Source organism: Roseburia inulinivorans DSM 16841, assembly GCF_000174195.1.
In the GTDB taxonomy this organism is placed as follows: domain Bacteria; phylum Bacillota; class Clostridia; order Lachnospirales; family Lachnospiraceae; genus Roseburia; species Roseburia inulinivorans.
In genome coordinates, this window is sequence record NZ_ACFY01000094.1 from 1 (window position 1) to 57,231 (window position 57,231).

Genomic DNA, 57,231 nt, shown 5'->3' on the forward strand with positions numbered 1-57,231 from the left:
CGTCTGCACCGTTTTTCTTTTATTTACGCTGTGAATGACTTGTGAGAGGACGCTTATACATGCCCAATCAACGCTATGAATTGCACTACAGAATCTGCCAATTTACGTTATGGAACTCACGGTTATGAGATGGATGCCTATGAGGGAATGGCAAAAATTATAGATGATGTAAAAGTTGCGGTCTGTCCAGAGTGTGGTAATATAGAAATGTATTTAGAGAATTTAACTAATTTGAAAGATTAAGCGATAACTTCCAGATGATAAAGCAGAAGTATAGGGTTTGATTCATATGATTTCAGTAAAAAAACAGAGAATTGCTGCTATTATGGTTTTAAGTTCCATCATGCTGATTTTACTTTTGTCGCTAAATTTCCGAATCTGGAGTGGATATTATGCAGAAGGGGATTTGGAAAGTATAGTCATACAGCAGATGGAATGCTTAGGAAAAGTCAAATAGTGAAAACGATATAAGCGAAAGTATATGTTTGCATTTCTATGAGTGTATATGTTTCGGTGGAATAGAAATAATGGTGCTATGGGTATATGATGGCTTTAAAGACCTCGGACAAGGTGAGTTTTCTTTCAGACCGGGAGTTACCCTTTGCAGTCTATCGGTTCGGATGGATGATTAAATACTTCTGATAATCAAATTTAAAATTTATTATCAGGAGGAACTTCGATGTATGTATTAAATGCAAATCATATTTCAAAAAGTTATAAAACTGCAGGAGAAACTATGCGGATTTTGCAGAATGTGAATCTGCAAGTTATGAAAGGAGAAATGGTTGCTATTATGGGACCATCCGGCAGTGGAAAGACTACTCTGCTCCATGTGCTGACCGGGGTTGACACACCGGACGATGGAGAAATCGTAATAGGAGGAGAAACGTTTTCACAGCTTACGGAAGAAGAGAAGGCATTTTTTCGCAGAAAGCATATGGGAATGATTTTTCAGGATTTCCAGCTTTTGGAGAGTTTGACGGTAAAAGAAAATATATTGTTACCACTCATTCTTGAACGAAAAGAAGCAGACATCCAGCAAGAGCGTTTTTCAAGAATAGCGGATGTGCTCGGCATTGAAAAATTAGCTGACAAAGGAATTACGGAAATATCGGGAGGTCAGAAACAGAGAGTTGCGATTGGCAGGGCGCTGATTAATGAACCGGATATTATTTTTGGAGATGAGCCAACAGGAAGCCTTGACCGAAAGACCACCGGGGATGTGATGCGATGTATGAAACAGATGAATCAACGGTCTGGCATCAGCTTTCTGCTTGTGACACATGATGCTTATACGGCATCCTTTTGTGACCGGGTACTTTTTCTACAGGATGGGAATCTGGCAAAAGAAGTAAAGAAAGAGAACACTGCCGATAATTTCAGAGAAGATATATGGAAAACGCTGTGCGGTTTGGGAGGTGGAAAAGATGACCTTTTTTGATATTTCCCGAAAGATGCTGAAAGCTGGTTTTTACAAATATCGATTGTACTTTCTATGCAATTTATCTGCAACGGCATTATTCTGTTGTTTTGCAGTTATTTCCAAAAACAGGACGTTTATGAATGCGTCGATTGTAAATTCATCCATATCCAATAACATTTATCTTCCATTTTTTCTGTCTGCAGTGTTTCTGGTTTTTTTCTTCCTGTTTCGTGTCAGGCATTTCTGGCATCAAGAAAACAGGAATACGGCGTGATGTTTTCTCTTGGCATGAGACGGAAGGAAGCGTTTGGAAACTTACTTTTTGAAAATGTGATCATATCCGTGCTGGCATTAGCAATAGCACTTGCGGCAGGAACTGTGCTGTCATTTTTATTTTTTTCCGTTATCATTTATGCAATAGATGTTCACGGAGTGCAATGGCAGTTTTGCCCGGAAGCATATAAGCTTACAGCAGTTCTATATACAGTAGTGGTGGCAGTTGCCTTTATCCTGAATGCCGGGAGACTTATGCTGGATAAAATCGGAACCCTGCTAAAAGCACAATATCGGGCAGAAAAAACAGGAAAGATCGGTACGTTCTTATGCAGACTTGCACCCAACTACATGAGGTTTCATCTGGTGGAATGGTCATTTGTCCGCAGACACAAGAAAGAATGGGGATGTAGGTATGTTTTAGCCTCTCTCATAATAGCGGTATCTGTTATGCTTACGGGGGTATGTGTGACTTTATATCCGGCTTTTCTACAGGATGCAAAAAGTTATTCTCCCTATGACATGGTGTACTCAGAAATCTATGGAATGAATCAGGTTTCAGTACAGGATGTCCTTCATATATTGGAGAAAAATGGTGTTACTGTAGAACAGGTCATTCAGCTTCCCTATATCAGAGATGATGTTTTTAATTACCTTCCTGTGACAGAAATAAACCGGGATTTTGGATGTGATTATCAGATTCAGGAAGGCGAGTTTTTGAATTTGTTTCAATACAATCTGGAAGATGGGTATGAACATAACATACAGCCAGTATCTACTGTAACGATTTCCGGGGACAGAAAGCTACAGTCTGTTGGAACAGATGTAAAGATACTGTTTAATCAAAATCCGACCTTTGCAGATAAAACACTGATCATCAACGATTCTGATTTCGAAAAATTAAGTGCAGATATAACAGGTAGTGCTGGTATCGCAAACTTGTTTCAGTTTCAGAATTGGGAAGATTCTTATGCAGGAGTATGTGAAGTAAAAGAATATCTGCAGGAAAGCAATCAGTTGAATGAAGATGAGCAGACATATTATGAATTGTCTTCGAAGGTGGAGAAATACCAGGATGCAAAGAAATCAGGACAATTTTTATTATTTTTGATGGCATTTTTGATAGGGCTTATGATAATGGCTGAGTTTCTGTTAATTCATTCACGTATCCAGGCAGAGAAGGAAGAAAATAGCAGGGTCGTTTGTAGTTTGCGAATGTTGGGAATGATAGACAAGGAAATGGTAAAGTGCCTATGCTATAAGAATTTTCTAAGATTTATACCGCCATTGGTTGTGGGAACAATCCTTTCTTTCCTGCCATCTTATTATCTGAATGAGAGTTATGGAATGGGGACGAATGGAATTCTGGCAGGAATCGTATTTGGAGTGATTTTGGCAGTCGGAATATTCGTAGTGGTACGCAGGTATTCTGAAAAAGAAGAAAAACTTTATGAAAGCGGTTTTATAATACAAGGAAGAGGATTTTTTGATTATGGATAAGTAGAAAAAGATTCAAATCCTGTGTATAATTAAAAGATAAAGATAGAGACAACTCGGGATTTTGGGAGCAGGAGAAATCGAGATTGGAGGATAAATTGGTGAACAAGATTTTCAAATGTCTTATTCGATTTTTGATAGAAGTGATAGTTATGACAGTTTTGATTGTTGGAATCAACATATTTATGAATGGTATGTATCTTTGGGGATTGCCCCGCATAAATGATATTCAGTCTGTAAATATCACGTATCCGAGTGTCACGGATGATGTTAAAGAAATTTCGAGCCGTGAGGATATTGAGTTAGCCTTAAAGCTAACGGGATTTCTGAAATATGATTTATTTGGGGAAGTGAATAGCGAAGAAGAACCTGCTATTACAATTACTTATTTTCTTAAAGATGGAACAAGCAAAACCATCTCCGCTAATAACACTACTGTCTGGTGGAACAATAAAATTCATGTAATCAAGGACAAGGAAATGTTTATCAACCTAACAGAGGGAATTTTCTTTCTGGAAGATTTGCAAACAAAGTAAATCAATTCCAGTTGTGCGCCCAGCTAAGGGTGTGTAGTCAAGCCGGTGGGATTCCGGTTTATCCAAGGTTTAGCCAACCAGATAATAGCGAGTCTTGGGATGATGCCGGTAACGGCATCTGACAAGCGTAGACAGCAAGAAAGCAGGGTTGAATAGTGATTGAGCTTCGAAACGTTAACTTCAGTCGGTCGACGTCTTAACTGGTGCGGAAGACAATATCATGTAATGCGATATGGCGAGTGTTATGTGGCACTGCGGAGTCAGAGAACCAATCATGTTTTACATTATGAATACACATCAACTGGGGAGAACCTGCCATTTCTCGAAGAAGAGTATGAAATTGCAACTGAAAACGGAGTATTTCAAATGAATGGTAGGTGGTCGGACAATCCCATAGTACTGTAGAAATCGGGCAATGCCGATGGAGGGAAGGGGATTGCATAGTAAAGGTCTTACTGAGGACACATTATCCGTACTCAGGGACGGAGGAAATAATGGAAACGAAATTAGTGAGAATAGCTGAGATATCGGCAACATCAAAACATCCTATATTTACATCAGTGTACCATTTGATAAATGAAGATATGCTAAAGCAATGCCATAAGGAATTAGATGGGAACAAAGCAGTCGGAATTGACAAGGTAACTAAGGATGAGTATGGGAAGAACCTTGATAGAAATATCAAGGAACTGGTACAGAGGTTGAAAAACAAATCCTTTAAGCCACTTCCGTCACTGAGGGTATATATACCTAAAGGAAATGGAAAGAAACGACCATTAGGGATTGCTTCCTATGAAGATAAGATTGTACAAATGGCAGTGAAGAAAATACTGGGAGCTATTTATGAACCGAGATTCTTAAACTGCATGTATGGATTCAGACCGAATAGGGGGTGTCACGAAGCAATAAAAGAAGTATACCAACGGATAAGCTATGGAAAAATCAGCTATATCGTAGATGCCGATATCAAAGGTTTCTTTGACCATATCGACCATGATTGGATGATGAAGTTCCTTGAATGGAATATACAGGATAAGAACTTATTGTGGCTAATACGTAAATACCTTAAAGCAGGAATAATGGAGCAAGGAAAATTCGAGCCAACAGAGGAAGGTTCGGCACAAGGCTCAGCAATGAGTCCGATGCTTGCAAATATATACATGCATCATGTGCTGACGCTGTGGTTTAAGCTGGTGGTGCAAAGGGAAATGCAGGGAGAGTGTTTTCTCGTCAACTTTGCGGATGATTTTGTTGCAGGATTTCAATATAAGTCAGAAGCTGAAAGATACTATAAAGAGTTAAAGGAATGAATGGAAAAGTTTGGACTGGAGCTGGAAAGTAGTAAAAGCAGACTAATTGAATTTGGGAGATTTGCAGAGCAGAATCGTAGAGCAAGAGGAGAATGTAAACCTGAAACATTTGATTTTCTGGGGTTTACCTTCTACTGTAGCAAAACTCGAAAGGGAGGTTTCGTGCCAAAGGTACAGACTTCAAGAAAGAAGTTTGAGCAAAAGGTTAGAGCATACAAGAACTGGATTTACGATAATCGAAATCGACCAATGCGAGAAATAATTAAAGAGTTGAACGTAAAACTAATTGGACACTACCGGTATTATGGTGTTACATGGAATTTTCGGAAGATAACAACATTCCTGCATAGAGTACAACAGTTTCTATTCAAAGCCATGAATCGGAGAGGTTGTAGACGGGCATACACATGGAATGGATTTGTGGAAATGCTCAAGTATTACCCGTTAGCAAAACCTAAAACGTACTATTGTTTATATTGAAGCGAATGTTACTATGAGGAGCCGTATGCGGGAAAGCCGCACGTACGGATCTGTGAGGGGCTAAGATTGAGAGGTCTTAGTCTACTCGACTTGGTGTTTAGGAGATTACAAAAATGAAAAAGCTTTTTGATGTACCAGATTCATATAAAGAACACATAACTAAGTATGATAGTAGTGATGGCTTTTTAGCGTTGGGGATAATAGTAACATATTTTGTTGTTATGACTATTTCTGGTATAATTGTACAATATATTTCTCAATTGCAAATCACTATTATAGGTGGAGAAATCAATGTGTTTTGATTGATTCACTTGTTATTCAGACAGATGCTAACAGTAAGCAGGTAGCGGATTTTGCATTAATCACTTTTGTACAGTCGCTAAATCTGACAGATAATCAAAGGCATGAATTAATTAGCCTGTTAGATGATAAGTACAGAGTCTCAAGTATAATGGCTATTGCAGCTGGAAATTTAAGTATCTAAACAGGTGGGTTTTGATAGCATTTGTGGCATTGCTCATAGGTATGGTTGTCAGCACTTTTTTCAATTTTGATGGGAGTGATATCTTTGTTTGTCTGTATTATGTTATAGTAATATTTATAGCTGGAGCATGCGTTCTGACAGAGAATGCAAATATAAGACAACTGAGAAAAAAGCAGGTGTTACAGTATGATGTTGTACTTGTGCAAAAGCAACCAGTGATTGAGACGGAGTCTTATGGCGCTGAAAATATCCGGGATACGAAGCGGTTTTACCCAATATTGGGAAGGGATGTACATTCGGGATATGAGAGTACGTGTTTCCTTTCAGAAGAAGACTATAAGAAAAGAGAAATTGGTGACACGATAACAATGACACGATTTATATGGAAGTAGGGAATGATTGCTGATGTATCCATTGCATTTTCTGGGGTAGTAGCATCAAGTGTATTGATTACAAAACGTAGATCGCATTCTAAATGAGATTTTCTTATATGATCTCTCGGAAGGGAAATATAAAAAAAGATCTGGCGATTATGTTTAACCACGGAGATATCGGCGAAATTGTCTGCAGAGGATACGAAGATGATGAACGGAGATTCCGCTCGTTATTTTTAAATACAGGAGCATAATGTGATGAAAAAGATGTATTTCCTTAAAGATAGAAAAGAGGCGGTTATCGATCGACTGACCTATATGAGTAAACATAGACAGGAGTATCTGCAGGATAAGGAACATGGCATGATAACGCTTCAGTTCAAGCAAGGCATGCCGGTGATTCGTTTCTCATCAGGCAGGGTAACGTCATATTGGGATTTTTCTTTTGATGGGAAAAAGGTGACCGTGCAGCGAAGGTGTTCTTTATCTGATAAAATTATCTGGGGAACACTTTTGATTATAGATTTGTTCAGACAGTCGATATGGCTGGGGCTGGCATGGTTTTGTGCGTTGCTGTTACTGGAAGTATTACCGTTCTATGCGCTGGAATCTTGTGTTACTTTTAGACATGTGAAAATGTTTGTGACTCATTATCTGGCTGATTATATAGGGGAAAGCGAGGAAATCTACGAAATGTAAAAGTTAATGAAATGTTTGTGCCTGATGGGAAGGTTGTTCCTAAAAAAATAGAGTATACAATGATGGAGAAATAGAAAATGATTATTGCGATTGTAATAGGCGTCTCATGTCTGTTCTGGATTATAGCTGCCATATTGTTTGTATGTGCAAAAGGTGTGGATCGCAGGATTAGTGAGTCGAAGAAAGACTGCGTGGAGAAGACGACTGCGACAGTTGTGGATGTGGAAGAAGTCTACAAGAGGAATGTGGATACCTATAATTACACATGGTATCCCGCATACGAATTTTATGTAAATGGCGAACGGGTAGTACAAAAGAGTGTGATTGGAACAGGAAAAAATTCTGTTCAAACAGGGCAGCAGACAATCTTATATTATAATCCGGAGAATCCACATATGATATATGTTCCGGCAGAAAATCAGACGTCTGTATCGACGATCCTGAAAATAATAGGGATTGCTTTTGTGATTTGCGGATGTTTAGCGGGAATCATTGGTTTCGTTGTGTCTAAGAATATGTAAACATATAGCGTGAGTATTTATATGAAACGGGGGTACACATTGAGAAAAATAAATTGGGTAATACCTGGTGGCAGAAGCAAGCGCATGTTTCTTATGCTAGGATGTGTGTCATGGATACTTATGCTTCTGTGTAGTTGCGGAAGAAATCTGCCTGATTCAGAACAGGTGATTAAACGATATTTGAAGGAAAAATACAATCAGGAGTTTCAGATTGTACATACTGAGAGAAAAAATATTGGTCAGAATTTTGGTGAGTTCATAAATACTGGGGAGGCAGTATCACTAAATGAATCAGATGATGCTTTTTCATTTACGATTTATGAAGATGGAAGAATCACAGATAATTATCCCAAGGTGATACTTGGGAATCAGATCAAACAGGATATTTATTCAATATTAGATCACGGGAAACTAGAATACACGAATGTTGATATTCGTTTCATAGAGAGTGATCAGGAATATGTTACTTTTGAGGATTATAAAAGCAACCATAATGTTTTAATATTCAGTGACTTGAAAGGTTTGGAGACCAATGTCGATAAGAATATTGAAAATGCATATGACCTTTTATGTGCACTGAGAGACCAAGGCTATTATTTTTGTTTGACAATAGATATTGATAAAGCCAGTAAAACGATTATTTATGATCAAGACAATGAAATGATTTCCAAAGATTCATTCATTCAGAAGTTCAGTTAACCGGAATGTATGCAAGGTGGATTGCTATGCCGAAAAATAGTAATAGTGGAAGTGATCTGGCAACATATACTGCAAGCAATGCGGAACTATTGACAGAGCAAAATTATACAGATATTGATGCGTTGGTCTTTGCAGAAATTATTCATAGGGGGTTTTACGGATGAGGAAGGTGAAGTTTTTACGAATAAATATTTGACTGCTGGGGTGAGACAATGAAAAAAATCCAAACGAATCAGACGAAAGAGAAATTCTATGAAAAATTGAATATGGAATATCAAAAAGAGCGTAACCATGACAAATGGCATCCGTGTACACATCTGATAAAAAAGATGGGAAGTATTATGTATATTATCGTTCAGGAAAAAATGTCTATAAATGGTCTGTGCAATACCTTGAGGATCAACAGATCATTGAACTGCAACATGTGTGGAATATAGCGGATTATGTGATGTGGATTCCGTTAGCGGCAATGGATGTATTTTTTGCGTGCTTTTGTGTGTTCAATAAACTATGGCAGTATATACCTGTATTATGCATGGTAATTGCAGTACTGGAATTTCTGCCCTATTATGTGTTTGTGGCTCGTTTAGGAGAAAATGTAGTGACGAAGTATATAATAAGCTGTTTGGAAGACAAGGATCTATAGAACAGATACTAGGATGAATGATATGCTGAAAGCAAGGAAATCTACGAAATGTAAAAGTTAATGAAATGTTTGTGCCTGATTCTGGGCAGCAGACAATCTTATATTATAATCCGGAGAATCCACATATGATATATGTTCCAGCAGAAAATCAGACGTCTGTATCGACGATCCTGAAAATAATAGGGATTGCTTTTGTGATTTGCGGATGTTTAGTGGGAATCATTGGTTTCGTTGTGTCTAAGAATATGTAAACATATCGAAGAAAAATAATGTATGGAGAAACGAAAAAGGATTTAGTGGAAATCATAAAAAAATTGTGTGAGATGAAGCAGGTGTAACTTATTGATGGAAAGGTGTGTGTAGACCACGTACATATGTATGTGGCTATTCCACCAAAGATGTGTGTTTCTGAATTTATGTCTTATCTAAAAGGAAAAAGTACATTGATGTTGTTTGACAGACATCCTGAGTATCGGACAAAATGGGGAGACAGACATTTTTGGGCAAGAGGATATTTTGTTTCTACAGTAGGTAATGTGAATGAAGAAACGGTAAGAAAATATATTCAAGAACAAGAAGAAAATGATAAGTTAGAGGATGGAAGAAAGTAGCAGGCCTGATTTAGCGGGCGACTAGTAATAAAGGTGCTGCGAAACGCCGCCTCTGGCGGAACCAGTAGTAGACCCTGGAGGGGTAAAAGTTAACCCCCCATTTCAAATGGGGGTTGCTAACTAAATCATATTGTGGAGCCGCAGCCGCCGGAATACATGATGGATATTCCGGGGATGCAGGATGAAATGCGCCGTCCCATGATGCTGATTGTATCGGCGAACAAAAAAGTGGATAGATAGAACTAAAACACCTATAAGGTATAAATGGAGGTAATTTATGTTTTAAAGAAAAAATTATTATAGAGATGAAAGAAGTATTCAAAGAAATTCCTTTTGGCATAGAGCATACTCTCAAAGTTTTGAAAAATGCAGAAGATATAATGAAAGGAGAAAATATCGGAGAGGAAGAAAAAGAATTCATCAGTATTATTGCTATACTACATGATATTGGTGCGGTTGAAGCACAAAAAAATACGGTTCTATTGATGGTGTCTATCAAGAAAAGGAAGGACCAGAAGTAGCGAAAGAAATATTAAAAAAGGTAGGCTATAACAAAAATATTGATAGAATATGCTTTATAATAGGCAACCATCATACTCCATCTAAAATTGATGGACTTGATTTTCAAATACAATGGGAAGCTGATTTGCTTGAAAATTTAACGGTTATGGATAAAGAAAAAGAACAGGAAAAGATAAAAAAGTGTATAGATAAAAACTTTAAAACAAACACAGGAAAAAGGATAGCTTGTTCTGCATGTCATTCATATTGTGGAGCTGCATGTCGTAGAATTGGATAATTAAAAAGTTTAAAACTGTGTTATAGAAAATAAGCATTAAGCAGCACTCTTATTATTAATTTCAATGTAAAGCGATAAGGGGAAACCTTATCGCTTTATTAAAAGAAGAATGTGGGATTGATAATCATTTAATTTTACATAATTAGATGTCAGTAGAAAGTTTATTAATTTTTCTTAGAGCAATACGATAAGAAATGTAAAAAAATAACAATGTTACAAGGAAATAAACAGTTAGAAATATTAAGGAGACTATAATTCTTTGATTAATTAGTTCAAGATAGAAAAAAGTATCAATTTTGGAACTCATAACAAAAATGGTAATACTATTTAAACTAGAATAGCATAGTGCAAATAGCCAACACCAGTGTGGAAAATGTTGGGTTCCATTAAAAAGAACTCCTTTTATTGACATCCAAATGAATAACGCACAAGGCGCTAATGAAATAACCCAACCGTTTAAGCTTGTTTGAAAAAAATAATCTAGTAGATTAGTAAGATTATCTAATATAATTATACCCCAAAAAAGTTTAACATAAATTGTGTTCCGAATATTTGTGATCCTTTCATCACAGTGAATGGTGGTTTTCATAAGTTGTCCTCCTCCCAAAATAAATCGTTTAATGTTTTGTTAAGTACTTTACATATCCGAATACAAAGCTGAAGACTGGGATTAAACTTTCCGCCTTCTAGTAAGTTGATAGTAGGGCGTGTAACATTAACTTTGGCAGCCAGTTCTTCTTGAGAAAGATTCATCTCAACGCGCGCTAATTTAAGACGCATATTTTTCATTTATATAACCTCCTTTCTATATGCATTATATGATATATCAAATAAAATGTAAAGTATATAATACAAAAAATAATAAATATATAACGTTATGTGAAAAAGATTATTATGTTTTGGTAATAGAACTTTTAAGTATTTGATTCAAGTGTCGGAGTAATAAAAGAGTTACGAAATAAAGTAAAAGCAAATTAGGAGGAATTGATATGATGCCATATGAAGTAGGAAAGACGTTTATTATTAGGGTTCCATTATTATCTATAGAGACTTATAAGGAATTATGTTCAGAAAAGGATAATGATGCTTTATAATCGCTTCATTTTAGATTAGTAGTAGATTATTACAGTTATGTATTTTAATATCGCAAAGAAAAAATAGTAGTTAAGTTTAACCCTAGGGTTAAATGATGAATATGTTAAGGGCATTTTTGTTTCTGGTGAAATGCAATCGCAGGGTATAGGTAAAATTCTGCTGAATTATGCAAAGGATAAAAGGAATAAGTTGTACTTGAACGTATACCAAAAGAACGCACGGGCAATATCTTTTTATAAGAGAGAAGGATTTGAGATTCAGCATAGTGGCTTAGATGAGGCTACCGGAGAAAAAGATTATGTAATGACATGGCAACACAAATAGAAATTTCAGTAATACGCTCTGTTGATGTGCTGATTTTTCTACGATATACTCCTTCAAAAAGGAGTGTTCTCTTATGGGTAGAGAAATTTATGACATCATCAATGACATGGCAGAAGTATTAAATGCATCGCAGATGCAGAAACTACAAGAGGTGTTGGTAAAACGGTTATCTGAAAATACTGTATCTGATTATTTGCAGACAACGAATATGGACTTTCTAGATATGTTTTTAACTACAAAGCATTTAGAAAGGTGTTCTGACAAAACAATACGCTATTATAGGTGTAATATTGAAAAGATGTTGGATACAATAAATATTCCGGTCATAAAGATAACGACCGAGATGCTACGAAAATATCTTGTAGAGTATCAAACGATAAATAATTGTGGAAAGGTAACTATTGATAATATTCGTAGAAGTCTTTCCACATTTTTTTCGTGGCTAGAGGAAGAGGATTATATTATAAAAAGCCCAATGAAAAGAATTCATAAGGTAAAGACTGCCGTTATTGTAAAAGATACCATTCCGGATGAGAAAATAGAAATTCTTAGAGATAATTGTAATAATCTGCGTGATAGGGCAATGATTGATTTTCTGCTTTCAACAGGAATTAGAGTAGGCGAATTGGTAAGGCTGAACATTGATGATATAGATTTCTCTGAGCGGGAATGCGTGGTTTATGGCAAAGGAGACAAAGAGAGGAAAGCATATTTTGATGCTAAGACCAAAATTCATTTGTTGAATTATATTGAATCAAGGACAGATAATAATATAGCGTTATTTGTGTCGTTAAACAAACCACACAGTAGACTTACTGAAAGCGGTGTGGAGTTACGATTACGAGAAATGGGGAAGAAGTTAGGTGTAGAAAAGGTACACCCACATAAGTTCAGAAGGACTATGGACACCAGAGCAATTGAGAAAGGTATGCTGATTGAACAGGTACAGAAAATTCTGGGACATGAGCAAATAGATACAACGCTCAGATATGCAATGGTTAATCAAAACAATGTGAAGCTATCGCATCGAAAATATATTTCATAGATTGACTTGTAACGCAAAAGACGTTACAATAAAAGAAAGATGGAGGTGTATTCTATGGGAAAAACAGCAACATTAAATATAAGAGTAAATCCAGATGTAAAAGAAAATGCAGAAAGTGTATTGGCACAATTAGGGATACCAATGGCTACTGCTATAGATATGTATTTAAAACAAATATCATTAGTAGGAGGAATTCCCTTTTCTGTTGTATTACCAAAAGCAGCTAATTCAGTGAATGCAGATATGATGTCTGCTACACAGATTCATCAAAAGTTAGAAAAAGGATATGCCGATATAGAGAAAGGAAATGTTGAGGATGCAGCTAGTGCGTTTGTGGCATTTAGAGAGAGGCATTAATGAAGCAATATAATCGCATTGCTGATGAAATACTTACATTAGACACTTTCCCGGAACGATTTAGGATTATGGATTCTGAGCCGGAAAAGAGAATGGAGTTGCGTAGAATGCTCGTCGATAATTATTCAGTATTTTACACAATCCGTGACGAAAGGGTAATTGTAACGGATGTGTTATACACGGCATCTGATATAGAAGCACGTTTGAGAGGCGAGCTATAAAAGCACGCGTTTATTTGAATTTTATAGCGAGGAGGTTATTTATGGCATGGGTATACAGACAACAAATGATTGAGGGAGAAACTGCCTTTGGCATAATTCACAATAGTTCATACTTTTTTGCGGAACTGGCGGTTTATGAGGATGGAGTAATAAATTGTTGGAATAAAAATGATCTTAACCAGTTTCAAAATTCATTGGAAAGAGGATGGGTTGTTCCACAAATTCCAATAGGAGAGTCAATAAGTGTATTTCAGCTTGGGGATTTTCCTGTTCTTGATGCCAGATGGTTGCATGACAAAAAAAGTTTTTATGAATATATTGTGGGAATTGTGCGCCGTTTGAATCCGGAAATGAAAAATTTGTATTGTGAGCAGCCAAGAGTTACTCAAAAGTGGAAAGATGCAAGAGTATCGTGGTCAGCATATCCAACAGAGTGCAAAATGAAGGATAAGTTTGGATATAGCCTTTATGATGGAAAAAGTCATTTTATTTTTTATAAAGATGAAAATGGTCTTGAGCTTACACTGTTGACAGCTTATGAGGATAAAACACTTCGAATTGAGGCAAAAGGCGATATATATTATTCCCTTGATGAGATTTTTGAAATGTTTGATAATAATGAACTTGTGGTAAGTATTGATGATAAGCAGTGGGTGAAAATTGAGGGCATTGGTGAAGTCTTGTTTGGTGCAAGCGAGTTGGGTGAGAACTCGCTTGATGAAATGAAAAGTATTATAAGGGAAATGGTTCTTGATGTTGCAGGTGAAGAAACTGCACATGATAAGTGCGTAAGAGCATATCATGAATATCTTGAATATCCGTCAGATTTTAATAGAGAAGTATTAAGGAAAGCTTATGAAGCAGTTCCAGAAAGTGAAAGAATGTATCTTGGGGATATGGATAGTAAAGATAGTGATTATAGAAGGATTTTGTATTACCCGGATAAGAAGAGAGAAGTGTAGATTTAGATAAAACAGGACAGGAAATATAATAGAGTGTTGCACCAGTTGCATATGTAGCATATAAGAAAAAGAATATATACATAAGTATATGTTTTTATTACATTTGTAATTTGTTTTCTGTAATAAGTTTTGTATTGGAAGTGATGGGATAAATTTAGAAAGACACTCGAAACTTTCAGTTTGAGGAGGTGAACACTTTGGATTTTACAGGCACTCATCCCATAACCGTAAGTTCCATAACGTAAATTGCAGATTTTGTGGTGCGATTTATGACGTTGATCGGGCATGTATAAGCGTCCTTTCGCAAGTCATTCGTAACGTAAATGAAAGAAAAACGGTACAGACAAATATGATTTCCTTCGTGAGCCATGGAGCTGGGATTCTAACAATCATGGAAGCTTCAGCTGAACATGATTGTTGTTCAGAAGCCCAGCGGAATGCCCGGCGAACAGGAACATCATATTTCGTCTGTACCGTTTTTCTTTTCATAAACCTATAAAATCACGACTTGTGAAAGGACGCTTATATCTGCCCCTTACAACCTATAAAAGCACCACAAAATCTGCTGCTCCACGGTAAGTGAAACTCCGGTTATGCAATCGAAATTTTTCCTTCATGGATGAGTTCCACAAATTTTTTGACAAGCACAGGATCAAATTGCGTACCGCTGTTTTTTTCAAGTTCATTGACAGCGTATTCCACAGAAAGCGCCTGCTTATAAGGACGTTTGGCGGTCATTGCATCAAAACAGTCTGCAATGGTGAGAATCCTTGCCATATAAGGAATATTCTGACCGGCGAGACCACGTGGATATCCGGTGCCGTCATAACGTTCATGGTGGCCGACAACTGCCGGAATCACATAATCCATGTCTGGCAGATAACGGATCATCTTTGTGGAATTTTCCACATGTGTTTTCATAATAGCATATTCCTCGTCAGTAAGCTTTGAGGTTTTCTGCAGGATGCGTTCCGGGATGCTGATTTTTCCGATGTCGTGTAAAAGACCGGCATCACGGATGATCTCAATGTCGTTGGAATTCATTCCAAGTGCTTCTGCAAGTATAACGGCATATTTGGAAACATTCATGGAGTGGATGAAAGTGTAACTGTCCTTGGCATCAATGGCAGCGGTAAGTGCATAAATGGTTGGGGCAACACGCTCATATGCGGCACGGATATCCGGATCGTGGGAGCGTTCATCTATTCCAGGGCGGTAAACTTCAATATTTCCTTTTCCAGCCTGCTTTCCATAATAGATGGCCTGTTCTGCGTTGTGCAGAAAGGAAGCAGCATCAGTGGAAATATCAGGGAATACAGATATTCCGCAGGTGATCGTGATATCCCAGACGGTGTTGGCAGGAGTGGCATCCGTGATGGCGTCCACTATACGTTTGCAGCAGCTGCAGGCTTCATCTATATCCGTTCCCGCTTTTAAAATCAGAAATTCATCCGCACCAAAACGGAAACCGATGTCTTTTGATGAAATTTCCTGAAGAATGATCTGCGCAAAGCGGTGGATCAGGTTATCGCTTTCCTGTGCACCATACAATTCGTTATACAGTTTGAAATCATCAATATCGAGCACGATCAGTGTGGATGGCTTCTGATGCTGGCATACATGGTCAATACATTCAAATGCGTGTTTGCGGTTGTACAAAGAAGTAAGGTCATCGGTAATAGATGCGCGGTATGCATTCTGATACAGGTTGGCATTGCGCAGTGCATAGGAGGAATAGTAACATATTTTTTCCAGATATCTGAGTTCCTCTGGGGCAAAGTCCTGTCCGTCATGGGCTGCAAGATAGAGAAAGCCGATAATGACCTGATTGTATTTGAGCGTATAAATGGCGGTGATGTGTTCTGCATTCAGCCAGTTGCGCTGTCTTGGAGTCATAAGGTCGAGGATGTGTTTTCCGGTATCGTTGAGCATGATCAGATTCGGGGAATCTTTTAGCTCCTGAAGCATGGAATCAGTGGGAACACTGTATGATTTTGTGCAGGCAATACTGCCACATTTACGGATGACGGAAAAAACGTGGCGTGTGTTCTGGTTCATCATCAGTAAAAGTCCGTCCGGCTGCAGGATATCCTGCAATGCTTCAATTGCGGCATCGTAAATCTCATCTGCGTTTAAGGTATTAATGACTGCAGTGATAAAATGGTCGAAAACTTCTTCTCTTTCTCTCATAAGGCTCCTTGTGTGCGCAAGTATTTTATGTAAATTAATCCTTTTAACTTGTGAATGTTCTTTTATTATACTATAATATTATATGAATGACACGTAAAAATTTTGTGTCTGTTGGAGGCAGGGCATGAGGCAGGAAGAATTTAAAATGGAACGCACAGGTCTGGTAGAAATAGGACAGGTGATCCCGATCACAGAGGGAAAACTGCCAAACTCTTATTATTACACATTGGGAAAAGCATATGCGATGTCTGCAAATTATCCTGTTGGAAACAGGATCAGATCCGGAGAGGGAAAAGTTGTAGATGTAAAAGAAACGGAAAAGGGATATTTTGTAACAGTTGAATTTGATGAATAAATGAGTTAATATAGAAATATTCTTTTTTAAATTGAAAGGAAACATATATGCGTTATTTACCAACGAGTAAACTGACGCCTGGAATGGCTCTTGGTCAGGATATTTACGATGGAGCGGGAAGACTGTTACTTGCAAAACACCTGCTTCTCTCGGAAGAATATATTTCCAATCTTGAATTTTTAGGGTTTCCAGGGATATACATTGATGATGAATTTACGCAGGGCATAGAGATCCAGCAGGTTTTAAATCCGCAGGTGAGGAGTCAGGCACTGAAAGTAGTGCATGACATGTTTGCATTTGATGTGGCCTCAGATGCAGAAGAAGATATGCCGGTCAGTGAAATTAAAATACAAAAGACGATCGAGCGCATTGTGGAGAACATTTTGAGCAATGGAGACATTATGTGCAATGTGTTAGATATCAAGAATTATGATGATTACATTTATTACCATTCCATTAATGTCGCCATGATGTCAGTGCTGCTCGGAGCGAATTACGGAATGAATGAAGAATCATTGTATCAGCTTACGACGGCGGCGATTCTTCATGATATAGGAAAGAGGTTCCTTGACATAGGGATCATCAATGCAGATCATGCATTGACAGAAGAGGAGACACAGCTTTTGCGGAAACATCCGGAGCTGGGAGCAGATTATTTAAAAGGTAACTATCATTTTTCTACACTCGTATATGCGGGTGTCATGCAGCATCATGAAAATTACGATGGAACCGGCTACCCGCTGGGAAAGAGTGGAGAGCATATTCCGTTGTATGCAAGGATCATCCGGCTTGTGGAACAATATGACGATATGGTATCACTTCATCGCGGAAGGGAAAATCTGTCACCTTCAGATGCAATGGAATACCTGATGGCAGGATCAGGCAGCTTATTTGATCCGAAGCTTATAGAATTGTTTGTAGAGAAAATCGCAGTGTACCCGGTAGGATGTGAAGTTGAATTGTCCAATGGGATGCATGGCGTGGTTGCGAAGAATTTTGAACGGTTTTTCTTAAGACCGGTTGTCAAGGTAGTAGAAACAGGCGAGATGCTGAATCTTCGCGATGATCCGGATACAAGAAGCATTATTATTACAAAAATGGTAATACATTAGGCATGAGGTAATTATGACAGGACAGGGAAAGAGTGCAATTGATACACTCTTGGCGGAAAGCTTTAAGGAACTTGCCAAGAAGCATCCAATTGAGAAGATTACAATTAAAGAGATCACTGATCTGGCGGGTGTTATCCGGCCGACATTTTATAATCATTTTCAGGATAAGTATGAATTGTTAGAGTGGATCATTACGACAGATCTGCTCGATCCGATCGAACCGCTGATCCAGAATGGGATGATCAGTGAGGGACTGGTACTTCTTTTTACAAACATCGAAAAAGACAGTGAATTTTATTCGCGTGCAATAAAGCTGGAGGGACAGAACTCATTCGGAGAGATTGCACAGAGCTGTGTGGAGAAGATTCTTTTGAAGGTGATAGACGGTGTCCATACAGGTAAGAAACAGAAGTATTCGTGGCTGACGCCAAAGCGGATCGCAGAGTATTATGCACAGTCCATGTGCTATGTTGTAATTACATGGATCCAATCGGGAATGACGATTTCTCCAAAGGAGCTTGCAGAGATTTATGATTATATCATCAAACGTTCTATGGATGATATTATCGCAGAGATGTAGGAGATGAAGAAAGTATACGTGCTGCACGTGATGTGTGGCACTTTTTAGGTTAAGCAGCATTTTTCCATGAAAAAAAGAAAGAAACATATCTTTGTTTTTCTGTAAAAACAACATACAATCATCAGGCATTGTCTATGGAAAAAAAGCCGAAACAGGGTATAATAGTGATTAGAAAGATTATTAGGACAAGTCTGTCGATCGCAGCAGCAGGCAGAAGCGGGAGGATTCATGAACTGGATAGAAAATCTGTTGATCCTGGTAGGCATATCGCTGGATATTTTTGCCGGTATGGAGTGTCAGGGATCACTTGTAGCGAAAATAGATAAAAAACATCTGACATTAGTATGCGGACTCATTGCCATCTGGCAGTTGGCAGCACTTTATATTGGTAATGTTCTGGCGGGATTACTTTATATCAATGATCTTGCCAGAAATGAGCGTTTTATTGGAACTGTCATTGCAGCGGTTATTTTCTTCTGCCTGGGTGTCAGACTGATTGTAAAAGCGATCAAGAATGAGCGTGTGAATGAGCATAGAGAGGAGAATCTCGGTTTTAAACGTTTCTGGCGTATGGCAGCAGTGACAAGCATTTACACACTCCTTACAGGAATTGCATTTGGTTTTCTGGGCACCAATCTGACGGTGATACTGATCATGATCGTCTGCCTGACCATTGCAGTTGTCATTATGGGTACTTATACTGGATATCATTTCGGGTTTGAACATAAGAGAAAAGCTTATGTGGGTGGTGCTATTTTACTCTGGATTGCAGGATTTGATGTAGTATTCCGCTACGCAATGATGTAGGACAGGTTTTGAAAAAAGATAATAGGTGAAATACAAATGCGGAGTAGTCTCAGAAGAGGTTGAGAACTACTCCGTTTTGTCTTATAATGAGCATAATCATTTTACAGAAAGAGACAGAACATGAAAATATTTTTAACAGCGATCAACGCAAAATATATCCATTCCAATCTGGCGGTTTACAGTTTAAGAGCCTATGCCAAAGACTATCAGGATCAGATTGTGATTGGTGAGTATACGATTAATAACAGGGTAGATTATATTTTAGAACAGATTTATAAAGCAAAACCGGATGTGCTGTGTTTTTCCTGCTATATCTGGAATATGGATTATGTGGAGGAGCTGATCACAGAGTATCATAAGCTGTGCCCGGAAGTACCAATCTGGGTAGGTGGCCCGGAAGTTTCCTATGAGGTGGAAACTTTTTTAGCGGAACATCCACAAGTGACAGGTGTGATGATCGGAGAGGGTGAACGTACATTTCAACAACTGTGTAAATATTATGTAAACCAAACAGGCTCTCTGGAGGAAATCAGGGGAATTGCGTTTCGGGATCAGGACAGTGGAAAGACTGTTTTCACACCGGCACAGGAACCGATGAATATGTCAGATATTCCGTTTTGCTACGATCACATTGAAAATTTTGAAAACCGCATTATTTACTATGAATCAAGCCGTGGCTGTCCGTTTAACTGCAGTTACTGCCTGTCATCCATAGACAAAAAACTGCGTTTCCGGGATATTGAACTGGTGAAAAAGGAACTGGCATTTTTTATCGAGAAAAAAGTACCACAGGTGAAGTTTGTAGATCGTACTTTTAACTGCAGACACGATCATGCCATGGAAATCTGGCGATTCGTAAAAGAACACGACAATGGGATTACCAACTTCCATTTTGAGATTTCTGCCGATCTTTTAAATGAGGAGGAACTGGCGCTGATCCATGATATGCGCCCGGGACTGATCCAGTTGGAGATTGGCGTACAGTCCACGAATGAGATAACCATCCGGGAAATTCACCGGACAATGAAACTGGAACTTTTAAAGGATATTGTCCGGAAAATCCAGGGCGGTGAAAATATCCACGAACATCTCGATCTGATCGCAGGGCTTCCTTATGAGGACTACGCAACTTTTGCAAAATCGTTTGATGAAATTTATGCACTGAAGCCGAACCAGTTACAGCTTGGATTTTTAAAAGTGTTGAAGGGCTCTTACATGTACGAGCATGCGGCAGAATACGAGACTGTTTACCATGCGAAAACACCGTATGAAGTGATGAAAACGAAGTGGCTTAGTTTTGACGATGTGTTGAAAATTAAACAGGTAGAAGAGATGCTGGAGGTCTATTACAACAGCGGACAGTTTGAAATTACGATGAAAGTGATGGAACCATTGTTTGACAGTGCCTTTGCAATGTTTCAGGAGCTTGGTGTTTTTTATGAGGAAAAAGGATATTTCGGCATGAGCCATTCAAGAATCCGCAGAGCAGAGATATTACTGGAGTTTATGCGGGAGCAAAAGAGCGAGGATGCGGTACTGCAAATGCTCGAAGAGAGTCTGACATTTGATCTTTACTACCGTGAAAACTGTAAGAGCAGACCGTTCTGGGCACCGTCACCGGCAGAGTTTAAGGAGCAGACGAGATATTACTGCAAAAACGGTGTGAAATCTCATGTGGAACCATTCCATTACCGTTTCCCGGAAAAGAGTAAAAAAGCACTGAATGAAATTCCGACGCGCCTGAAACAACCGGTTTATATGCTGTTTGACTATGAAAAACGTGATCCGTTGGATCATCAGGCGCATGTGACAGAGGTGGCGGCAGCCAGCATGACTGAGGGGGCAGAAAATGTCGGAAAGGCGAAGTTATGTTAACTGATTACGTGGTGATCGATCTGGAAATGACAGGGCTGAACGCAAAGACAGACCGTATTCTGGAGGCTGGAGCTGCAAGGGTGCGAGGAAATGTCGTGACGGCTACTTTTTCGGAGATCATCAATCCAAAACGCAAGCTGCCGGAAAAGGTAGTTTCACTTACAGGCATTACAAATGAGATGGCTGCGCAGGGAAAAGAGACGGATGCAACGCTTGCAGCATTTTTTGATTTCATCGGAGAGGATATTCTGGTGGGACAGAATGTGATTTTTGACTACAGTTTTTTGAAGCAGTGGGCGGTGAATCACAAGCGTACTTTTGAGCGGAATGCAGTAGATACATTAAAACTGGCAAGAAAATTTCTGCCACAGGAACAGAAAAAAGACCTTGCAAGTCTGTGCAGCTATTTTGGGATCGAGCGTGTTCATGCACACCGTGCACTGGATGATGTGATGGAAACGCAGCAGATTTTTGAACAAATGCAAAAAATGTATGAGGCAGGAGCAACGGGGGCGTTTCGACCATATCCGTTGCAATATAAAGTGAAAAAACAGTCCCCGGCGACACCACAACAGATCAAATATCTGAAACAGTTTGTGGAATTTCACGGAATTCCAATGCCGGAAATTTATGAAGATGCGTCGCGCAGTGAAATCTCAAGGCTTACCGATCAGCTTATTGCACAATATGGAAAAATGAAAAAAGAACCATCCCTGTAAAATCAGGCATTCTGTAAAGTGTGCAGCTGCTCTAAGATGGCAGATCTCATCATAGAATCAAGTGAGGATGCCTTATTGATCAGTTCCTGGATTTTGGACGCATTTCCCTGTTCCCTGTAAAGTTCTGCGAGGAGCGTATAATTGGCGCGGATGTCAGAATCAATGGAGATGCCGAATTCCAGAACCGGAACGGCTTCTGCTTCAAATCCGTTTTTGATCAGGCAGTCTGCATAGGCGACAAGATTCCGTAAAAGGGTGGTATAATTCTGGTCATATTCTGACAAAACAGGAAGATTCGCAGGACCATAGGCAAGCTTTAAGTCCGTATTGCTCTGATGGCTCAGATTTAAAATTTTTCTTGAGGCAAGATTTTTCAGATCGTTTTCGTAATCCGTTAATTCTTCATCATCAGAGATACCTATTGGAAATTTTTCCAAGGGTATGGTAATATAGGGAAGATTGCTGATATCCTTGCGGCGGATCTGGTTCGCCTGATCTTCACGGCTCCAGAAATCTTCCGTCACTTTCTTTTGCTGGGCAGTCGCACGCTTGCGATAATAGGCAGCAACCGAAAGAAAGATAATAAAGAGTCCTAAGAATGGAAATGCCATGTTGTATTGTCCTTTCTTTTGTATAAATTCAAGAATAGAAAGAGGTAGTTCTATGTATAATTTTGGTAAGAAAAAAAATCAAAAATTAATGGCTGCAATTGTGATTATTGTAGTTGCTACAATGCTTATTACAACCGTGCTTGCCGCTTTCATGTAAAATATACTAAAATTCCAGGGGGCAGTCAATCATATTCGTGGTTATGCACCTTGAAAATCAGCCGAATAATGGGGTAAAATGTACGCGTAGGCAAAAGTGAGCATGAATGATAGGGCGAATGCCCGTCAGCCCGAAAATCTGTGATTTGTCGGGCTTGCACTGCGGTGTGAAGAAAAGAGAAAGAGATCAGCTATGAATAATATTTCAAAAAAATGGATGAAATGGATTCCACTGTTTACGTTGACTGCATTGTGTATCGGTTTTGCAGGAAACAGGGCAGTCACAAAGGCAGAGACAGCAGAGGATCATAAAATTGCAGATGGCGTTTATATCGGAAATGTCTATGTCGGCGGCATGACAGAGGAAGAAGCTGGGGATGCCATCAGTGCATATGCACAGAGCGTGGATGATGCTGTTTTGACACTGAATGCCAATGGAAAAAGTGTGGAAGTGAGTGCACAGGAGCTTGGCATCACATTTCAGAATACCAATGCAGTGCAGGAAGCACTTGCGGTTGGACGAAATGGCAATTTGATCAAACGATATAAAGATAAAAAAGATCTGGAACATGGAAGTAAAGTATTTGAACTTCCATTAGGATTAAATGAGACAGCAGCAAGGAAAGTATTGACTGCAAAAGCAGAAAAACTGAACAATGAAGCAGTTGACAACGGACTGATCCGTGAGAATGGGCAGTTTCAGTTTATTGAGGGAAGTTCCGGCGTTGAAGTAAATGTGGAAAAATCCCTGATGACGATCGAAGATTACTTAAAAAACAACTGGGATGGCACAGATGCCTCGATTGACCTTGTGGCAGAAGTTGTGGAGCCGGAAGGTACGAAGGAAGAACTGGCAAAGGTAAAAGATCTGCTTGGCAGTTACACGACCAATTACAGTACTTCATCTGCCGGAAGATGTGCTAATATCAGTGTGGCAGCAGGCAAGATCAATGGAACCGTATTATATCCGGGAGAGGAGTTCTCTGTTGGACAGACGATCGGACCGTTGACGGCAGCGGGCGGTTATGAACTTGCAGGTGCTTACGAGAATGGACAGACCGTGCAGTCTTATGGCGGCGGTGTATGTCAGGTGTCAACAACGTTATACAACGCAGTGTTAAAGGCGGAACTTGAGGTGACACAGCGCTCAAACCATTCCATGATCGTAACCTATGTAAAACCATCTATGGATGCTGCAATTGCAGGAGATTACAAGGATTTAAAATTTGTCAATAATCTGGATGCACCGATTTATATCGAGGGGTATACGGTTGGAAAAGACATTTATTTTAACATATACGGACAGGAGACCAGACCTTCAAACCGCAAAGTGACATATGAGAGTGAGGTCGTATCGGAGGAAGATCCCGGCACACAGTTTGTGGCAACCGGAGATGCAATCGGTTCTATCTCGACAACCCAGGGCAAACATATGGGATATGTGGCAAGACTGTGGAAAATCGTAACAGTCGACGGCGTGGAGCAGAGCAGAGATGCAATTAATAAGAGCACTTACAAATCATCTCCTAAGATCGTGAATGTAGGAACTGCATCTGCAGATCCGAATGCAGTGGCAGCGGTCAATGCAGCATTGGCAACCGGGGATGAGGCGACAATTTATGCAACGGTCGCCCAGTATAGCGGAGCAGGACAGACACCGTCAGAAGCTCCGGCGGAGGCACCGGCGGACAGCTCTGCGGAAGCAGCAGCGATCCTTGGAACCGTGGATGAGAGCCAGATTACAGGAAATACAACAACAGAAGGACAGTAGATAAAAGATTATGAAAGTTGGAAAAGTACCGGAGAACGTGCTGAAACGTTCTGTTTTTAAACAAATTCATACGATGAGACCGGAAGTGGTTTTGGGAGCCGGAGTTGGCGAGGACTGTGCAGCAGTGCAGCTTGCGGAGGATGAGACACTTGTGATGTCGACTGATCCGATCACGGGAACAGCGAAGGATATCGGAACGCTTGCAATCCAGATCACGGTGAATGATCTTGCGAGTGCAGGGGCGGAACCAGTCGGAGTACTTCTTACGGTACTTTTGCCAACTTCTGTCTGCGAACAGGATCTGTGCCTGATGATGAAGCAGGTGGAGGAAGCCTGCGCAAAAGCAAATGTGCAGGTCATGGGCGGACATACCGAGGTTACAAGAGTGGTAAACCAGCCGGTCATCAGTGTCTGTGGAGTCGGAAAAGTGAAAAAAGGACATCTGATCTCCACTGCAGGTGCAAGACCGGGCATGGATATTTTAGTCAGCAAATGGATTGGAATTGAAGGTACTTCCATTATTGCAAAAGAAAAAGAAGAAGAATTAAAAACGCATTTTGCAGTTCCTTTTATTGAGCATGCAAAAGCGTTGGATGCATATATTTCTGTACAGTCTGAGGCCGCAGTCGCCGTGACGTCTGGCGTTAGTGCAATGCATGACGTGACAGAGGGCGGAATTTTCGGAGCTCTGTGGGAAATGGCAGAAGCATCTGGCGTCGGACTTGAAATCGACTTAAAGAAGATACCAATTCGTCAGGAAACAGTAGAGGTTTGTGAATTTTTCGGAGTGAATCCTTATCTTTTGATCTCCAGCGGATGTATGCTGATGGCGGCACAGGATGGAAATCATCTGGTGCGCGAACTGGAAAAAGCAGGGATCAAAGCGACAATCATCGGAAAAGCTACCGTAGGAAATGACCGCGTTCTGCTGAATGAGGATGAACGAAGATTTTTAGAGCCGCCAAAGACGGATGAGTTATATAAAGTGATCGGAAGATAATTACTGCAGACGTAAAAAACAGGATCCGATCCGGTAAAATATTATTATGTAGAGGGAAAGAAAGGAATTTGGGTTATGCGTGAAAAAATTTTAACATTTATAGAGAAAAACAGTAGAATTGATTTAAAAGAACTCGCAATTGTTTTAGGTGTGGATGAGGCATCTGTTGTCAATGAACTTCAGAAGATGGAAGAGGAACACATCATCTGCGGTTATCACACATTAATTGACTGGGACAAAGCCGGAATTGAAAAAGTGACAGCATTGATCGAGGTTCGTGTTACTCCACAGCGCGGCATGGGATTTGACAAAGTGGCTGAGCGTATCTACAACTATCCGGAAGTAAATTCTGTGTATCTGATCTCCGGAGGATTTGATTTCATGGTAACGATCGAAGGAAAAACACTTCGTGAAGTTTCACAGTTTGTTTCTGATAAGTTATCCCCATTGGATTCTGTTTTGAGCACTAAGACAAACTTTATTTTAAAGAAATATAAAGATCATGGAACCGTTATGGCAGAACAGGCAAAAGACGAAAGGATAGAGATGTAATATGAGGAATCCGTTAAGCAAAACAATCACAACGATCCAGCCATCCGGTATCCGTAAGTTTTTTGATATTGTTCATGAGATGAAAGATGCTATCTCGCTTGGTGTTGGTGAACCTGATTTTGACACACCATGGCATATCCGTGACGAGGGTATCTATTCGCTGGAAAAGGGAAGAACTTTTTATACTTCCAATGCAGGACTGAAAGAATTAAAAATTGAAATTGATAAATATCTGAAAAGACGTTTTGGTGTATCTTATGACTACAACAATGAGATTATGGTGACTGTAGGAGGCAGTGAGGCAATTGATATTGCGATGCGTGCCATGCTTGATCCGGGAGATGAGGTTCTGATTCCACAGCCGAGTTATGTGTCCTATCTTCCATGCTGTGTGCTTGCCAATGGAACACCGGTGATCATTGAATTAAAAGCGGAAAATCAGTTCCGCCTGACACCGGAAGAATTAGAGGCGGCTATCACACCAAAGACAAAATTATTAGTGCTTCCATTTCCAAACAATCCAACCGGAGCGATTATGGAGAAGGAAGATCTGGAAAAAATAGCCGAGGTCGTAAAAAAATATGACCTGTTTGTGCTGAGCGATGAAATCTATTCAGAGCTGACTTATACAGGTGATAACCATGTTACCATTGCATCACTTCCGGGAATGAAAGAACGTACCATTTTGATCAATGGATTTTCCAAATCCTATGCGATGACCGGATGGAGATTAGGTTATGCATGTGGACCGGAAGTGATCATTAAGCAGATGTTAAAGATTCATCAGTTTGCGATCATGTGCGCACCGACGACGAGTCAGTATGCGGCAGTTGAAGCGCTTCGGAACGGAGATGAAGATGTTGCGAAGATGCGTGAGGAATATAATGGAAGACGCCGTTATCTGATGCACCGCTTTCAGGAAATGGGATTATCCTGTTTTGAACCGTTCGGGGCATTCTATGTTTTTCCATGTATTAAGGAATTTGGCATGACATCGGAAGAATTTGCAACAAAACTGTTGAATTCGCAGAAAGTGGCAGTTGTACCGGGAACCGCATTTGGTGACTGCGGCGAGGGATATCTTCGTATTTCTTATGCATATTCTCTGGAAGATTTAAAGAAGGCATTGGATCGCATGGAGATTTTCATTCAAGAACTGCGTGAGGAGAAAAATTAGTGGCAGAGTTAAATATTGTATTATATGAACCGGAAATACCGGCAAATACAGGAAATATCGGAAGAACCTGTGTTGCGACAGGAACAAAACTTCATCTGATCGAACCGCTTGGTTTCCGACTGGATGAAAAAGCGTTAAAAAGGGCAGGCATGGATTACTGGAAAGATCTGGATGTTACAACTTATGTAAACTGGGATGATTTCTGTGAAAAAAATCCAAATGAGAAGATTTATATGGCAACCACAAAGGGAAGACATGTGTATTCGGACGTGTCCTATGAACCGGACTGCTTCATCATGTTTGGAAAAGAAAGTGCCGGAATCCCGGAAGAAATTTTAAAAGCGAACCCGGATACCTGTGTACGGATTCCAATGATCGGGGAGACAAGATCGCTGAACCTTTCCAATTCTGTTGCGATTGTTTTGTATGAAGCTCTCAGACAGAATCATTTTGACCATATGAAGTTAGAGGGACAGCTTCACCGATTAAAGTGGGAGGATTAGACGGATGGGAATCATCAAAGCAAAACAGCTCGTTCATGAATATATCCGCCGGGACGAAGAAGGCAATGTGGAATCCATCCAGACAGCATTAGATCATATCGACCTTGATGTGCAGCCGGGGCAGTTTATTGCTATTTTAGGTCATAACGGTTCTGGAAAGTCTACGTTGGCAAAACATATCAATGCGTTACTTGCTCCGACGGAGGGAAGTCTCTGGGTAGACGGAAAAGATGTGACGCAGGAAGAAAATATTCTGCCAGTGCGGAAAACAGCCGGGATGGTATTTCAGAACCCGGATAATCAGATCATAGCCAGCGTAGTAGAAGAAGATGTCGGATTCGGACCGGAAAATATCGGAGTTCCGACGGATGAGATCTGGCAGAGAGTGGAAGAAAGTTTAAAATCAGTTGGAATGTTACAGTACAGACACCATTCCCCGAACAAACTCTCCGGTGGACAGAAACAGCGTGTGGCGATCGCGGGTGTTATGGCAATGGAACCCAAATGCATCGTGTTAGATGAACCGACTGCCATGCTGGATCCGAATGGACGGAAAGAAGTACTGCACGCAGCGCATGAACTGAACCAGAAAAAAGGAGTGACGATTCTGCTTATCACACATTATATGGAAGAGGTAGTGGACGCAGATTACGTTTATGTTATGGATAAAGGACATGTTGTCATGCAGGGAACACCGCGTGAAATTTTTTCACAGGTGGGAACATTAAAAGAGCATGGACTGGATGTTCCGCAGATCACATTGTTAGCAGATCTGCTCCGTCAGTCAGGACTTGACATTCCATTGGGGGTTTTGACCAGAGAAGAACTTGTGGACGCGATTATGAAAATCGCGGGATAGACGTAAGCAGACAGTGTGGAATACCGCAGGGAAGGATTTCCTGAGTGGAAAAGAAATAATGGAGGGTGCCATGTCACTCATTTTAGATAAGATAAATTACGTATACAGCGAGGGAACTGCTTACCAGATCCAGGCGCTTAAGGATGTAAACTTAGAGATCAGGGATGGACAGTTTATCGGTGTGATCGGACATACCGGTTCCGGAAAATCAACTTTGATCCAGCATCTGAACGGTCTGGTGAAGGCAACTTCCGGAACGATTTATTTTAATGGTCAGGATATTTATGACGAGGATTTTGACCTGAGAGAACTTCGTAACCGTGTTGGACTTGTATTTCAGTACCCTGAGCATCAGTTATTTGAGACAACCATTTTCGATGATGTGTCTTTTGGACCGAAAAATCAGGGATTGTCCAAGGAAGAAGCAGGACTGCGCGCATTTGAAGCATTGAGAAGCGTAGGGCTGCCGGAGGAACTTTACTATCAGTCGCCATTTGACCTTTCCGGTGGACAGAAAAGAAGAGTTGCAATCGCAGGCGTACTTGCAATGAAACCGGAAGTGCTGATTCTGGACGAGCCGACCGCCGGTTTGGATCCGGCAGGAAGAGATGAAATCTTAGATCTCGTCGCAAGAATGCATAAGGAAAAAGGAATTACGGTCATCCTTGTTTCCCACAGCATGGAAGATGTCGCAAAATACGTGGAACGTATCATCGTGATGAACCATGGGCAGGTGATGTTTGACAATACTCCGTGTGAAGTGTTCAAACATTACAAAGAACTGGAACAGATCGGGCTTGCAGCTCCGCAGGTAACCTATCTGATGCATGAACTGAAAGAAAAAGGACTGAATGTAAATACGGAGGCTACAACCGTTGCGGAGGCAAGGGAGAGCTTACTGGAAGTTTTACTTGGAAGGGAACCGAATCACAGGGGTTCCAATCTGGAAGAGGAGAACTTATGTTAAGAGATATTACGTTAGGCCAGTATTATCCGGCAGATTCTGTCATTCATAAACTGGACCCAAGAGTAAAATTATTTGCAACATTAATTTATATTATATCGCTGTTCTGCTTTAAGGGAATTGCCGCGCTGCTTGCAGCTACGGCATTTCTGTTTGCAGTGATCAAAACATCAAAGGTGCCGTTTAAGTTCATGGTAAAAGGATTGAAGGCAATCATGGTTTTAATGCTTATCACAGCATTATTCAACCTGTTTCTGACACCGGGCGAACCGATCGTGCAGCTGTGGATTTTTAAGATCACAGCAGAAGGCGCGCAGAATGCAGTGTTGATGGCAATCCGACTGACATACCTGATTCTGGGAACTTCGATCATGACTTTAACGACAACACCAAATCAGTTGACAGATGGTCTGGAAAAGTCACTCATGCCACTGAGCAAAATCGGTATTCCGGTGCATGCTATCGCTATGATGATGTCTATTGCACTGCGTTTTATCCCAATCCTGATCGAGGAGACAGACAAAATCATGAAAGCACAGATGGCGCGTGGGGCAGATTTTGAGAGCGGAAATCTGATCCATAAAGTAAAGAACATGGTACCGCTTCTTGTACCGCTTTTTGTCTCTGCATTCCGTCGTGCAGACGATCTTGCGATGGCAATGGAAGCGCGCTGCTACAATGGCGGTGAGGGACGTACCAAGATGAAACCGTTGAAATATGTGGCGTTGGATCATAAGGCTTATGCAATTATCTTTGCGTATTTTATCGTGATCTTATTGTGCCGTACATTTTTGCCTTGGCCAATGTAAAGTGACTGGATATACGAAAAATGTCTGATGAGGTGTAGATGAAGAAAAGGGAAATTGGATGAAGCGAGTAAAACTGATCGTAGCCTATGACGGAACGAATTACTGCGGTTGGCAGGTACAGCCAAACGGAATCACCATTGAGCAGGTACTAAATGAAAACCTGTCAAAGCTGCTGGGGGAAGAAATCACAGTGACCGGTGCAAGCCGGACGGACTCCGGGGTGCATTCCATGGGAAATGTAGCTATTTTCGATACGGAGACAAGAATGCCGGCAGATAAAATTTCATTTGCATTAAATCAGAGGCTGCCGGAGGATATTGTCGTGCAGGATTCGTGCGAAGTTCCGTCCGACTGGCATCCGAGATATCAGGTCAGCCGGAAAACATACGAGTACCGCATTTTAAACCGTACTTTCCGTATGCCGAACCGCAGACTGGACACTTATTTTTATCATCACAAACTGGATGTGGACAAAATGAAGCAGGCGGCATCGTATCTTGTGGGAGAGCATGATTTCAAGAGCTTTTGTGCAGTTGGGGCACAGGTCAAAACAACGACGCGCACGATTTATTCCTGTGAGGTGGAGAAAGACGGGAATGACATTATTACCATCCGAGTGACCGGAAACGGATTTTTATATAATATGGTGCGTATTATCGCAGGAACGCTGATCCGTGTCGGCGGCGGCGAGATGGCGCCGGATGAGATACCACAGATCCTTGGGAAGAAAGACCGCACAGCTGCCGGACCAACGGCTCCGGCGCATGGACTGACGATGATGGGGATTGAGTATGGAGAGTGAAAAATACGCTTTACAGGAACAGACGTAAAGTTTGTATATGATCTAAAATCTGTGCAGGAGAGAAAATGTTGACAGGACGGAAAGAATGGTCAGATCCTGTGGATAACTTAAAAAATCGCCCGGAAAAATAGAAATATTTTCTTGACACGCAAGGATTCGTGTAATATAATACATAAGTCTGTGATAGTGAATTAATGTCGAACCAAAAGCCCCGGTGAGACATTTAAACTATAAACAATTTATTTAATGAAGAAGCGATGTGTCCTGGACATTCACATGGTGGAAACATTTCATAACATTATTTCTAGGAGGAAAATCAATGAAAACTTTTATGGCTAGCCCAGCTACCATTGATAGAAAATGGTACGTAGTTGACGCTGAAGGTATGACATTAGGACGTTTAGCATCTGAAGTTGCTAAAGTATTAAGAGGAAAAAATAAACCAATCTTTACACCACACATCGATACAGGTGATTATGTGATCGTTGTAAATGCAGAGAAAGTTAAAGTTACAGGTAAGAAATTACTTCAGAAAGTATATTACAACCACTCCGATTATGTAGGTGGAATGAAAGAGACTACATTAAAAGAAATGTTAGCAAAACATCCTGAAAGAGTTATCGAGTACGCTGTAAAAGGCATGCTTCCAAAAGGACCTTTAGGAAGACAGATGTACACAAAATTATTTGTATACGCTGGACCTGATCACAAACATGCTGCTCAGAAACCAGAAGTTTTAACATTCTAATTAGGAGGTAAAGGACATTGGCTAATACAAAGAATTACGGAACCGGAAGAAGAAAATCATCTGTTGCCAGAGTATATTTAGTACCAGGTACAGGTAAAATCACAATCAATAAAAGAGATATCGACGAATATTTCGGATTAGATACATTAAAAGTTATCGTTCGTCAGCCATTAGTAGCTACAGAGACATCTGATAAATTTGATGTTTTAGTAAACGTTAAAGGTGGCGGATACACAGGACAGGCAGGAGCAATCAGACATGGTATCTCCCGCGCATTACTTACAGTAGACGGTGATTACAGACCAGTTCTTAAGAAAGCTGGATTCTTAACACGTGATCCACGAATGAAAGAGCGTAAGAAATACGGTTTAAAGGCAGCTCGTCGTGCTCCGCAGTTCAGCAAGCGATAATCGACTGCTCAGACTATATCAAAATGGTTCAAAAAGCCCGGAAAATCAAGGTTTTCCGGGCTTTTGCTATATCTAAACGGGCTGATATGGTTTGACCAAATTTGGCAAAACGAGAGCCGATTTCATCCAATTTTTAGTGGTCCGCAAGTGGTTAACTGGCTAAAAAGAGGGCAAAAAGAGGGGGAAGTGGTTCCCAAAGTGGTTAACCGAGAGCCGATTTTTGGGGTGCTTTTCAGCCCTCCTTCCCCTCGTTTTTTGGCTGTGGCAGTTTGGCATAGTTTGAGCTAATTTGAATAATTGAATATGAATTTGATGTAGCACACAGTATAAATGCTGGGTGCTTTTTTCATTTCAGGAACTCGTATTCCGGCGATAGAAAGAGCCGTCACTTCACTGTTAATTTTGAAGTGGCGGCTTTTTCTATTTCCAGAAACAACAGCAACAATCAGAAATGAGGTGAAGTCATGAACACACAAATCATCGCCATCGCCAACCAGAAAGGCGGCGTTGGCAAAACAACAACCTGTGCGAACTTGGGAATAGGTCTGGCACAGGCCGGAAAGAAAGTGCTTCTGATCGACGGGGACCCGCAAGGAAGCCTGACAATCAGCTTGGGAAATCCGCAACCAGACAAGCTGCCATTTACACTGTCGGATGCAATGGGCAAAATTCTGATGGATCAGCCTATACGCCCCGGAGAAGGTATTCTGCATCATGCAGAAGGCGTTGACCTGATGCCTGCGGATATTCAGCTTTCCGGTATGGAGGTTTCTCTGGTAAACGCCATGAGCCGTGAAACGGTTTTACGGCAATATCTGGACACACTGAAGGGACAATATTCCCATATCCTGATTGACTGTCAGCCCTCGTTGGGGATGCTTACGGTCAATGCGCTGGCGGCTGCGAACAGGATCATAATTCCCGTGCAGGCAGAGTATCTGCCCGCCAAAGGACTGGAACAGCTTCTATCTACGGTCAGTAAGGTGAAACGGCAGATCAATCCAAAGCTCCAGATTGACGGTATCCTGCTGACGATGGTGGATAACCGCACCAACTTTGCAAAAGAGATTGCTGCTTTGCTGCGGGACACCTATGGAAGTAAAATCAAAATCTTTGGAACGGAGATTCCACACTCTGTCCGTGCAAAGGAAATCAGCGCAGAGGGAAAAAGTATTTTCGCCCATGACCCTGGCGGCAAGGTGGCAGAGGGGTATCGAAATCTGACGAAGGAGGTGTTGAAACTTGAAAAGCAGCGCGAAAAAAATAGAGCTGGCCTCGGTAGATGATCTGTTCTCCACCGAAGAAGGCCGTCAGGATGCAAAGCTGGAAAAGATTCAGGAGATTCCGCTGTCTGAACTGCATCCCTTTAAGAACCACCCATTCAAAGTCAAGGATGACGAAGCCATGATGGAGACCGCTGACAGTATCAAGCAGTATGGCGTTCTGGTTCCGGCGATTGCTCGACCGGACCCGGAGGGCGGTTATGAGCTGGTAGCCGGACACAGGCGGCACAGAGCCAGTGAGCTGGCAGACAAGGAGACCATGCCGGTCATTGTTCGGGATTTGGATGATGATGCCGCCACGATCATTATGGTTGACAGCAATCTGCAACGAGAAAGCCTGCTTCCCAGTGAAAGGGCCTTTGCCTATAAGATGAAACTGGATGCCATTAAGCACCAAGGAGCCAGGACGGATTTAACCTCGGCCCAAGTTGGGCCGAAGTTGACTGCGGCAGAAAAAATCGCGGAGAACAGTCCAGATAGCAAATCACAGATTAAAAGATTTATCCGTCTGACCGAACTGATTCCCGAACTGCTGGACATGGTGGATGAAAAGAAAATTGCCTTAAATCCTGCTTATGAGCTGTCCTTCCTCAAAAAAGAGGAACAGAGAGATTTGCTGGATGCAATGGACAGCGAACAGGCTACCCCTTCTCTTTCTCAAGCCCAGCGGCTCAAAAAATACAGTCAGGAGGGGCATCTGACCCTCGATATGATGCGTGTCATCATGGGTGAGGAAAAGAAAAGCGATCTGGACCGAGTGACATTTACCTCTGACACCTTGCGGAAGTATTTTCCTAAAAGCTATACGCCCCAGCGGATGCAGGAAACCATCATCAAGCTGCTGGAGGCATGGCAGAAAAAGCGTCAGAGAGACCAGGAACGATGAAAGGAGCCGCCTATGATGGATATTTCAGCCCGTGAGCTGAAAGGACACAACATTCTCGCCGTGGAGAGGTTTTGGGATAACACACGCTGGATGATTGAGTTTTCCGTCCTGCGTCCCAGCACAGCTTACGGCAGCCCCGGAGAGGAAATGCGGCTGTTTTTGACCGAGGACGGGTATCAGGCTGCCCTGCAAAGCCAGCAGCGTCGGGAGATTAAGATCAAGCGTTACGCTCGTGTGATTGAGGGACATATCCTCGATTTCAAACCGGGAAAACGCCGCCGCTCATAAACCCATACAACGAAAGGAAAGGAATGACTATGTGTACGGTAAAGGAAATTCAAGAAGCAATCCGGGAAGATTGCAAATCTCAGCATGACATGGAATCAACGGATATTGACCGAGTGATGCAAACACTTCCTTTCGCCCAGGAGGAGCCATTTACAGAGGCGCGTCCTCGAAAGCCGCTGTTTTGGTTCTATGCAAGAAAATTTGAAAAGTGTTGAACACCGCAATTCTTTGGAATGAGGATTGCGGTTTTTTTGTACCCAAAATTCGGAAGGAGTGAGGTCGATGGCCGTTTTTCGCATTGAACGGACCCGTGATTATACTGTGATGAGCAATCATCATTTACGAAATGCAAACCTGTCGTTAAAAGCCAAGGGACTGCTTTCCATGATGTTATCTTTGCCAGAGGACTGGAATTACACCACCCGTGGTCTTGCAAAGATCTGTAAGGAGGGCGTGGATGCCATAGGCGCTGCGTTGCGGGAATTGGAGGCTGCCGGTTACATTGTGCGGCACAAGCTGCGTGACCGGCAGGGACGCATCAGCGATACAGAGTATGTCATATACGAGCAGCCACAGCTTAGAAAACCGGATACGGATTCACCAGATACGGAAAACCCGTATATGGATAAACCGGATACGGAAAAGCCCGCAGAATTAAATATAGAGAAATCTAATACTCAAAAACAAAATATTTATGGATCAAGTACCGATTCCATTCCCTTCCGGGATTGCGCGGCAGATTGTCTGCCGGAACGGAAAGGAAGGGATGCGATGTCACTCACAGAGATAGAGAGTTATCGGGAATTGATTCAGGAGAATATCGGGTATGAATACCTGTGTCAGCAGTATGAAACTTATCGGGAGGATTTGGATGAGATTGTGGAGCTAATCGTGGAAACGGTCTGTGCAAAGCGAAAGACCACCCGTATTGCAGGAAGTGATTTTCCGCATGAAATCGTTCGTTCCAGGTTCTTGAAGCTGGATAACTCGCACATTGAGTTTGTCATGGACTGTTTACAGAAGAACACCACGGAAATTCGCAACATGAAGCAGTATCTTCTGACCGTTCTGTTCAATGCACCGACCACGATAAGCAATCATTACACCTCACAAGTAAATCACGATCTGTATGGCGGCTGGTAAATGGTCGCTTTTTTATTGCCCGGAACTGCCGGGAGAAAGGAGCAAGCATGATGTCTGAGGGAAAGACCATAGGGCAGCTGATGGAAGAAATGCGGGCAAAGGCAGGAGCGCAGAATTATCACGGTCATGGATATATGGATCTCCAGCGTTTTGCGGAGGACACCCGGCACATGATTATTTTTGATGTGCTGACGAACGATTCCCCTGTTGGCTGGAAAGGCGAACGAACCCGCCTGTTCCTGTCGGATACTGGTTATGAAAAAGCACTGGATAGTCAGGAAAAGGGGCAGATTAAGATTTTGAGCCACGCAAAGGTACGTCAGGGCAATCTGCACTATGACCGTTCTGACCAGTTACGCTAAGGAGGGTGATATGAAGCGTTATCTTCTGCGGCGGCTGGTGGTTCCGCCTTAGCAAAAAAAGAGATTCCCTGCAAACTTCGTGGAAAGGAGGCGAGAAAATGCAGGAAGAAGTGGAAAACAGAACTTTGACGCTGGTTGTCAGTGGAACAAAGTTTACCGGCAGAATGTTTAAGGCTGCCATAAGCAAGTACATGGCACATCGCAAGGAAAAGAAGCTGGAAAAACAGAGAAGCCGTGATGCGCCGGTTGTTCCGCATGGAAAACAGACTGTGAAGCAGCTTGTCGGGCAGAATCAGGGAATATCCAACATTGAGATCACAGACCCCTCTATCAAGGAGTTTGAGAAAATCGCCCGGAAATATGGTGTGGATTATGCGGTGAAAAAGGACCGCAGCAGTTCTCCGCCAAAGTACCTGATTTTTTTCAAAGGCCGTGATGCAGATGCTCTGACAGCAGCTTTTACAGAGTACACCAACAAAAAGGTCAAAAAGGCAACGAAAACAGAGCGCCCGTCCGTACTGGCAAAACTTAACCAGTTCAAAGAGATGGTTAAAAATGCTGTGGTGGATCGCACCAAGCGAAAGGAGCTGGAACGATGAAAAAGACATTGGACATCAAAAAGCTCATTTTGCTGAATATGCCGTATATCCTGCTGGGGCTGTTTGCTACCAATTTTGGAGAGGCATGGCGAATGGCACAAGGGGCGGATGCTTCAGAAAAGTTTCTTTCGCTGGTTGCGGTTCTGCCTGGGGCGTTGCAAAGTTTCTGGCCAAGCCTGCATCCATTGGACTTGTTAGTAGGGCTGTGCTGCGGTGTTGGTCTGAGGCTGGCGGTGTATCTTAAAAGCAAGAACGCCAAGAAATATCGACATGGTTTGGAATATGGTTCGGCCCGCTGGGGAACCCGTGAGGATATTGCACCTTACGTTGATCCTGTATTTCAGAACAATGTGATTCTGACGAAAACGGAGAGCCTGACCATGAACAGCCGCCCCAAGGACCCCAAGACTGCCAGAAACAAAAATGTACTGGTGATTGGCGGCTCCGGTTCCGGTAAGACCCGATTCTGGCTGAAACCCAACCTGATGCAGATGCACAGCTCCTATGTTGTGACGGACCCGAAGGGAACCATTTTGGTGGAGTGCGGAAAAATGCTCCAAAGGGGTGCGCCCAAGCTGGGGAAGGACGGAAAGCCCATGAAGGATAAGCACGGCAAGGTCATTTATGAGCCGTACCGAATCAAGGTCCTAAATACCATCAACTTCAAAAAATCCATGCATTATAATCCCTTTGCGTATATTCACAGCGAAAAGGATATTTTGAAGCTGGTAACAACGCTGATCGCCAATACCAAAGGCGAAGGCAAGGCCGGAGACGATTTCTGGGTAAAAGCGGAAACATTGCTGTATTGCGCGTTGATTGGATATATCCACTATGAAGCTCCGGTGGAGGAGCAAAACTTCTCCACCCTCATCGAGTTCATCAACGCCATGGAAGTCCGTGAGGATGACGAGGAATTCAAAAACCCCGTAGACCTGATGTTTGATGCACTGGAATCGGAAAAGCCAAACCACTTCGCAGTGCGGCAGTATAAGAAATATAAGCTGGCAGCCGGAAAAACCGCTAAGTCGATTTTGATTTCCTGCGGTGCGCGTCTGGCCGTATTTGATATTGCGGAGCTGCGCGAGGTTACATCCTACGATGAGTTGGAACTGGATACGCTGGGAGACAGAAAAACGGCTCTGTTCCTCATTATGAGTGATACGGATGACAGTTTTAACTTTCTCATTTCCATGTGCTACACCCAGTTATTCAACCTGCTTTGTGAAAAGGCCGACGATGTGTATGGCGGCAGGCTTCCAGTTCATGTGCGCTGTCTGATTGATGAGTGTGCCAACATCGGGCAGATTCCGAAGCTGGAAAAGCTGGTGGCCACCATCCGAAGCCGTGAAATCTCTGCCTGTCTGGTGTTGCAGGCACAGAGCCAGCTCAAGGCAATTTACAAAGATAATGCCGATACCATCATCGGCAATATGGATACTTCCATCTTCCTGGGTGGCAAAGAGCCAACAACGCTGAAAGAGCTGGCGGCTGTTCTGGGAAAGGAGACCATAGACACTTACAACACCGGAGAGAGCCGGGGACGGGAGACCTCCCACTCGCTTAACTATCAGAAATTGGGAAAAGAGCTGATGAGCCAGGACGAGCTGGCAGTTATGGATGGCGGCAAGTGCATCTTGCAGTTGCGCGGTGTGCGTCCGTTTCTTTCAGACAAGTATGACATTACCAGACACCCTAATTTCAAATACACAGCTGATGCAGACAAGCGAAATACCTTTGATATTGAAGCATTTTTGTCTGCCAGACTAAAACTCAAGCCTGATGAGGTCTGCGATGTATATGAAGTAGACACGGAGGGCGTGTAATACGGTTCCGCTGAGAAAGGAGTGATCGTATCTATTTGCCGCAACTGCCTCTGTTGAGGCCATTGGCGTACAAAGCGGGCAATCATCAACAAAATAATGAAAAAGGAGGACAGCCGGAATCAGGCTCTCATAGATAGAGGGCAGATTGTTCCGGCTTTTGTGCGCTTATGAAACAAACCTAACTAATCATTCAAATGATTCCGGCTAATATTATTTATGGCATTTTTTGAACAGGCAATTACCGTTCTTCAGACTCTCGTTATCGCTCTGGGCGCTGGTCTTGGTATCTGGGGTGTCATCAACCTGTTGGAAGGTTACGGCAACGACAACCCTGGCGCCAAATCTCAGGGCATGAAGCAGCTCATGGCCGGCGCCGGTGTAGCCGTAGTCGGCATGGTTCTTGTACCTCTGCTCTCCGGGCTGTTCTCTGTCTAAGCGTTCCTGCATGAAATCCTTGCCGCTCCCGCAGCTCTGCGGGGGCGGCGGAAAGGAGGTTGACACCGTATGGATTTCTTACTTGAAGCCCTGACGAATTGGCTGAAAGAAATGCTGGTGGGCGGTATTATGAGCAACCTTTCGGGGATGTTTGACAGTGTAAACCAACAGGTCGCGGATATATCCGTACAGGTAGGACAGACCCCACAGGGATGGAATGGCAGTATTTTCAATATGATTGAGAATCTGTCCAACTCCATCATGGTGCCGATTGCAGGTGTGATCCTGGCTATCGTGATGACCGTAGACCTGATCCAGATGATTGCAGACAAGAACAACCTGCATGATGTGGATACCTGGATGATTTTCAAGTGGATGTTCAAATCAGCTGCCGCCATCCTCATTGTCACAAACACATGGAATATCGTGATGGGCGTCTTTGATATGGCGCAGAGCGTGGTGGCGCAGGCGGCAGGGATTATCAATTCGGATGCGTCCATTGACATTTCCTCAGTTATGACCGATCTGGAACCGAGGCTGATGGAAATGGATTTGGGACCGCTGTTCGGACTGTGGTTCCAATCCCTCTTTATTGGCATTACCATGTGGGCGTTGTATATCTGTATCTTTATCGTTATTTATGGCCGTATGATCGAGATCTACCTTGTAACTTCGGTGGCTCCCGTTCCAATGGCTGCAATGATGGGCAAAGAATGGGGCGGTATGGGACAGAATTACCTCCGATCCCTGCTGGCACTGGGCTTTCAGGCGTTTCTCATTATCGTCTGCGTGGCAATTTATGCTGTGCTGGTGCAGAACATCGCTCTGGAAGATGACATCATCATGGCAATCTGGAGCTGCGTGGGCTACACCGTACTGCTATGTTTTACGCTGTTCAAAACCGGCAGTCTCGCCAAATCAGTCTTTCAGGCGCACTAAAACGGAAGGAGGTTTCCACATTGGCTTATGTACCCGTACCCAAGGACTTAACAAAAGTCAAAACAAAGGTCATGTTCAATCTGACCAAGCGGCAGCTTATCTGCTTCACGGGCGGAGCGCTTATTGGCGTACCGCTTTTCTTTTTGCTCAGAAAACCTACCGGAAACAGTGTAGCGGCTATGTGTATGATGCTGGTTATGCTGCCCTTCTTTATGCTGGCTGTGTACGAAAAGCATGGACAGCCCCTGGAAAAGATCGTGGGCAACATTCTCAAAGTAGCTGTAATCCGTCCAAAGCAGCGACCTTACCAGACCAACAACTTTTATGCCGTATTAAAGCGGCAGGAAATGCTCGATAAGGAGGTGTATGACATTGTTCACCGCAATAAAAAAATGGCTGCATCGGATGTTCGGAAAAACCGAGGAAAAAACTGTGCAGCCGGTAAAGACAAAGAAAAAGCTGTCCCGCGCCGATAAGAAGCAGATCGAAGCGGCCATTGCCCGCGCTAACCGCACGGACAAAAAAGGAAAATCTGCGCAGGACAGTATCCCTTATGAACGGATGTGGCCGGACGGAATCTGCCGCATATCGGACAGCCACTACACAAAGACCATCCAGTTTCAGGACATCAACTATCAGCTCTCCCAAAACGAAGATAAGACGGCAATCTTTGAGGGTTGGTGTGATTTCCTCAATTATTTTGACAGCTCGATTCATTTCCAGCTGTCTTTTTTGAACCTTGCGGCATCGGAGGAGACCTTTGCTAACTCCATTTCCATCCCGCCCCAGAGGGACGCCTTTGACAGTATCCGCGAGGAATACACCACAATGCTGCAAAATCAGCTGGCCAGAGGTAACAACGGTCTCATCAAGACCAAATATCTGACCTTTGGTATCGACGCGGACAGCATCAAAGCCGCCAAGCCCCGTCTGGAGCGTATTGAGACAGATATACTTAATAACTTCAAGCGTCTTGGTGTAGCTGCCAGAACGCTGGACGGTAAAGAAAGGCTTTTTCAGCTTCATGCGGTATTCCACATGGATGAACAACTCCCGTTTCAGTTTGAATGGGACTGGCTGGCTCCTTCCGGTCTGTCCACAAAGGATTTTATTGCACCAAGCTCCTTTGAGTTCCGCACCGGCAAGCAGTTCCGTATGGGCAAGAAATACGGGGCTGTTTCTTTTTTGCAGATTCTCGCACCGGAGCTGAATGACCGTCTGTTGGCTGATTTTCTGGATATGGAAAGTTCGCTCATTGTGAGTATGCACATTCAGTCGGTGGATCAGGTGAAAGCCATCAAAACGGTAAAGCGGAAGATTACCGACCTGGACCGCAGCAAGATCGAGGAACAGAAAAAAGCAGTCCGTGCCGGATACGACATGGACATCATTCCATCTGACCTTGCTACCTACGGCAGTGAAGCGAAAAAACTCTTGCAGGATTTGCAGAGCCGCAACGAGAGAATGTTCCTTTTGACCTTTCTGGTGCTGAACACAGCGGACAATCCCCGTCAGCTTGGCAACAACATCTTTCAGGCAGGCTCTATTGCCCAGAAGTATAACTGTCAGCTGACCAAGCTGGACTTCCAGCAGGAAGAAGGGCTGATGAGCTGTCTGCCTCTGGGTCTCAATCAGATTGAGATTCAGCGAGGACTGACCACCAGTTCCACAGCTATCTTTGTGCCCTTTACTACGCAGGAACTGTTCCAGAACGGGAAAGAAGCTCTGTACTACGGCATCAATGCTCTGTCCAACAACCTCATCATGGTGGACAGAAAGCTGCTGAAAAACCCCAACGGCCTGATTCTGGGTACGCCGGGTTCCGGTAAGTCCTTCAGCGCAAAACGAGAAATTGCCAACTGCTTTTTGCTTACCAGTGATGATGTTATTATCTGTGACCCGGAAGCGGAGTACGCACCTCTTGTTGAGCGTCTGCATGGGCAGGTCATCAAGATCTCACCTACTTCAACCAACTATATCAATCCGATGGATCTGAATCTGGACTATTCGGATGATGAAAGCCCGCTGTCACTCAAGTCTGACTTTATCCTCAGCTTGTGTGAGCTGATCGTGGGCGGTAAGGAGGGCTTGCAGCCGGTGCAGAAAACCATTATTGACCGTTGTGTACGGCTGGTTTACAACGAATATCTCAATGACCCAAAGCCGGAGAATATGCCGATTTTGGAGGACCTTTATAACCTGTTGCGGGAGCAGGAAGAAAAAGAAGCTCAGTACATTGCAACGGCATTGGAAATCTATGTGACGGGTTCGTTGAATGTGTTCAATCATCAGAGCAATGTGGACATTGATAACCGGATTGTCTGCTATGACATCAAGGAACTGGGCAAGCAGCTTAAAAAAATCGGTATGCTGGTGGTACAGGATCAGGTGTGGAACCGCGTTACCATCAACCGTGCCGCCCACAAGTCCACCCGTTACTACATCGACGAGATGCACCTGCTTTTGAAGGAGGAGCAGACCGCCGCCTATACGGTGGAAATCTGGAAGCGATTCCGTAAATGGGGCGGTATTCCGACAGGTATCACCCAGAATGTCAAAGACCTTTTGAGCAGCCGCGAGGTGGAAAATATCTTTGAAAATTCCGACTTCGTGTATATGCTCAACCAGGCAGGCGGAGACCGTCAGATTCTTGCTAAGCAGCTGGGTATTTCCACACACCAATTATCTTATGTGACCCACTCCGGTGAGGGCGAGGGCCTGCTGTTTTATGGCTCTACAATCCTGCCTTTTGTGGATCACTTCCCGAAGAATACCGAGCTTTACCGCATTATGACCACCAAACCCCAGGAACTGAAAAAGAAGGAGGATGAATGATGATGAACCCCAACATTTTGAATAAAAACCCGTTGATGTTTTTCGACAGGGCGGTAAATGCCCAGCGCAGCCAGCTGCTTACGGTCATGGCCGATGCGGTCAGCGAGTGTCGCACGGCGGCAGACCAGGCAGCCGAACTGAATGAGACCGGTCAGATGGGGCTGCTCCGTTTGGCAGAGGTCTGGAGCACCATCCGTGCCAAGGAAGGTATGGGTGGTCTGGTTCTGGAAGGAACCGAAGCGAAGATCCTGTCCGATGTGGTGGCACAGTTTTATGCCTACCTGTCCGGCTGTATGTTCAACGATCCTGTGGGAATGGCCATTTATGCAGAGCTGCACTACATGATGTCCTCCCTCATGCTGGGAGAATGGTTTGAATAAGGAACCGCGCCTGCGCTTTACTGATGAGGAACGGTCTGACCCTGCACTGGAAAAGCCGATCCGTAAAGCGGAGAAAGCTGCGGCCAGAGCAGATAAGGCGCAGGCCAATATCCCAAAGAAAAAGGTCAGGCAGACGGTCATTGACCCGGATACCGGAAAAAAGACCTCGAAGCTGACCTTTGAGGACAAGAAAAAGCCACCTTCCAAAGTTTCTCAAGGAGTCAGGGAAGCTCCCGTCCATCTGGTCGTGGGCAAGCTCCACAAAGAGATCCGGGAAACAGAGCAGGACAATGTGGGCGTGGAAAGCGCCCACAAGTCCGAGGAGGCGGTGGAGACCGGCGCTTATCTGGTGCGGGAGGGCTATCGCAGCCACAAGCTGAAGCCGTACCGCAAAGCAGCACAGGCAGAGCGTCAACTGGAAAAGGCAAATGTAAATGTTCTGTACCAGAAATCTTTGCAGGAAAATCCCCAGTTTGCCAGCAATCCGCTTTCCCGCTGGCAGCAAAAGCAGGCCATCAAAAGGCAGTATGCCGCCGCCAAACACGCCGGTCAGACTGCCGGAAATACCGCCCAGGCTGCGTCCAAAACCGGAAAAGTCGCAAGGACGGTAAAAGAAAAGGCACAGCAGGCAGGGGCATTCGTCATGCGCCACAAGAAGGGTTTCCTGATGGCAGGGGTTTTGTTCCTCATTACCTGTATGCTGATGAATACTATGTCCTCCTGCTCCATGATGGCGCAGAGCATCGGTTCCGTTCTCTCCGGCACCACCTATCCGTCGGATGACCCGGAAATGCTGGCAGTGGAGGCAGATTATGTAGCCAGAGAAGTCCAGTTGCAGAAGGAAATCGACAACATTGAAAGCAGCCACCCAGGGTATGACGAGTATCGCTATGACCTTGGTATGATCGGCCATGACCCTCATGAGCTGGCAGCATTTCTGTCTGCCGTCTTGCAAGGTTACACCCAGCAGAGCGCTCAGGCAGAGCTGGCGCGTGTGTTTGCAGCACAGTATCAGCTGACGCTTACTGAGGAAGTGGAGATTCGCTACCGCACGGAGACCTCCACCGACCCGGAGACCGGCGAGACCACCTCAGAAGAAGTCCCCTATGAGTATTACATTTTGAATGTGAAACTCACCAGCAAGCCCATTTCCGCTGTGGCGTCGGAGTTACTGACCCCGGAGCAGATGGAAATGTATCAGGTTTACCGGCAGACCATGGGCAATAAGCCGCTGTTGTTTGGCGGTGGTTCCCCTGACATGAGCAATTCCGAGGACTTGACCGGTGTACAGTTCGTAAATGGAACCCGTCCCGGAAATCCGCAGTTGGTGGAGCTGGCCAAGCGTCAGGTCGGCAATGTGGGCGGCTATCCTTATTGGAGCTGGTATGGCTTTGACAGCCGCGTGGAGTGGTGCGCCTGCTTTGTATCCTGGTGTTATAACCAGGCTGGAAAAAGTGAGCCGCGCTTTGCAGGCTGTGAGTGGCAGGGCGTTCCGTGGTTCCAGTCTCATGGACAATGGGGTGCAAGAGGCTATAACAATCTGGCTCCCGGAGATGCAATTTTCTTTGATTGGGATTTGGATGGGACAGCAGACCATGTGGGTATCGTGATCGGTACGGATGGCAGCCGCGTTTATACCGTGGAGGGAAATTCCGGCGATGCCTGCAAGATCAAAAGTTATGATCTGAATTATCAAAGCATTAAAGGCTATGGTCTGATGAACTGGTAACAGACTTTGTGGAAAGGAGTGAACGGTTATGGCAAAAAACAAAATTGAACGTATCGACCAGGAAATTGAGAAAACCCGTGAGAAGATTGCGGAATATCAGGAAAAGCTCAAGACCCTGGAAGCACAGAAAACGGAGGCAGAGAATCTGGAAATCGTTCAGATGGTTCGTGCGCTACGCATGACTCCAGCACAGCTGAACGCTATGCTTTCCGGTGGAATGAACCACGGCAGAGATACAGCACTGTCGGAATCAAATAATCAGGAGGCTACCGCTTATGAAGAATAAAAGAATTTGCAAAACACTTTCCGCCCTTTGCCTGACAATGGTTGTGGCATTTGGCTTTACGATCCCTGCTTTCGCACAGGGGTCAGAACAGGCTCCGGCGGCACCGGCAGAGGATTCTACCAATGACAGCAATGTGATTGTGGAAGAAACAGAACCGGCACTTACACCGGAGGGGAATGCGGCATTGGTGGATGATTTTGGAGGCAATAAGCAGCTCATTACCGTTACCACCAAGGCTGGCAACTATTTTTACATTTTGATCGACAGGGCGAATGAGGACAAGGAGACTGCTGTTCACTTTCTGAATCAGGTGGACGATGCAGACCTTGCGGCGCTGATGGAAGATGGAAAACCCAAAGAGGAGATGCCTGCGGTATGCAGCTGTTCAACAAAATGTGAAGCAGGGGCAGTCAATACGGCCTGCCCGGTCTGCGCAACTGATAAGAGTAAATGTACGGGCAAAGCACCGGAACCTCCGGCAGAAACATCGGAGCCGGAAAAAGAGAAGCCTGCCGGATTGAACCCGGCTGCGCTGGCCCTTTTGCTGGCTCTGCTTGGTGGCGGTGGCGTATTTGCCTACTTGAAGCTCGTTAAGAACAAGCCTAAGACCAAGGGCAATGACAGTCTGGACGATTATGATTATGGCGAGGAAGATTCCGAGGAATGGGAAACCGAGGATGAGGAGTCGGACGAGCCGGATGCTGACGGGGGCAGCACAGAAGAAGATGACGAGGACAGCGTGAAATGACCCGATTCACAGACAGTCCCTATGAACGCATGATGACACGCAGGCCGGAGGGCGGGAAGGAAACTTCCCGTCCTCCTTCTTTACCCAACAGCCACCCCTGCTATGGTTGCGGGAATTATGGAAGACCCTGCGTAGGTATCTGTCACCGGGAAATGTCCCGATGGCTCAAAGAGAGGAGGAACCATCATGGCTCAACATAAATTGGTAATTGCCGAAAAACCATCAGTTGCCCAGAGTTTGGCGGCGGTGATCGGCGCAACCGTCCGTAAGGACGGGTATCTGGAGGGCAACGGCTGGCGTGTCAGCTGGTGCGTGGGCCACCTGGCCGGTCTTGCGGATGCAGACAGCTATGACCCAAAGTATGCCAAGTGGCGATATGATGATCTGCCTATCCTGCCGGAACATTGGCAGATGGTGGTAGGAAAAGATAAGAAAAAGCAGTTTGATATTCTCAAAAAGCTGATGAATGCCCCGGATGTGACGGAAGTGGTAAATGCCTGTGATGCCGGACGCGAGGGCGAGATGATCTTCCGTAGCGTCTATAAGCTGGCAGGTTGCAAGAAGCCGATGAAAAGGCTCTGGATTTCTTCGATGGAAGACTCCGCCATAAGGGAAGGCTTTGCAAACCTGCGCCCCAGTGCGGACTATGACGGACTTCGGGATGCTGCCCTCTGCCGTGCCAAGGCCGACTGGCTGGTGGGGATCAATGCGACAAGGCTTTTTTCCGTGCTGTATCACCGTACCCTCAACATCGGGCGCGTGATGTCCCCGACACTGGCGCTTATTGTTCAGCGAGAAGCTGAGATCGACACCTTTAAGCCGATTCCCTTTTATACCGTGGCGCTGGAGCTGCCCGGTCTTACCGTATCCGGGGAGCGCATGGCGAATAAGGCCGCTGCCGAGCAGCTGAAAGAAGCCTGTCAGGGTGCAAATGTCACAATCAAAAAGGTGGAGTGCAAGGAAAAGTCCGAAAAGCCGCCTGCCCTCTATGACCTGACTACCCTGCAAAGAGATGCCAACCGCCTGCTTGGATTTACAGCCCAGCAGACCCTGGACTATCTACAAAGCCTGTATGAAAAGAAGCTCTGCACCTATCCCCGTACTGACAGCCGCTATCTGACTGGCGATATGGCAGACAGCCTGCCGGTGCTGGTGAATCTGGTTGCCAGTGCTATGCCGTTTCGCAAAGGGATCGCCATTACCTGTGATCCGCATACGGTCATCAACGATAAGAAAGTAACCGACCATCACGCAGTAATCCCTACCAGAAATCTCAAGGATGCAGACCTTTCTGCCCTTCCTGCGGGAGAAAAAGCGGTGCTGGAGCTGGTGGCCCTGCGTCTGATGTGCGCCGTAGCCCAGCCCCATATCTATTCGGAAACTGTTGTGATTGCAGCGTGTGCCGGTGGGGAGTTTACCACAAAAGGAAAAACGGTGAAACATCCCGGATGGAAAGCACTGGAGGACGCTTACCGTGCCAAAATGAAGAATGCAGAGCCGAAAAAAGAGGGCGCAGAGAAAGCCCTGCCGGAGCTGACCGAAGGACAGACCCTTTCGGTTGCTGCGGCAATCGTCAAAGAAGGCAAAAGCAGTCCGCCTCAGCACTTTACGGAGGATACCTTGTTGTCCGCAATGGAGACTGCCGGAAAAGAAAATATGCCGGAGGACGCCGAGCGAAAAGGTCTGGGGACACCGGCCACCCGTGCCGGTATTTTGGAAAAGCTGGTATCTGCCGGTTTTCTGGAGCGAAAAAAGAACAGAAAAACGGTGCAGCTTCTCCCTTCCCACGATGCAGTTTCCCTGATCACAGTGCTGCCGGAACAACTGCAATCGCCGCTTCTGACTGCCGAGTGGGAGTACCGCCTGGGCGAGATCGAGCGCGGACAGCTTGCCCCGGAGGAGTTTTTAGATGGGATCAGCACCATGCTGAAAGATCTGGTGGGGACTTATCAGGTCATCAAGGGAACTGAGTACCTGTTCACTCCGCCCCGTGAGGTGGTGGGCAAATGCCCTCGCTGCGGCGGTGAAGTTGCAGAACTGCAAAAAGGCTTCTTCTGTCAGAATGATTCTTGCAAATTTGCAATCTGGAAAAACAACAAATGGTGGGCTGCCAAGAAAAAACAGCCGACCAAGGCTGTGGTGTCTGCGCTGCTGAACGATGGCCGTGTCCGTGTGACGGGGTTATATTCGGAGAAAACCGGCAAGACCTACGATGCCACTGTGGTTTTGGAGGACGATGGACAGTATGCCAATTTCAAGCTGGAATTTGACCAGCGGAAAGGAGGCAGCCGATGAAGCTCTCTTTAGTGGAACGGGAAACCATTCTCCTCTATAACCAGGCAGAACCAATGGCTGAGGTCTACACCCACGATCCCCGCCTGATGGAGAAACTGGAACTGCTGGCAAAAAAGCACCCCGACCAGATCACCCGAAAGGACGCCCATAACTTTACCGTCCCTAAGCGGTGTGTATCAGTCAGGGAGCCATACAGCGCAGAACGCCGCAAAGCTGCCAGTGAGCGTGCGAAAGCCGCCGGATACCAGCCCCCTGTGAAAAAGTCCGGCAGTTAAAGGCACATGGCAGAGAATGTATTTGAAGCAATCAAGCAGTCGGTCAGCACCAGAGAAGCGGCAGAGTTTTATGGGATAAAAGTCAGGCGAAATGGCATGGCCTGCTGTCCTTTTCACGATGATAAGAATCCCAGCATGAAGGTAGACCAGCGATTCCACTGCTTTGGTTGCGGTGAAGATGGGGATGTGATCGACTTTACCGCAAAGCTCTTTGACCTCTCCCCAAAAGAAGCGGCGGAGAAACTGGCACAGGACTTTGGCCTGATCTATGACAGTCAGGCCCCGCCCCGTAGGAGATATGTCCGGCAAAAAAACGAGGCACAGAAGTTTCGGGAGGATCGACAGCGCTGTTACCGTGTACTGTCCGATTACTACTATCTGTTGAAAAAATGGGAAGCCGACCGTTCTCCCAGGACACCGGAGGAAGAACCGCACCCCCGCTTTGTGGAAGCAATCCAGAAGAAAACCTATGTAGAGTACCTGCTGGACCTTTTTCTTTATGAAAGTGAAGAAGAACAAAAGGCATGGATTGCAGAACACACAGCAGAAATCACACACTTGGAAAGGAGATTGAAAATCATGGCTGAGAATAAACCCACCAACCGAGAACGGCTAAGGGAAATCACAGATGGCATCGAGCAGGGCATCAAAGAACTGTTTGAAAGCGAAAAGTATATGCGCTATCTGTCCGTCATGTCCCGATTTCACCGCTATTCGGTAAACAACACCATGCTCATCTATATGCAGAAGCCGGATGCCACTTTGGTAGCCGGATACAATAAGTGGAAAGACCAGTTTGAGCGTCATGTAAAAAAGGGCGAGCATGGCATTACCATCATTGCCCCGACACCGTATAAGAAGAAAATCGAGGAGCAGAAGCTGGACCCGGATACCAAGGCTCCGATTTTGGATAAAGACGGAAAGATCGTTACAGAGGAAAAAGAAATCGAGATCCCCATGTTTCGTCCGGTCAAGGTCTTTGATGTGAGCCAGACCGACGGGAAACCTTTGCCGGAGCTTGCATCATCCCTTTCCGGCAATGTGCCAAATTATGAGGCATTCATGGAGGCCCTGCGCCGCAGCGCACCGGTGCCGATTACTTTTGAAGCAATGGCCGCCGATACGGACGGCTATTTTTCTGCCGATCATCAGAAAATTGCCATTCGTCAGGGCATGAGCGAGGTGCAGACGGTTTCGGCCACGGTTCACGAGATTGCTCACAGCAAGCTCCATGACCCTAAAAAATATGAAATGCTACCGTCATGGAAGGTTGTGCAGGAGAGTGAAGGTGGAACCAAACATGATTTCAAGTTGGATTTTGCCACAGAAAAAGAAGCCGAACAGTTTGCTTCTGATATGGATTGGCGTTATGTGGACGAAAATCAGTTTGAATGGCGTCTTGCAGTTGAGGAAGATGCAACCGCAGAAAAACAGGCAATCAAAAACCGTCACACGGAAGAAGTGGAGGCTGAAAGCATCTCCTATGCAGTCTGCAAATATTTTGGCATCGAGACTGGAGAAAATAGCTTTGGCTATATTGCCAGTTGGAGTCAGGGCAAGGAACTGAAAGAGTTGAGAGCCAGTTTGGAGACCATCAACAAAACCTCCGGCACTTTGATCTCCGACATTGAGCGCCACTATAAGGAAATCTGCAAAGAGCGTGGAATCGACCCTCATGCAAAGGTAGAGCCGGAAACCGCCCCGATAGAGCAGCCAGCAGATGCCATTAAGGTATCTGATAGGCTGCCGACCGGCGATCTGACCTACTATGTAGCAGAGTGCATGGAATTTCCAAACCTCGGAGAATACCACGATAACCTGTCTTTGGAGGAAGCTGTCCGCATTTATCAGGAGATTCCAGCAGAGCGAATGAACGGGATAAAGGGCATTGGTTTTGAGCTGAAAGACGGAAGCGACTATGAAGGACCTTTTCCGATTTTGACCGGCCAGACCATTGACCTGGACACCATCCAGGCAATCGACTATTACCGTGATAATCCTCTGGTGCAAAAAGCGGTAAAGGAACTGGCTGCGGCAATGCCGGAAATGGAAGTGCTGGGGGCGGATGCCAACCAGCAGGAGGCTTTGTTTCTGATTGACGATGCCACCTATCTTCATATCCAGTCCTGTGACAGCGGCTGGGACTATACCCTTTACGATGCCGCGTCCATGAAAGAGTTGGATGGTGGTCAGCTGGATATGCCGGAGATTTCCCGCATGAAGGCAGTTCTCCAGATTTGTGATGACAACGATTTGGGCAGAGACTCGGTAAAATACGCACCGTTGTCCATGATTGAGACCTTGCAGGAAGCTGCCTACCAGCAGATGCAGGCAGAGGCCAGTCAGATGGCTGCTTCTTCTCAGCTGCCGGAAGCACAAGAGCAGGCGCTGGATGAATATCCTATGCCTGATGAGCAGGTATCCACACCGGATATGCAGGAATACGGCTACTTCTATGATGGGATGCTCCCTGTCACCAGAGAACGGGCGCTGGAACTGGATGCCGCTGGTTTGACCGTCTATGTGCTGCATGAGGACAATACGGAGAGCATGGTGTTTGACCCGCAGGAAATCATGGATCATGGCGGTCTTTTTGGCGTGGACCGTGAGGAATGGGAGAAAAGCCCTCAGTTCCACGAAAAGGTCATGGAGCGTCAGGAACATCAGCAGGAACGCGAACAGGCATTTCTATCCCAGAACAGAGATTGCTTTGCTATCTACCAGGTGAGCCGTGACGATCCGCAGAATGTGCGCTTTATGAATCTGGATTGGTTAAAGTCCCATGACATTTCCATAGACCGCAGCAATTATGACCTCATTTACACAGCTCCGCTAAGTGCGTCTGGCACAGTACCGGAGCAGCTGGAAAAACTATATGAGCAGTTTAATCTGCAAAAGCCGTCGGATTTTCACAGTCCTTCTATGAGTGTCAGTGACATCGTTGCGATCAAGCAGGACGGTAAGGTATCCTGTCATTACTGTGACAGTGTTGGTTTTACCCAGATCCCCGGATTCCTGCCGGAAAATCCGCTGAAAAATGCGGAGATGGCCGTGGAGGACGATTACGGCATGATCGACGGTATCATCAACAATGGCGCAAAAGAGCCTACGGTGGCAGAGCTGGAACAGCAGGCCCGCAACGGTCAGCCCATTTCCCTCATGGATTTGGCTGCCGCTGCCCATCGGGAGGAACGGGAAAAGAAAAAGTCCGTCATGGAGCAGCTGAAAAGCCAGCCCAAGGCAGAACACAAAAAGATAGCGCCAAAAAAGAGTGCGGAAAGGGAGATTTGATATGGGAAACTTTACTTTTGAGGAAATGAACCTGATGTGCATTTACAATACCGGCAGCCGCACCGGACTGATCGACAGCCTGCGTGAGATGCGCGGCGAGCTGGCCCCGGAGGAAACCGAGCTGCGGGAGTTGACAGACAGCGCACTGGGCAAGCTCCAGGCCATGAGTGATGCCGAGTTTGCCGAGCTGGAGTTGTATCCGGATTTTGACCAGTAAACACCATAATCGCAGGGATGGGGTGGCAATATGCCACCCCACCTTTTTACCCCAAAACTGAAAGGAGGACAGAACACTATGCCAACCAAAGCTGAACTATATGCACAGATGGCGGAGAAGGTGACAACGCAGCTCACGGGGAGCTGGCAGGAATGGGCAGGGTTTCTCACCACTGCTTCCCGCCTTTACAAGTACCCGTTCCATGAGCAGTTGATGATCTACGCCCAGCGTCCGGACGCCACCGCCTGTGCAGAGTACGATTTGTGGAATGAAAAGATGGGCCGGTATGTAAGGCGCGGCTCCAAGGGAATTGCTCTGGTGGACGATTCCGGGGACAGGCCCCGCCTGCGCTATGTTTTTGATATTTCCGACACCGGAACCCGTGAACATTCCCGCACTCCCTGGCTGTGGCAGCTGGAGGAGCGCCATTTGGATTCGGTGCAGGCCATGCTTGAGCGCACCTATGATGTTTCCGGTGATGACCTTGCCGGACAGCTCACCGAGGTAGCCGGAAAACTGGCTGAGGAATACTGGACGGAGCATCAGCAGGACTTCTTCTATATCGTTGACGGTTCCTTTTTGGAGGAATATGATGAGTTTAACATCGGAGTACAGTTCAAGGCAGCAGCCACCGTCAGTATCACTTATGCTTTGATGTCCCGCTGTGGACTGGAACCGGAACGCTACTTCGACCACGAAGATTTCATGGCGATCTTTGATTTCAATACTCCGGCAACCATCGGAGCGCTGGGAACAGCGGTCAGCCAGATCAACCAGCAGGTGCTGCGGCAGATCGGCGTTACCGTCCGAAATGCAGAGCGCGAAGCCAACCAAGAAAGGAGCAAACAAGATGAACAATCCCATGACCTATATCCAGAACGGAGACTATCTGATTCCCGACCTGAAGCTGAGCCAGCAGCCGGAGAAACCCCTGGGCAAGTACGGCAGGATGAGGAAAACCTACCTGAAGGAACACCGTCCCATCCTCTACAACCAGATGTTGCTGAGCGAGAAGCTGTACCCGCACCTTCTGGAGATCGACGAGACCGCCCAGAGCAGACTGGAGCAGATGATGCCCCAGCTGACGAAGGAAGCGGGAGCCACCGAGGAACTGAAAGCCAGCGATCCCATGAAGTGGGTGGGGCTGATGAACACCTGCAAAGCTCAGGCCGAGGAAATCCTGATGACGGAGCTTATCAACAGCTGACTCTAAACCTGTTCCTCTCCGAAGCGGAACAGATCCAATCCATAGATGAAGCAGAGAATGTAGCGCATACATCCTCTGCTTTTTCTTTTGCCCAAAATGACATCGACCATGTGCTGCGTTTGGGCGGCAATACAGACCGTCAAAGGGAGCGTGTGGTTGCAGCCTTTGAAAAGCAGAAAACCACCGCTGAGATTGCCGAGATACTGAAAACGCTGTACCACGGCGGCAATGGCCTTGGCAGTGTGAGCGCATGGTATGCCGAGGATGGTATCCATCTTTCCCACGGGAAGTCTGTCCGTTATGACAGGTCTGCCCAGGTCATTTCCTGGGAGAGCGCCGCAGAGCGTATCGGGGAGCTTTTGGAGAGCGGCCAGTTTGCCTCCAATGTGGAGCTTGCAGAAGTGGCAGGCTATGAACGATCCCTCCTTGCAGAAAAGCTCTGGTATCTGTATCACGATCTCAGTGAGGATGCCAGAGAAGCCGGATATTTGTCCTGCCTGTCAGAGATCAAAGGCAATGGTTTCCCGGAGGAGACCCGCCACCTGATGGAGCAGCTGAGTGAACCGGCTTTCCGCCAGACCCTCAAGGAAGAATACGCTGCCTTCTGGACTGCCTATCAGCAGGACCGTGACCTGTTGCGTTTTCACTATCATAGACCGAGGGAGATCTGGGAGAACCTGAAGGACCTTGACCTGCCCCGCAGGACCTTTTCTTCAGAGCTTTCCCAAGTGCCAACCGTCCAGCACTTTATTACCGAGGATGAGATCGACGCCGCCATGACCGGCGGAAGCAGTTTCGCCGGTGGAAAAGGCCGTATCTATGCGTTTTTCATGGCAAACCATACGGATAAGGAGAAAGTGAGATTCCTCAAAGACGAGTATGGCATTGGCGGACGCTCTCATGCCTTGTCCGGTGCAACACACAGCGGCGAAGATCACGATGGGAAAGGACTGCACTATAAAAAGCAGGACTGCCCGGATGTTCACTTGAACTGGGAAAAGGTTGCCAAGCGCATTACCTCACTTGTCCAGAAAGACCGCTATCTTACCGAACAGGAACAGGCGCAGTATGACAAAATCCAGTCTGAAAAGGAACTGGCCGAAGAAGATGCCATTCAAACACAGCAGCCGGAGGTGGAGAAAGAAACGCCAAAGCCTATCCTTCGGGAGCAGTTTGAGCAGTATAAGCCTGTGGTGACTGCCGCTATTTCCGAGGATGCCGCATACCGCAATGCCTGCGGGCATTCTGACCGTGAAAATGCTGTCATCGAGGGCAATGCCGCTGTGCGCCGTGCGGTTCTTGGTTCTAAGGATATGGAGCTGATCCGACTCTATTCGGATGTGCCGGAGTTCCGTCAGCGTCTGCACCGGGAAGTGATCGACGAGACCTATCCAAAGCTCCATGAGCTTCTGCGCCCTCTTTCTCAGGAAGATATTGATACTGTCCTTTGTGCATGGAACGGCAATATCGAGAGTAAACACGCTGTTGTCCGCTATATGAAAGACCATGCAAGAGAAAAAGATACCGCCGCATGGCTGGCTCAGGAATACGGCGGCAGTAACAGCAACAGCCTGTTCGTTGTCCGTGCCGGCAGCCCGGAGGAAACGCAGCTGCCCTGGCCGAAGGTACAGCGCAGGCTTGCCCAGCTCATTCAGGAGGAACGGTTTTATACCGAAGAAGAACAGGATCGTTTTGACAACATCGACCCAATCGCCATCCGGGAAGCTCTGGAGGAAAGAGGGATTGTCAACGGCCAGGTGGCAGACCCGGAAAAACTGGACAATGATCCGTTTATCCAACAGGTGAGGTCAGATGCAGAGCAGATTGCAGATGCCGAGACAGAGCAGACTTCCGAAGTTTCCATTTCCGATGAGGAATATGACGCAGTTCGCCGCCCAATTCCGCAAAGAACCTCCTATGACCCAGCCGCCCCGGTCTATGCCGTGGGCGATACCGTGTATATCGAGGATGACGCCTATCAGATCACCGAGCTGCGGGAGGACACCGTACAGCTTCTGCCCACCGGGATGGTATATCCCATCTACCGGGCAGAGCGCAAAGAACAGTTCGAGCAGCTGCTTCGGGCAGACCGCCGCAATGCTTACTATACCGAGTTTCTTCCTATTGACCCGGACAAGGCAGAACAAGACTTGCGGGATGTATTGGCTCATGGACTGATGGATGAAGCGGATAAAAAGCAGATTTCCACGCTGCTGCAATCCGGCAGGAGCAACAGCGAGATCGCCTACTGGCTGAGCAGAGCCTATTCCGGTGAGATTGAGACACTGAATCTGGAGACTGGCGATATTGTCGATTACCGTACCACGGCACAGGGCATAGAACTGGAAGTCATGGATGCAGAGGAAAAGCGTCTGGCTATGCTGTATTTCCGCTGGGATGAGGTTGCGCCTTTGCTGCGCGGGATGTATGCCCGTCAGCAGGACGGTTTTGGACAGGAACAGCCCCAACCGGCTACCGAATCCCCGACCTTCCATTCCGAGACCATGGCCGTCTATCCGGGCGATAAGAACAATCTGCCTTATGATGTGGTGGTGGAACGACTGCATATCGAGGAGCCGGAGCCGCCAGCCCCTGTGACTGAGCCGGAGAAAACCTTTGAGGAAGTGCTGGACGAACACCCGGTTTCCATTCAGGTCAATGGCCAGTGGCAGACCTTTCCCAATGCCAAAGCTGCCGAGGAAGCATCTTATGAGGAATACAAGGCTAACCTGCGCCGCAATGCAAAAAACTTCCGCATTACAGATGAGCATTTGGGTGAGGGCGGTCCGAAAGCCAAGTTCCAGGCAAATGTCAATGCGATTCGTTTGCTGAAAGAGCTGGAAGCTGCCGGACAGCAGGCAAGCCCCGAACAGCAGGAGGTTCTTTCTCGATATGTGGGCTGGGGCGGTCTCTCTGATGCGTTTGACCCGGAGAAACCGGCATGGGCTTTAGAGTATGCCCAGCTAAAAGAACTGCTGACCCCGGAGGAATATGCCGCCGCCAGAGGTTCCACCCTCAACGCGCACTACACCAGTCCCACGGTAATCCGGGCCATCTATGAGACCGTGGGCCGCATGGGTTTTGAGACCGGCAACATCCTGGAGCCGTCCTGCGGTGTGGGCAATTTCTTCGGTATGCTGCCGGAAGAAATGCGAAACAGCCGTCTGTATGGCGTTGAGCTGGATTCCATCAGTGGACGGATTGCAAAGCAGCTCTACCCCAAGGCCGACATCACCGTGGCCGGGTTTGAGACCATCGACAGGCGAGATTTCTATGACCTTGCCATTGGTAATGTGCCTTTTGGCCAGTATCAGGTTCGAGATAAAGCCTATGACAAGCTGAATTTCAGCATCCACAACTACTTTTTTGCCAAAGCACTCGACCAGGTGCGTCCCGGCGGCGTGGTGGCCTTTGTCACCAGCCGCTATACGATGGACGCCAAGGATTCCACCGTGCGCCGGTATCTTGCTCAACGTGCCGAGCTGCTGGGAGTCATCCGTCTGCCTAATGACGCGTTCAAAAAGAATGCCGGTGCCGAGGTGGTATCCGACATCATCTTTCTCCAAAAGCGGGATCGCCCGCTGGACATCGTGCCGGAATGGACCCAGACCGGACAGACGGAGGACGGGTTTGCCATCAACCGGTATTTTATCGACCACCCGGAAATGGTGCTAGGCAGACAGGAGCCGGTAAGCACTGCACATGGTATGGACTACACCGTGAACCCCATTGAGGGGCTGGAACTGGCCGATCAGCTGCACGATGCCGTGAAGTACATTCGCGGCACCTACCAGGAGGCCGAGCTGCCGGAGCTGGGCGAAGGCGAAGCCATTGACACCTCCATTCCTGCC

At 45.0% G+C, this 57,231-nt stretch carries 61 protein-coding genes and 6 pseudogenes (1 of these 67 only partly in view); 63 read left to right on the plus strand and 4 right to left on the minus strand.

Annotated features, from left to right (window positions below; all coding sequences use genetic code 11):
* The first annotated feature begins 75 nt into the window (after positions 1–75).
* From ROSEINA2194_RS21110 to ROSEINA2194_RS10425, 17 genes and pseudogenes are all read left to right on the plus strand, one after another.
* Complete coding sequence (locus ROSEINA2194_RS21110; protein WP_007886463.1) at positions 76–243, plus strand: YgiT-type zinc finger protein; 168 nt, start codon at positions 76–78, stop codon at positions 241–243.
* A gap of 436 nt (positions 244–679) precedes the next feature.
* A complete protein-coding gene (locus ROSEINA2194_RS10355; protein WP_007886465.1) occupies positions 680–1,441 on the plus strand; it encodes an ABC transporter ATP-binding protein in 762 nt (253 codons plus the stop codon).
* Between the two features lie 168 nt (positions 1,442–1,609).
* Complete coding sequence (locus tag ROSEINA2194_RS10365) at positions 1,610–3,196, plus strand: FtsX-like permease family protein (RefSeq protein WP_081453902.1); 1,587 nt, start codon at positions 1,610–1,612, stop codon at positions 3,194–3,196.
* A gap of 83 nt (positions 3,197–3,279) precedes the next feature.
* Positions 3,280–3,729, plus strand: a complete 450-nt coding sequence (locus ROSEINA2194_RS10370; protein ID WP_007886470.1) for a hypothetical protein — start codon at positions 3,280–3,282, stop codon at positions 3,727–3,729.
* Between the two features lie 494 nt (positions 3,730–4,223).
* The gene (locus ROSEINA2194_RS24060) at positions 4,224–5,039 is read left to right on the plus strand and encodes a reverse transcriptase domain-containing protein (RefSeq protein WP_007886472.1); all 816 of its coding nucleotides are present in this window, start codon (positions 4,224–4,226) and stop codon (positions 5,037–5,039) included.
* Positions 5,040–5,519, plus strand: coding sequence for an RNA-dependent RNA polymerase family protein (locus ROSEINA2194_RS24065; protein WP_007886473.1), 480 nt, complete (start codon positions 5,040–5,042; stop codon positions 5,517–5,519).
* 113 nt (positions 5,520–5,632) lie between these two features.
* Positions 5,633–5,821 (plus strand): hypothetical protein, encoded by a 189-nt coding sequence (locus ROSEINA2194_RS10380; RefSeq protein WP_007886474.1) that lies wholly within the window; start codon positions 5,633–5,635, stop codon positions 5,819–5,821.
* Between the two features lie 193 nt (positions 5,822–6,014).
* A complete protein-coding gene (locus ROSEINA2194_RS21500) occupies positions 6,015–6,395 on the plus strand; it encodes a hypothetical protein (RefSeq protein WP_217284418.1) in 381 nt (126 codons plus the stop codon).
* Between the two features lie 240 nt (positions 6,396–6,635).
* On the plus strand, positions 6,636–7,076 hold the full coding sequence (locus ROSEINA2194_RS10395; RefSeq protein ID WP_007886484.1) for a hypothetical protein: 441 nt from the start codon (positions 6,636–6,638) through the stop codon (positions 7,074–7,076).
* 77 nt (positions 7,077–7,153) lie between these two features.
* A complete protein-coding gene (locus tag ROSEINA2194_RS10400; protein ID WP_007886486.1) occupies positions 7,154–7,597 on the plus strand; it encodes a DUF3592 domain-containing protein in 444 nt (147 codons plus the stop codon).
* A gap of 39 nt (positions 7,598–7,636) precedes the next feature.
* Entirely contained in the window at positions 7,637–8,296 is a 660-nt protein-coding gene (locus ROSEINA2194_RS10405; RefSeq protein WP_147334845.1) for a hypothetical protein, read from the plus strand.
* A gap of 26 nt (positions 8,297–8,322) precedes the next feature.
* Entirely contained in the window at positions 8,323–8,460 is a 138-nt protein-coding gene (locus ROSEINA2194_RS21120) for a hypothetical protein (protein ID WP_172727094.1), read from the plus strand.
* Positions 8,461–8,508: 48 nt separating this feature from the next.
* Positions 8,509–8,733: a hypothetical protein gene (locus tag ROSEINA2194_RS21125; RefSeq protein WP_172727095.1), complete on the plus strand. Its 225-nt coding sequence runs from the start codon at positions 8,509–8,511 to the stop codon at positions 8,731–8,733.
* A 334-nt stretch (positions 8,734–9,067) separates the two neighbouring features.
* Positions 9,068–9,193, plus strand: coding sequence for a hypothetical protein (locus ROSEINA2194_RS22510; RefSeq protein ID WP_021914343.1), 126 nt, complete (start codon positions 9,068–9,070; stop codon positions 9,191–9,193).
* A gap of 102 nt (positions 9,194–9,295) precedes the next feature.
* Positions 9,296–9,553 (plus strand): IS200/IS605 family transposase, encoded by a 258-nt coding sequence (tnpA, locus tag ROSEINA2194_RS10420; protein ID WP_227970471.1) that lies wholly within the window; start codon positions 9,296–9,298, stop codon positions 9,551–9,553.
* 120 nt (positions 9,554–9,673) lie between these two features.
* Positions 9,674–9,793 (plus strand): annotated as a pseudogene (locus ROSEINA2194_RS20415) (class I SAM-dependent methyltransferase); the annotation flags it as partial.
* Positions 9,794–9,858: 65 nt separating this feature from the next.
* Positions 9,859–10,352: pseudogene (locus ROSEINA2194_RS10425) on the plus strand (HD domain-containing protein).
* 585 nt (positions 10,353–10,937) lie between these two features.
* Here ROSEINA2194_RS10425 and ROSEINA2194_RS10435 read toward each other — a convergent pair.
* Complete coding sequence (locus tag ROSEINA2194_RS10435; RefSeq protein ID WP_007886509.1) at positions 10,938–11,141, minus strand: helix-turn-helix transcriptional regulator; 204 nt, start codon at positions 11,139–11,141, stop codon at positions 10,938–10,940.
* A gap of 408 nt (positions 11,142–11,549) precedes the next feature.
* Between ROSEINA2194_RS10435 and ROSEINA2194_RS10440 the strand changes: the two are divergent.
* The 5 genes and pseudogenes from ROSEINA2194_RS10440 to ROSEINA2194_RS10460 all read left to right on the plus strand — a co-directional run.
* A pseudogene (locus ROSEINA2194_RS10440) lies at positions 11,550–11,771 on the plus strand (GNAT family N-acetyltransferase); the annotation flags it as partial.
* Positions 11,772–11,844: 73 nt separating this feature from the next.
* The gene (xerA, locus tag ROSEINA2194_RS10445) at positions 11,845–12,816 is read left to right on the plus strand and encodes a site-specific tyrosine recombinase/integron integrase (protein ID WP_007886511.1); all 972 of its coding nucleotides are present in this window, start codon (positions 11,845–11,847) and stop codon (positions 12,814–12,816) included.
* A gap of 54 nt (positions 12,817–12,870) precedes the next feature.
* Complete coding sequence (locus ROSEINA2194_RS10450; RefSeq protein WP_182384127.1) at positions 12,871–13,173, plus strand: type II toxin-antitoxin system RelB/DinJ family antitoxin; 303 nt, start codon at positions 12,871–12,873, stop codon at positions 13,171–13,173.
* Positions 13,173–13,394 carry a type II toxin-antitoxin system RelE/ParE family toxin gene (locus tag ROSEINA2194_RS23565; RefSeq protein WP_007886515.1) on the plus strand — a complete coding sequence of 74 codons (222 nt, stop codon included), beginning with the start codon at positions 13,173–13,175 and terminating at the stop codon, positions 13,392–13,394. The genes ROSEINA2194_RS10450 and ROSEINA2194_RS23565 overlap by 1 nt, the downstream gene beginning before the upstream one ends.
* A 41-nt stretch (positions 13,395–13,435) precedes the next feature.
* Positions 13,436–14,356, plus strand: coding sequence for a DUF7638 domain-containing protein (locus ROSEINA2194_RS10460; RefSeq protein ID WP_007886523.1), 921 nt, complete (start codon positions 13,436–13,438; stop codon positions 14,354–14,356).
* 591 nt (positions 14,357–14,947) lie between these two features.
* Here the strand turns inward: ROSEINA2194_RS10460 and ROSEINA2194_RS10465 are convergent.
* Positions 14,948–16,546, minus strand: a complete 1,599-nt coding sequence (locus tag ROSEINA2194_RS10465) for a bifunctional diguanylate cyclase/phosphohydrolase (RefSeq protein ID WP_007886536.1) — start codon at positions 16,544–16,546, stop codon at positions 14,948–14,950.
* Positions 16,547–16,670: 124 nt separating this feature from the next.
* On the opposite strand from ROSEINA2194_RS10465, the gene ROSEINA2194_RS10470 reads away from it, so the two are divergent.
* From ROSEINA2194_RS10470 to ROSEINA2194_RS10495, 6 genes are all read left to right on the plus strand, one after another.
* Complete coding sequence (locus ROSEINA2194_RS10470; RefSeq protein WP_007886537.1) at positions 16,671–16,901, plus strand: hypothetical protein; 231 nt, start codon at positions 16,671–16,673, stop codon at positions 16,899–16,901.
* Positions 16,902–16,948: 47 nt separating this feature from the next.
* Complete coding sequence (locus tag ROSEINA2194_RS10475) at positions 16,949–18,013, plus strand: HD-GYP domain-containing protein (RefSeq protein WP_007886539.1); 1,065 nt, start codon at positions 16,949–16,951, stop codon at positions 18,011–18,013.
* A gap of 13 nt (positions 18,014–18,026) precedes the next feature.
* Positions 18,027–18,593 (plus strand): TetR/AcrR family transcriptional regulator C-terminal domain-containing protein, encoded by a 567-nt coding sequence (locus tag ROSEINA2194_RS10480; protein WP_007886541.1) that lies wholly within the window; start codon positions 18,027–18,029, stop codon positions 18,591–18,593.
* A gap of 228 nt (positions 18,594–18,821) precedes the next feature.
* Positions 18,822–19,400 carry a manganese efflux pump MntP gene (locus ROSEINA2194_RS10485; RefSeq protein ID WP_007886542.1) on the plus strand — a complete coding sequence of 193 codons (579 nt, stop codon included), beginning with the start codon at positions 18,822–18,824 and terminating at the stop codon, positions 19,398–19,400.
* Between the two features lie 120 nt (positions 19,401–19,520).
* Complete coding sequence (locus ROSEINA2194_RS10490) at positions 19,521–21,275, plus strand: B12-binding domain-containing radical SAM protein (RefSeq protein ID WP_007886546.1); 1,755 nt, start codon at positions 19,521–19,523, stop codon at positions 21,273–21,275.
* A complete protein-coding gene (locus tag ROSEINA2194_RS10495; RefSeq protein WP_007886548.1) occupies positions 21,269–21,994 on the plus strand; it encodes a 3'-5' exonuclease in 726 nt (241 codons plus the stop codon). The genes ROSEINA2194_RS10490 and ROSEINA2194_RS10495 overlap by 7 nt, the downstream gene beginning before the upstream one ends.
* 2 nt (positions 21,995–21,996) lie before the next feature.
* Here ROSEINA2194_RS10495 and ROSEINA2194_RS10500 read toward each other — a convergent pair whose 3' ends face one another.
* Complete coding sequence (locus ROSEINA2194_RS10500; protein ID WP_007886563.1) at positions 21,997–22,605, minus strand: hypothetical protein; 609 nt, start codon at positions 22,603–22,605, stop codon at positions 21,997–21,999.
* 349 nt (positions 22,606–22,954) lie between these two features.
* On the opposite strand from ROSEINA2194_RS10500, the gene ROSEINA2194_RS10505 reads away from it, so the two are divergent.
* The 33 genes and pseudogenes from ROSEINA2194_RS10505 to ROSEINA2194_RS10655 all read left to right on the plus strand — a co-directional run bounded on the left by ROSEINA2194_RS10505 (position 22,955) and on the right by ROSEINA2194_RS10655 (position 52,173).
* Positions 22,955–24,532, plus strand: coding sequence for a VanW family protein (locus ROSEINA2194_RS10505; protein ID WP_007886564.1), 1,578 nt, complete (start codon positions 22,955–22,957; stop codon positions 24,530–24,532).
* Positions 24,533–24,542: 10 nt separating this feature from the next.
* Positions 24,543–25,532 (plus strand): AIR synthase family protein, encoded by a 990-nt coding sequence (locus ROSEINA2194_RS10510; RefSeq protein ID WP_007886566.1) that lies wholly within the window; start codon positions 24,543–24,545, stop codon positions 25,530–25,532.
* 75 nt (positions 25,533–25,607) lie between these two features.
* Entirely contained in the window at positions 25,608–26,084 is a 477-nt protein-coding gene (locus ROSEINA2194_RS10515) for an Lrp/AsnC family transcriptional regulator (RefSeq protein ID WP_007886568.1), read from the plus strand.
* 1 nt (position 26,085) lies between these two features.
* Positions 26,086–27,261: an aminotransferase class I/II-fold pyridoxal phosphate-dependent enzyme gene (locus tag ROSEINA2194_RS10520; protein ID WP_007886570.1), complete on the plus strand. Its 1,176-nt coding sequence runs from the start codon at positions 26,086–26,088 to the stop codon at positions 27,259–27,261.
* Positions 27,261–27,764, plus strand: coding sequence for a tRNA (cytidine(34)-2'-O)-methyltransferase (locus ROSEINA2194_RS10525; RefSeq protein WP_007886573.1), 504 nt, complete (start codon positions 27,261–27,263; stop codon positions 27,762–27,764). Before ROSEINA2194_RS10520 ends, ROSEINA2194_RS10525 begins: the two co-directional genes overlap by 1 nt.
* Before the next feature lie 4 nt (positions 27,765–27,768).
* Entirely contained in the window at positions 27,769–28,623 is an 855-nt protein-coding gene (locus tag ROSEINA2194_RS10530) for an energy-coupling factor transporter ATPase (RefSeq protein ID WP_007886574.1), read from the plus strand.
* Positions 28,624–28,693: 70 nt separating this feature from the next.
* Positions 28,694–29,590 (plus strand): energy-coupling factor transporter ATPase, encoded by an 897-nt coding sequence (locus ROSEINA2194_RS10535; RefSeq protein ID WP_044927666.1) that lies wholly within the window; start codon positions 28,694–28,696, stop codon positions 29,588–29,590.
* A complete protein-coding gene (locus tag ROSEINA2194_RS10540) occupies positions 29,584–30,396 on the plus strand; it encodes an energy-coupling factor transporter transmembrane component T family protein (protein WP_007886577.1) in 813 nt (270 codons plus the stop codon). Before ROSEINA2194_RS10535 ends, ROSEINA2194_RS10540 begins: the two co-directional genes overlap by 7 nt.
* Before the next feature lie 58 nt (positions 30,397–30,454).
* Positions 30,455–31,198: a tRNA pseudouridine(38-40) synthase TruA gene (gene truA / locus ROSEINA2194_RS10545; protein WP_007886578.1), complete on the plus strand. Its 744-nt coding sequence runs from the start codon at positions 30,455–30,457 to the stop codon at positions 31,196–31,198.
* 319 nt (positions 31,199–31,517) lie between these two features.
* Positions 31,518–31,946 (plus strand): 50S ribosomal protein L13, encoded by a 429-nt coding sequence (rplM, locus tag ROSEINA2194_RS10550; protein ID WP_007886605.1) that lies wholly within the window; start codon positions 31,518–31,520, stop codon positions 31,944–31,946.
* A 17-nt stretch (positions 31,947–31,963) separates the two neighbouring features.
* Positions 31,964–32,356: a 30S ribosomal protein S9 gene (rpsI, locus tag ROSEINA2194_RS10555; protein WP_007886606.1), complete on the plus strand. Its 393-nt coding sequence runs from the start codon at positions 31,964–31,966 to the stop codon at positions 32,354–32,356.
* A gap of 464 nt (positions 32,357–32,820) precedes the next feature.
* Positions 32,821–33,642 (plus strand): ParA family protein, encoded by an 822-nt coding sequence (locus ROSEINA2194_RS10560; protein WP_007886607.1) that lies wholly within the window; start codon positions 32,821–32,823, stop codon positions 33,640–33,642.
* Positions 33,599–34,525, plus strand: coding sequence for a ParB/RepB/Spo0J family partition protein (locus ROSEINA2194_RS10565; protein WP_007886608.1), 927 nt, complete (start codon positions 33,599–33,601; stop codon positions 34,523–34,525). The genes ROSEINA2194_RS10560 and ROSEINA2194_RS10565 overlap by 44 nt, the downstream gene beginning before the upstream one ends.
* A gap of 12 nt (positions 34,526–34,537) precedes the next feature.
* Positions 34,538–34,813: a DUF5720 family protein gene (locus tag ROSEINA2194_RS10570; RefSeq protein WP_005335947.1), complete on the plus strand. Its 276-nt coding sequence runs from the start codon at positions 34,538–34,540 to the stop codon at positions 34,811–34,813.
* A 23-nt stretch (positions 34,814–34,836) separates the two neighbouring features.
* Entirely contained in the window at positions 34,837–35,028 is a 192-nt protein-coding gene (locus tag ROSEINA2194_RS10575) for a hypothetical protein (protein ID WP_007886609.1), read from the plus strand.
* A gap of 67 nt (positions 35,029–35,095) precedes the next feature.
* Entirely contained in the window at positions 35,096–35,956 is an 861-nt protein-coding gene (locus tag ROSEINA2194_RS10580; RefSeq protein WP_007886611.1) for a DUF6017 domain-containing protein, read from the plus strand.
* A 50-nt stretch (positions 35,957–36,006) separates the two neighbouring features.
* Positions 36,007–36,318, plus strand: coding sequence for a DUF5720 family protein (locus ROSEINA2194_RS10585; protein ID WP_008728385.1), 312 nt, complete (start codon positions 36,007–36,009; stop codon positions 36,316–36,318).
* 98 nt (positions 36,319–36,416) lie between these two features.
* A complete protein-coding gene (locus ROSEINA2194_RS10590) occupies positions 36,417–36,917 on the plus strand; it encodes a PcfB family protein (RefSeq protein WP_007886614.1) in 501 nt (166 codons plus the stop codon).
* A complete protein-coding gene (locus ROSEINA2194_RS10595) occupies positions 36,914–38,743 on the plus strand; it encodes a VirD4-like conjugal transfer protein, CD1115 family (protein ID WP_007886616.1) in 1,830 nt (609 codons plus the stop codon). The genes ROSEINA2194_RS10590 and ROSEINA2194_RS10595 overlap by 4 nt, the downstream gene beginning before the upstream one ends.
* Before the next feature lie 216 nt (positions 38,744–38,959).
* Complete coding sequence (locus ROSEINA2194_RS10600; RefSeq protein ID WP_003525154.1) at positions 38,960–39,178, plus strand: Maff2 family mobile element protein; 219 nt, start codon at positions 38,960–38,962, stop codon at positions 39,176–39,178.
* 69 nt (positions 39,179–39,247) lie between these two features.
* Positions 39,248–40,117, plus strand: coding sequence for a VirB6/TrbL-like conjugal transfer protein, CD1112 family (locus ROSEINA2194_RS10605; RefSeq protein ID WP_007886621.1), 870 nt, complete (start codon positions 39,248–39,250; stop codon positions 40,115–40,117).
* A gap of 20 nt (positions 40,118–40,137) precedes the next feature.
* Positions 40,138–40,593, plus strand: coding sequence for a PrgI family protein (locus ROSEINA2194_RS10610; protein WP_007886622.1), 456 nt, complete (start codon positions 40,138–40,140; stop codon positions 40,591–40,593).
* Positions 40,550–42,952, plus strand: coding sequence for a VirB4-like conjugal transfer ATPase, CD1110 family (locus ROSEINA2194_RS10615; RefSeq protein WP_007886623.1), 2,403 nt, complete (start codon positions 40,550–40,552; stop codon positions 42,950–42,952). The genes ROSEINA2194_RS10610 and ROSEINA2194_RS10615 overlap by 44 nt, the downstream gene beginning before the upstream one ends.
* Positions 42,952–43,332, plus strand: coding sequence for a DUF3851 domain-containing protein (locus tag ROSEINA2194_RS10620; protein ID WP_015516003.1), 381 nt, complete (start codon positions 42,952–42,954; stop codon positions 43,330–43,332). Before ROSEINA2194_RS10615 ends, ROSEINA2194_RS10620 begins: the two co-directional genes overlap by 1 nt.
* Positions 43,325–45,061: a C40 family peptidase gene (locus ROSEINA2194_RS10625; RefSeq protein WP_007886629.1), complete on the plus strand. Its 1,737-nt coding sequence runs from the start codon at positions 43,325–43,327 to the stop codon at positions 45,059–45,061. The genes ROSEINA2194_RS10620 and ROSEINA2194_RS10625 overlap by 8 nt, the downstream gene beginning before the upstream one ends.
* A gap of 28 nt (positions 45,062–45,089) precedes the next feature.
* Positions 45,090–45,347 carry a DUF4315 family protein gene (locus tag ROSEINA2194_RS10630; protein ID WP_002576231.1) on the plus strand — a complete coding sequence of 86 codons (258 nt, stop codon included), beginning with the start codon at positions 45,090–45,092 and terminating at the stop codon, positions 45,345–45,347.
* A complete protein-coding gene (locus tag ROSEINA2194_RS10635) occupies positions 45,337–46,095 on the plus strand; it encodes a DUF4366 domain-containing protein (protein WP_007886639.1) in 759 nt (252 codons plus the stop codon). The genes ROSEINA2194_RS10630 and ROSEINA2194_RS10635 overlap by 11 nt, the downstream gene beginning before the upstream one ends.
* A complete protein-coding gene (locus ROSEINA2194_RS20425; protein ID WP_081453903.1) occupies positions 46,092–46,295 on the plus strand; it encodes a hypothetical protein in 204 nt (67 codons plus the stop codon). Before ROSEINA2194_RS10635 ends, ROSEINA2194_RS20425 begins: the two co-directional genes overlap by 4 nt.
* A complete protein-coding gene (locus ROSEINA2194_RS10640; protein ID WP_007886640.1) occupies positions 46,282–48,390 on the plus strand; it encodes a type IA DNA topoisomerase in 2,109 nt (702 codons plus the stop codon). Before ROSEINA2194_RS20425 ends, ROSEINA2194_RS10640 begins: the two co-directional genes overlap by 14 nt.
* Positions 48,387–48,665 carry a hypothetical protein gene (locus tag ROSEINA2194_RS10645; protein ID WP_004798047.1) on the plus strand — a complete coding sequence of 93 codons (279 nt, stop codon included), beginning with the start codon at positions 48,387–48,389 and terminating at the stop codon, positions 48,663–48,665. Before ROSEINA2194_RS10640 ends, ROSEINA2194_RS10645 begins: the two co-directional genes overlap by 4 nt.
* Before the next feature lie 6 nt (positions 48,666–48,671).
* Positions 48,672–49,910: pseudogene (locus ROSEINA2194_RS23915) on the plus strand (ArdC family protein); the annotation flags it as partial.
* Between the two features lie 195 nt (positions 49,911–50,105).
* Positions 50,106–51,956, plus strand: a pseudogene (locus tag ROSEINA2194_RS23920) (YodL domain-containing protein); the annotation flags it as partial.
* Between the two features lies 1 nt (position 51,957).
* Positions 51,958–52,173: a transposon-transfer assisting family protein gene (locus ROSEINA2194_RS10655; RefSeq protein WP_002576226.1), complete on the plus strand. Its 216-nt coding sequence runs from the start codon at positions 51,958–51,960 to the stop codon at positions 52,171–52,173.
* A 96-nt stretch (positions 52,174–52,269) separates the two neighbouring features.
* On the opposite strand, the gene ROSEINA2194_RS22035 is transcribed toward ROSEINA2194_RS10655, so the two are convergent.
* A complete protein-coding gene (locus tag ROSEINA2194_RS22035) occupies positions 52,270–53,037 on the minus strand; it encodes a hypothetical protein (protein ID WP_227970470.1) in 768 nt (255 codons plus the stop codon).
* Here ROSEINA2194_RS22035 and ROSEINA2194_RS22040 point away from each other — a divergent pair.
* Positions 53,036–53,380, plus strand: coding sequence for a TnpV protein (locus ROSEINA2194_RS22040; RefSeq protein WP_438942529.1), 345 nt, complete (start codon positions 53,036–53,038; stop codon positions 53,378–53,380). The genes ROSEINA2194_RS22035 and ROSEINA2194_RS22040 overlap by 2 nt on opposite strands.
* 1,904 nt (positions 53,381–55,284) lie before the next feature.
* Positions 55,285–57,231: pseudogene (locus ROSEINA2194_RS23925) on the plus strand (helicase-like domain-containing protein); its annotated part runs 3,809 nt beyond the window's last position; the annotation flags it as partial.

Excerpts from the sequence above, each read along its gene's own strand:
- ROSEINA2194_RS10490 (WP_007886546.1), top strand. The coding sequence starts at position 19,521 with ATGAAAATATTTTTAACAGCGATCAACGCAAAATATATCCATTCCAAT.
- ROSEINA2194_RS10620 (WP_015516003.1), top strand. The coding sequence starts at position 42,952 with ATGATGAACCCCAACATTTTGAATAAAAACCCGTTGATGTTTTTCGAC.
- ROSEINA2194_RS10600 (WP_003525154.1), top strand. The coding sequence starts at position 38,960 with ATGGCATTTTTTGAACAGGCAATTACCGTTCTTCAGACTCTCGTTATC.
- ROSEINA2194_RS10400 (WP_007886486.1), top strand. The coding sequence starts at position 7,154 with ATGATTATTGCGATTGTAATAGGCGTCTCATGTCTGTTCTGGATTATA.
- ROSEINA2194_RS24060 (WP_007886472.1), top strand. The coding sequence starts at position 4,224 with ATGGAAACGAAATTAGTGAGAATAGCTGAGATATCGGCAACATCAAAA.
- ROSEINA2194_RS10640 (WP_007886640.1), top strand. The coding sequence starts at position 46,282 with ATGGCTCAACATAAATTGGTAATTGCCGAAAAACCATCAGTTGCCCAG.
- ROSEINA2194_RS10500 (WP_007886563.1), bottom strand. The coding sequence starts at position 22,605 with ATGGCATTTCCATTCTTAGGACTCTTTATTATCTTTCTTTCGGTTGCT.
- ROSEINA2194_RS10590 (WP_007886614.1), top strand. The coding sequence starts at position 36,417 with ATGCAGGAAGAAGTGGAAAACAGAACTTTGACGCTGGTTGTCAGTGGA.
- xerA (WP_007886511.1), top strand. The coding sequence starts at position 11,845 with ATGGGTAGAGAAATTTATGACATCATCAATGACATGGCAGAAGTATTA.
- ROSEINA2194_RS10465 (WP_007886536.1), bottom strand. The coding sequence starts at position 16,546 with ATGAGAGAAAGAGAAGAAGTTTTCGACCATTTTATCACTGCAGTCATT.
- ROSEINA2194_RS10580 (WP_007886611.1), top strand. The coding sequence starts at position 35,096 with ATGGCCGTTTTTCGCATTGAACGGACCCGTGATTATACTGTGATGAGC.
- ROSEINA2194_RS10655 (WP_002576226.1), top strand. The coding sequence starts at position 51,958 with ATGGGAAACTTTACTTTTGAGGAAATGAACCTGATGTGCATTTACAAT.
- ROSEINA2194_RS10355 (WP_007886465.1), top strand. The coding sequence starts at position 680 with ATGTATGTATTAAATGCAAATCATATTTCAAAAAGTTATAAAACTGCA.
- ROSEINA2194_RS22040 (WP_438942529.1), top strand. The coding sequence starts at position 53,036 with ATGACCTATATCCAGAACGGAGACTATCTGATTCCCGACCTGAAGCTG.
- ROSEINA2194_RS10635 (WP_007886639.1), top strand. The coding sequence starts at position 45,337 with ATGAAGAATAAAAGAATTTGCAAAACACTTTCCGCCCTTTGCCTGACA.
- truA (WP_007886578.1), top strand. The coding sequence starts at position 30,455 with ATGAAGCGAGTAAAACTGATCGTAGCCTATGACGGAACGAATTACTGC.
- ROSEINA2194_RS10575 (WP_007886609.1), top strand. The coding sequence starts at position 34,837 with ATGACTATGTGTACGGTAAAGGAAATTCAAGAAGCAATCCGGGAAGAT.
- ROSEINA2194_RS10480 (WP_007886541.1), top strand. The coding sequence starts at position 18,027 with ATGACAGGACAGGGAAAGAGTGCAATTGATACACTCTTGGCGGAAAGC.
- ROSEINA2194_RS10475 (WP_007886539.1), top strand. The coding sequence starts at position 16,949 with ATGCGTTATTTACCAACGAGTAAACTGACGCCTGGAATGGCTCTTGGT.
- ROSEINA2194_RS21110 (WP_007886463.1), top strand. The coding sequence starts at position 76 with ATGAATTGCACTACAGAATCTGCCAATTTACGTTATGGAACTCACGGT.
- ROSEINA2194_RS23565 (WP_007886515.1), top strand. The coding sequence starts at position 13,173 with ATGAAGCAATATAATCGCATTGCTGATGAAATACTTACATTAGACACT.
- ROSEINA2194_RS10520 (WP_007886570.1), top strand. The coding sequence starts at position 26,086 with ATGAGGAATCCGTTAAGCAAAACAATCACAACGATCCAGCCATCCGGT.
- ROSEINA2194_RS10485 (WP_007886542.1), top strand. The coding sequence starts at position 18,822 with ATGAACTGGATAGAAAATCTGTTGATCCTGGTAGGCATATCGCTGGAT.
- ROSEINA2194_RS10645 (WP_004798047.1), top strand. The coding sequence starts at position 48,387 with ATGAAGCTCTCTTTAGTGGAACGGGAAACCATTCTCCTCTATAACCAG.
- ROSEINA2194_RS10585 (WP_008728385.1), top strand. The coding sequence starts at position 36,007 with ATGTCTGAGGGAAAGACCATAGGGCAGCTGATGGAAGAAATGCGGGCA.
- ROSEINA2194_RS10570 (WP_005335947.1), top strand. The coding sequence starts at position 34,538 with ATGATGGATATTTCAGCCCGTGAGCTGAAAGGACACAACATTCTCGCC.
- ROSEINA2194_RS10605 (WP_007886621.1), top strand. The coding sequence starts at position 39,248 with ATGGATTTCTTACTTGAAGCCCTGACGAATTGGCTGAAAGAAATGCTG.
- ROSEINA2194_RS10540 (WP_007886577.1), top strand. The coding sequence starts at position 29,584 with ATGTTAAGAGATATTACGTTAGGCCAGTATTATCCGGCAGATTCTGTC.
- ROSEINA2194_RS10395 (WP_007886484.1), top strand. The coding sequence starts at position 6,636 with ATGAAAAAGATGTATTTCCTTAAAGATAGAAAAGAGGCGGTTATCGAT.
- ROSEINA2194_RS21120 (WP_172727094.1), top strand. The coding sequence starts at position 8,323 with ATGCCGAAAAATAGTAATAGTGGAAGTGATCTGGCAACATATACTGCA.
- ROSEINA2194_RS10380 (WP_007886474.1), top strand. The coding sequence starts at position 5,633 with ATGAAAAAGCTTTTTGATGTACCAGATTCATATAAAGAACACATAACT.
- ROSEINA2194_RS10510 (WP_007886566.1), top strand. The coding sequence starts at position 24,543 with ATGAAAGTTGGAAAAGTACCGGAGAACGTGCTGAAACGTTCTGTTTTT.
- ROSEINA2194_RS22510 (WP_021914343.1), top strand. The coding sequence starts at position 9,068 with ATGATATATGTTCCAGCAGAAAATCAGACGTCTGTATCGACGATCCTG.
- ROSEINA2194_RS10505 (WP_007886564.1), top strand. The coding sequence starts at position 22,955 with ATGAATAATATTTCAAAAAAATGGATGAAATGGATTCCACTGTTTACG.
- ROSEINA2194_RS10530 (WP_007886574.1), top strand. The coding sequence starts at position 27,769 with ATGGGAATCATCAAAGCAAAACAGCTCGTTCATGAATATATCCGCCGG.
- ROSEINA2194_RS10450 (WP_182384127.1), top strand. The coding sequence starts at position 12,871 with ATGGGAAAAACAGCAACATTAAATATAAGAGTAAATCCAGATGTAAAA.
- ROSEINA2194_RS24065 (WP_007886473.1), top strand. The coding sequence starts at position 5,040 with ATGGAAAAGTTTGGACTGGAGCTGGAAAGTAGTAAAAGCAGACTAATT.
- ROSEINA2194_RS10630 (WP_002576231.1), top strand. The coding sequence starts at position 45,090 with ATGGCAAAAAACAAAATTGAACGTATCGACCAGGAAATTGAGAAAACC.
- ROSEINA2194_RS10535 (WP_044927666.1), top strand. The coding sequence starts at position 28,694 with ATGTCACTCATTTTAGATAAGATAAATTACGTATACAGCGAGGGAACT.
- ROSEINA2194_RS10495 (WP_007886548.1), top strand. The coding sequence starts at position 21,269 with ATGTTAACTGATTACGTGGTGATCGATCTGGAAATGACAGGGCTGAAC.
- ROSEINA2194_RS10470 (WP_007886537.1), top strand. The coding sequence starts at position 16,671 with ATGAGGCAGGAAGAATTTAAAATGGAACGCACAGGTCTGGTAGAAATA.
- ROSEINA2194_RS10515 (WP_007886568.1), top strand. The coding sequence starts at position 25,608 with ATGCGTGAAAAAATTTTAACATTTATAGAGAAAAACAGTAGAATTGAT.
- ROSEINA2194_RS10460 (WP_007886523.1), top strand. The coding sequence starts at position 13,436 with ATGGCATGGGTATACAGACAACAAATGATTGAGGGAGAAACTGCCTTT.
- ROSEINA2194_RS10560 (WP_007886607.1), top strand. The coding sequence starts at position 32,821 with ATGAACACACAAATCATCGCCATCGCCAACCAGAAAGGCGGCGTTGGC.
- ROSEINA2194_RS22035 (WP_227970470.1), bottom strand. The coding sequence starts at position 53,037 with ATGGGATTGTTCATCTTGTTTGCTCCTTTCTTGGTTGGCTTCGCGCTC.
- ROSEINA2194_RS20425 (WP_081453903.1), top strand. The coding sequence starts at position 46,092 with ATGACCCGATTCACAGACAGTCCCTATGAACGCATGATGACACGCAGG.
- ROSEINA2194_RS10435 (WP_007886509.1), bottom strand. The coding sequence starts at position 11,141 with ATGAAAAATATGCGTCTTAAATTAGCGCGCGTTGAGATGAATCTTTCT.
- ROSEINA2194_RS10595 (WP_007886616.1), top strand. The coding sequence starts at position 36,914 with ATGAAAAAGACATTGGACATCAAAAAGCTCATTTTGCTGAATATGCCG.
- rplM (WP_007886605.1), top strand. The coding sequence starts at position 31,518 with ATGAAAACTTTTATGGCTAGCCCAGCTACCATTGATAGAAAATGGTAC.
- ROSEINA2194_RS21125 (WP_172727095.1), top strand. The coding sequence starts at position 8,509 with ATGAAAAAAATCCAAACGAATCAGACGAAAGAGAAATTCTATGAAAAA.